General features: G+C 38.9%; 52 protein-coding genes and 1 riboswitch (2 of these 53 only partly in view). Of the genes, 10 read left to right on the top strand and 42 right to left on the bottom strand.

The window, feature by feature from the left end; genetic code table 11:
* The 4 genes from napA to moaA all read right to left on the bottom strand — a co-directional run.
* On the bottom strand, nucleotides 1–1,075 hold the beginning of the coding sequence (napA, locus tag HWV00_RS09355) for a periplasmic nitrate reductase subunit alpha (RefSeq protein ID WP_211685869.1). 1,412 nt of this gene lie to the left of the window's left edge; 1,075 of the gene's 2,487 nt are visible here — the first part of the coding sequence; its start codon is at nucleotides 1,073–1,075; the stop codon falls past the left edge of the window.
* Nucleotides 1,072–1,344, bottom strand: coding sequence for a chaperone NapD (locus HWV00_RS09350; RefSeq protein WP_211685867.1), 273 nt, complete (start codon nucleotides 1,342–1,344; stop codon nucleotides 1,072–1,074). The genes napA and HWV00_RS09350 overlap by 4 nt, the downstream gene beginning before the upstream one ends.
* 46 nt (nucleotides 1,345–1,390) lie before the next feature.
* Nucleotides 1,391–1,873: a ferredoxin-type protein NapF gene (gene napF / locus HWV00_RS09345; RefSeq protein WP_211685865.1), complete on the bottom strand. Its 483-nt coding sequence runs from the start codon at nucleotides 1,871–1,873 to the stop codon at nucleotides 1,391–1,393.
* A gap of 359 nt (nucleotides 1,874–2,232) precedes the next feature.
* Nucleotides 2,233–3,210, bottom strand: a complete 978-nt coding sequence (gene moaA, locus HWV00_RS09340) for a GTP 3',8-cyclase MoaA (RefSeq protein ID WP_211685862.1) — start codon at nucleotides 3,208–3,210, stop codon at nucleotides 2,233–2,235.
* Nucleotides 3,198–3,345, bottom strand: a riboswitch (molybdenum cofactor riboswitch). It overlaps the preceding gene by 13 nt.
* A 226-nt stretch (nucleotides 3,346–3,571) precedes the next feature.
* On the opposite strand from moaA, the gene narQ reads away from it, so the two are divergent.
* From narQ to yvcK, 4 genes are all read left to right on the top strand, one after another.
* The gene (gene narQ, locus HWV00_RS09335) at nucleotides 3,572–5,233 is read left to right on the top strand and encodes a nitrate/nitrite two-component system sensor histidine kinase NarQ (RefSeq protein WP_255554989.1); all 1,662 of its coding nucleotides are present in this window, start codon (nucleotides 3,572–3,574) and stop codon (nucleotides 5,231–5,233) included.
* The gene (narL, locus tag HWV00_RS09330) at nucleotides 5,226–5,873 is read left to right on the top strand and encodes a two-component system response regulator NarL (RefSeq protein ID WP_211685858.1); all 648 of its coding nucleotides are present in this window, start codon (nucleotides 5,226–5,228) and stop codon (nucleotides 5,871–5,873) included. The genes narQ and narL overlap by 8 nt, the downstream gene beginning before the upstream one ends.
* Before the next feature lie 123 nt (nucleotides 5,874–5,996).
* Nucleotides 5,997–6,572, top strand: a complete 576-nt coding sequence (locus tag HWV00_RS09325) for an LON peptidase substrate-binding domain-containing protein (protein WP_211685856.1) — start codon at nucleotides 5,997–5,999, stop codon at nucleotides 6,570–6,572.
* Between the two features lie 154 nt (nucleotides 6,573–6,726).
* Nucleotides 6,727–7,638 carry a uridine diphosphate-N-acetylglucosamine-binding protein YvcK gene (yvcK, locus tag HWV00_RS09320; RefSeq protein ID WP_211685854.1) on the top strand — a complete coding sequence of 304 codons (912 nt, stop codon included), beginning with the start codon at nucleotides 6,727–6,729 and terminating at the stop codon, nucleotides 7,636–7,638.
* Here the strand turns inward: yvcK and HWV00_RS09315 are convergent.
* The 14 genes from HWV00_RS09315 to sdhC form a co-directional block, all read right to left on the bottom strand.
* Nucleotides 7,610–7,954 carry an Hpt domain-containing protein gene (locus HWV00_RS09315; protein WP_211685852.1) on the bottom strand — a complete coding sequence of 115 codons (345 nt, stop codon included), beginning with the start codon at nucleotides 7,952–7,954 and terminating at the stop codon, nucleotides 7,610–7,612. The two genes, yvcK and HWV00_RS09315, sit on opposite strands and share 29 nt — an antisense overlap.
* 10 nt (nucleotides 7,955–7,964) lie before the next feature.
* Nucleotides 7,965–9,470, bottom strand: a complete 1,506-nt coding sequence (locus tag HWV00_RS09310) for a SpoIIE family protein phosphatase (protein WP_211685850.1) — start codon at nucleotides 9,468–9,470, stop codon at nucleotides 7,965–7,967.
* Complete coding sequence (locus HWV00_RS09305; RefSeq protein ID WP_211685848.1) at nucleotides 9,470–10,189, bottom strand: chromosome partitioning protein; 720 nt, start codon at nucleotides 10,187–10,189, stop codon at nucleotides 9,470–9,472. The genes HWV00_RS09310 and HWV00_RS09305 overlap by 1 nt, the downstream gene beginning before the upstream one ends.
* Entirely contained in the window at nucleotides 10,186–12,282 is a 2,097-nt protein-coding gene (locus HWV00_RS09300; RefSeq protein ID WP_211685846.1) for an SLBB domain-containing protein, read from the bottom strand. Before HWV00_RS09300 ends, HWV00_RS09305 begins: the two co-directional genes overlap by 4 nt.
* Nucleotides 12,279–13,406 carry a hypothetical protein gene (locus HWV00_RS09295; protein WP_211685845.1) on the bottom strand — a complete coding sequence of 376 codons (1,128 nt, stop codon included), beginning with the start codon at nucleotides 13,404–13,406 and terminating at the stop codon, nucleotides 12,279–12,281. Before HWV00_RS09295 ends, HWV00_RS09300 begins: the two co-directional genes overlap by 4 nt.
* 21 nt (nucleotides 13,407–13,427) lie before the next feature.
* On the bottom strand, nucleotides 13,428–13,763 hold the full coding sequence (locus tag HWV00_RS09290) for an STAS domain-containing protein (protein WP_211685843.1): 336 nt from the start codon (nucleotides 13,761–13,763) through the stop codon (nucleotides 13,428–13,430).
* A gap of 167 nt (nucleotides 13,764–13,930) precedes the next feature.
* Nucleotides 13,931–14,800 (bottom strand): succinate--CoA ligase subunit alpha, encoded by an 870-nt coding sequence (gene sucD, locus HWV00_RS09285; RefSeq protein ID WP_211685841.1) that lies wholly within the window; start codon nucleotides 14,798–14,800, stop codon nucleotides 13,931–13,933.
* Nucleotides 14,801–15,967 carry an ADP-forming succinate--CoA ligase subunit beta gene (gene sucC, locus HWV00_RS09280; RefSeq protein WP_211685839.1) on the bottom strand — a complete coding sequence of 389 codons (1,167 nt, stop codon included), beginning with the start codon at nucleotides 15,965–15,967 and terminating at the stop codon, nucleotides 14,801–14,803.
* A 92-nt stretch (nucleotides 15,968–16,059) separates the two neighbouring features.
* Nucleotides 16,060–17,235, bottom strand: a complete 1,176-nt coding sequence (gene odhB / locus HWV00_RS09275; RefSeq protein WP_211685837.1) for a 2-oxoglutarate dehydrogenase complex dihydrolipoyllysine-residue succinyltransferase — start codon at nucleotides 17,233–17,235, stop codon at nucleotides 16,060–16,062.
* 21 nt (nucleotides 17,236–17,256) lie between these two features.
* A complete protein-coding gene (gene sucA, locus HWV00_RS09270) occupies nucleotides 17,257–20,070 on the bottom strand; it encodes a 2-oxoglutarate dehydrogenase E1 component (protein WP_211685835.1) in 2,814 nt (937 codons plus the stop codon).
* Nucleotides 20,071–20,187: 117 nt separating this feature from the next.
* Nucleotides 20,188–20,904, bottom strand: coding sequence for a succinate dehydrogenase iron-sulfur subunit (locus tag HWV00_RS09265; RefSeq protein ID WP_211685834.1), 717 nt, complete (start codon nucleotides 20,902–20,904; stop codon nucleotides 20,188–20,190).
* Nucleotides 20,905–20,919: 15 nt separating this feature from the next.
* The gene (gene sdhA / locus HWV00_RS09260) at nucleotides 20,920–22,701 is read right to left on the bottom strand and encodes a succinate dehydrogenase flavoprotein subunit (protein ID WP_211685832.1); all 1,782 of its coding nucleotides are present in this window, start codon (nucleotides 22,699–22,701) and stop codon (nucleotides 20,920–20,922) included.
* Nucleotides 22,702–23,046, bottom strand: coding sequence for a succinate dehydrogenase, hydrophobic membrane anchor protein (gene sdhD, locus HWV00_RS09255; RefSeq protein WP_211685830.1), 345 nt, complete (start codon nucleotides 23,044–23,046; stop codon nucleotides 22,702–22,704).
* The gene (gene sdhC / locus HWV00_RS09250; RefSeq protein WP_211685828.1) at nucleotides 23,040–23,426 is read right to left on the bottom strand and encodes a succinate dehydrogenase cytochrome b556 subunit; all 387 of its coding nucleotides are present in this window, start codon (nucleotides 23,424–23,426) and stop codon (nucleotides 23,040–23,042) included. The genes sdhD and sdhC overlap by 7 nt, the downstream gene beginning before the upstream one ends.
* A 386-nt stretch (nucleotides 23,427–23,812) precedes the next feature.
* On the opposite strand from sdhC, the gene HWV00_RS09245 reads away from it, so the two are divergent.
* Nucleotides 23,813–25,102, top strand: a complete 1,290-nt coding sequence (locus HWV00_RS09245) for a citrate synthase (RefSeq protein ID WP_211685826.1) — start codon at nucleotides 23,813–23,815, stop codon at nucleotides 25,100–25,102.
* 95 nt (nucleotides 25,103–25,197) lie between these two features.
* On the opposite strand, the gene HWV00_RS09240 is transcribed toward HWV00_RS09245, so the two are convergent.
* The 5 genes from HWV00_RS09240 to HWV00_RS09220 all read right to left on the bottom strand — a co-directional run bounded on the left by HWV00_RS09240 (nucleotide 25,198) and on the right by HWV00_RS09220 (nucleotide 32,597).
* Nucleotides 25,198–28,638, bottom strand: coding sequence for a PAS-domain containing protein (locus HWV00_RS09240; RefSeq protein WP_211685824.1), 3,441 nt, complete (start codon nucleotides 28,636–28,638; stop codon nucleotides 25,198–25,200).
* 103 nt (nucleotides 28,639–28,741) lie between these two features.
* Nucleotides 28,742–29,179: a hypothetical protein gene (locus HWV00_RS09235; RefSeq protein WP_211685823.1), complete on the bottom strand. Its 438-nt coding sequence runs from the start codon at nucleotides 29,177–29,179 to the stop codon at nucleotides 28,742–28,744.
* Between the two features lie 4 nt (nucleotides 29,180–29,183).
* Nucleotides 29,184–29,846 carry a response regulator transcription factor gene (locus HWV00_RS09230; protein ID WP_211685821.1) on the bottom strand — a complete coding sequence of 221 codons (663 nt, stop codon included), beginning with the start codon at nucleotides 29,844–29,846 and terminating at the stop codon, nucleotides 29,184–29,186.
* 115 nt (nucleotides 29,847–29,961) lie between these two features.
* On the bottom strand, nucleotides 29,962–30,666 hold the full coding sequence (locus tag HWV00_RS09225; protein ID WP_211685819.1) for an exonuclease domain-containing protein: 705 nt from the start codon (nucleotides 30,664–30,666) through the stop codon (nucleotides 29,962–29,964).
* Nucleotides 30,667–30,755: 89 nt separating this feature from the next.
* Nucleotides 30,756–32,597, bottom strand: a complete 1,842-nt coding sequence (locus HWV00_RS09220) for a DUF294 nucleotidyltransferase-like domain-containing protein (protein WP_211685817.1) — start codon at nucleotides 32,595–32,597, stop codon at nucleotides 30,756–30,758.
* Between the two features lie 286 nt (nucleotides 32,598–32,883).
* On the opposite strand from HWV00_RS09220, the gene HWV00_RS09215 reads away from it, so the two are divergent.
* Nucleotides 32,884–33,135 carry a DUF4212 domain-containing protein gene (locus HWV00_RS09215; RefSeq protein ID WP_211685815.1) on the top strand — a complete coding sequence of 84 codons (252 nt, stop codon included), beginning with the start codon at nucleotides 32,884–32,886 and terminating at the stop codon, nucleotides 33,133–33,135.
* Nucleotides 33,136–34,872 (top strand): sodium:solute symporter family protein, encoded by a 1,737-nt coding sequence (locus HWV00_RS09210; protein ID WP_211685813.1) that lies wholly within the window; start codon nucleotides 33,136–33,138, stop codon nucleotides 34,870–34,872.
* 166 nt (nucleotides 34,873–35,038) lie between these two features.
* On the opposite strand, the gene kdsB is transcribed toward HWV00_RS09210, so the two are convergent.
* From kdsB to bioB, 12 genes are all read right to left on the bottom strand, one after another.
* Nucleotides 35,039–35,794, bottom strand: coding sequence for a 3-deoxy-manno-octulosonate cytidylyltransferase (kdsB, locus tag HWV00_RS09205; RefSeq protein WP_211685811.1), 756 nt, complete (start codon nucleotides 35,792–35,794; stop codon nucleotides 35,039–35,041).
* Nucleotides 35,791–35,979 (bottom strand): Trm112 family protein, encoded by a 189-nt coding sequence (locus HWV00_RS09200; protein WP_370630506.1) that lies wholly within the window; start codon nucleotides 35,977–35,979, stop codon nucleotides 35,791–35,793. The genes kdsB and HWV00_RS09200 overlap by 4 nt, the downstream gene beginning before the upstream one ends.
* Entirely contained in the window at nucleotides 35,963–36,955 is a 993-nt protein-coding gene (gene lpxK, locus HWV00_RS09195) for a tetraacyldisaccharide 4'-kinase (protein ID WP_211685810.1), read from the bottom strand. Before lpxK ends, HWV00_RS09200 begins: the two co-directional genes overlap by 17 nt.
* Before the next feature lie 11 nt (nucleotides 36,956–36,966).
* The gene (msbA, locus tag HWV00_RS09190) at nucleotides 36,967–38,709 is read right to left on the bottom strand and encodes a lipid A export permease/ATP-binding protein MsbA (RefSeq protein WP_255554987.1); all 1,743 of its coding nucleotides are present in this window, start codon (nucleotides 38,707–38,709) and stop codon (nucleotides 36,967–36,969) included.
* Between the two features lie 225 nt (nucleotides 38,710–38,934).
* Entirely contained in the window at nucleotides 38,935–41,301 is a 2,367-nt protein-coding gene (locus HWV00_RS09185) for an RND family transporter (RefSeq protein WP_255554986.1), read from the bottom strand.
* Complete coding sequence (locus tag HWV00_RS09180) at nucleotides 41,302–42,477, bottom strand: YCF48-related protein (RefSeq protein ID WP_211685807.1); 1,176 nt, start codon at nucleotides 42,475–42,477, stop codon at nucleotides 41,302–41,304.
* Between the two features lie 115 nt (nucleotides 42,478–42,592).
* A complete protein-coding gene (locus HWV00_RS09175) occupies nucleotides 42,593–43,612 on the bottom strand; it encodes an AraC family transcriptional regulator (RefSeq protein WP_211685805.1) in 1,020 nt (339 codons plus the stop codon).
* Nucleotides 43,613–43,900: 288 nt separating this feature from the next.
* Complete coding sequence (locus HWV00_RS09170; protein WP_211685803.1) at nucleotides 43,901–45,277, bottom strand: hypothetical protein; 1,377 nt, start codon at nucleotides 45,275–45,277, stop codon at nucleotides 43,901–43,903.
* A gap of 112 nt (nucleotides 45,278–45,389) precedes the next feature.
* On the bottom strand, nucleotides 45,390–46,088 hold the full coding sequence (bioD, locus tag HWV00_RS09165; RefSeq protein ID WP_211685801.1) for a dethiobiotin synthase: 699 nt from the start codon (nucleotides 46,086–46,088) through the stop codon (nucleotides 45,390–45,392).
* A gap of 14 nt (nucleotides 46,089–46,102) precedes the next feature.
* Nucleotides 46,103–46,900, bottom strand: a complete 798-nt coding sequence (gene bioC / locus HWV00_RS09160) for a malonyl-ACP O-methyltransferase BioC (protein ID WP_211685799.1) — start codon at nucleotides 46,898–46,900, stop codon at nucleotides 46,103–46,105.
* Complete coding sequence (locus tag HWV00_RS09155) at nucleotides 46,897–48,039, bottom strand: 8-amino-7-oxononanoate synthase (protein ID WP_211685797.1); 1,143 nt, start codon at nucleotides 48,037–48,039, stop codon at nucleotides 46,897–46,899. Before HWV00_RS09155 ends, bioC begins: the two co-directional genes overlap by 4 nt.
* On the bottom strand, nucleotides 48,040–49,092 hold the full coding sequence (bioB, locus tag HWV00_RS09150) for a biotin synthase BioB (RefSeq protein WP_211685795.1): 1,053 nt from the start codon (nucleotides 49,090–49,092) through the stop codon (nucleotides 48,040–48,042).
* Nucleotides 49,093–49,183: 91 nt separating this feature from the next.
* Between bioB and bioA the strand changes: the two genes are divergently transcribed.
* The 3 genes from bioA to asnS all read left to right on the top strand — a co-directional run bounded on the left by bioA (nucleotide 49,184) and on the right by asnS (nucleotide 52,560).
* Nucleotides 49,184–50,482: an adenosylmethionine--8-amino-7-oxononanoate transaminase gene (bioA, locus tag HWV00_RS09145; RefSeq protein ID WP_211685793.1), complete on the top strand. Its 1,299-nt coding sequence runs from the start codon at nucleotides 49,184–49,186 to the stop codon at nucleotides 50,480–50,482.
* A gap of 145 nt (nucleotides 50,483–50,627) precedes the next feature.
* Nucleotides 50,628–50,990 carry a hypothetical protein gene (locus tag HWV00_RS09140; protein ID WP_211685791.1) on the top strand — a complete coding sequence of 121 codons (363 nt, stop codon included), beginning with the start codon at nucleotides 50,628–50,630 and terminating at the stop codon, nucleotides 50,988–50,990.
* A gap of 169 nt (nucleotides 50,991–51,159) precedes the next feature.
* Nucleotides 51,160–52,560 (top strand): asparagine--tRNA ligase, encoded by a 1,401-nt coding sequence (gene asnS / locus HWV00_RS09135; RefSeq protein WP_211685790.1) that lies wholly within the window; start codon nucleotides 51,160–51,162, stop codon nucleotides 52,558–52,560.
* Between the two features lie 126 nt (nucleotides 52,561–52,686).
* Here asnS and HWV00_RS09130 read toward each other — a convergent pair whose 3' ends face one another.
* From HWV00_RS09130 to HWV00_RS09100, 7 genes are all read right to left on the bottom strand, one after another.
* A complete protein-coding gene (locus HWV00_RS09130) occupies nucleotides 52,687–52,836 on the bottom strand; it encodes a hypothetical protein (RefSeq protein ID WP_211685788.1) in 150 nt (49 codons plus the stop codon).
* Between the two features lie 146 nt (nucleotides 52,837–52,982).
* On the bottom strand, nucleotides 52,983–53,882 hold the full coding sequence (locus tag HWV00_RS09125) for an alpha/beta hydrolase (protein WP_211685786.1): 900 nt from the start codon (nucleotides 53,880–53,882) through the stop codon (nucleotides 52,983–52,985).
* Between the two features lie 180 nt (nucleotides 53,883–54,062).
* Complete coding sequence (locus HWV00_RS09120; protein WP_211685785.1) at nucleotides 54,063–55,457, bottom strand: wax ester/triacylglycerol synthase family O-acyltransferase; 1,395 nt, start codon at nucleotides 55,455–55,457, stop codon at nucleotides 54,063–54,065.
* 20 nt (nucleotides 55,458–55,477) lie between these two features.
* On the bottom strand, nucleotides 55,478–55,774 hold the full coding sequence (locus HWV00_RS09115) for a polyhydroxyalkanoic acid system family protein (RefSeq protein ID WP_211685783.1): 297 nt from the start codon (nucleotides 55,772–55,774) through the stop codon (nucleotides 55,478–55,480).
* Between the two features lie 138 nt (nucleotides 55,775–55,912).
* Complete coding sequence (locus tag HWV00_RS09110; RefSeq protein WP_211685781.1) at nucleotides 55,913–56,443, bottom strand: lecithin retinol acyltransferase family protein; 531 nt, start codon at nucleotides 56,441–56,443, stop codon at nucleotides 55,913–55,915.
* A gap of 33 nt (nucleotides 56,444–56,476) precedes the next feature.
* Nucleotides 56,477–57,031 carry an NAD(P)H nitroreductase gene (locus tag HWV00_RS09105; protein ID WP_211685779.1) on the bottom strand — a complete coding sequence of 185 codons (555 nt, stop codon included), beginning with the start codon at nucleotides 57,029–57,031 and terminating at the stop codon, nucleotides 56,477–56,479.
* 183 nt (nucleotides 57,032–57,214) lie between these two features.
* On the bottom strand, nucleotides 57,215–57,671 hold the 3' end of the coding sequence (locus HWV00_RS09100) for an NADPH-dependent 2,4-dienoyl-CoA reductase (protein ID WP_211685777.1). Its footprint extends 1,574 nt past the window's final position; the window shows 457 of its 2,031 coding nt (coding positions 1,575–2,031); the start codon falls outside the window, past its right edge; it ends in the stop codon at nucleotides 57,215–57,217.

Here is a 57,671-nt window from a genome sequence, read left to right as displayed (position 1 = left end):
TCGCTAGAATCAGTAGTTTTTCTTCTGATACACCTGATAATTCAGATGCTTTTTCAATTGTGTATTCTGCAACAGATGCTTTGTATTCTTCAAATGTCATTGCTGACAATTTACCTGAGTTAGGATTTTTCGCTTTCTGTTGTAGTGGATGTTCGTCACGTAGACCATAACCGATATCGGTTGCAGTACGTTTGAAATGAGTATGTTTGTTAACAAAATCCCAGTTTACAGCATCGTTTTGGATGATGTAGTTAGCAATAAAGTTAGCCATTGCTAGATCTGATTGTGGATTGAAAACAACACCAGTATCAGCAAGTTCAAATGAACGATGCTTATACGTTGATAATACGTTTACTTTTACATGTGGATTACTTAAACGACGGTCTGTAATACGCGTCCATAGGATTGGATGCATCTCAGCCATGTTTGAACCCCAAAGTACAAACGAGTCTGCATTTTCGAAGTCATCATAACAACCCATTGGCTCATCGATACCGAACGTACGCATGAAACCACCAACCGCAGAAGCCATACAGTGACGCGCGTTAGGATCGATATTATTTGAACGGAAACCAGCTTTCATCAATTTAACAGCAGCATAACCTTCCATTACAGTCCATTGACCAGAACCGAACATACCAACAGATGTTGGACCGTTTGCTTTTAATGATGCTTTCCACTTCTCTGCCATGATATCAAAAGCTTGATCCCATGAAATCGGTGCGAATTCGCCGTCTTTAGCAAATTTACCGTCTCTCATACGTAATAGAGGAGTCGTTAAACGATCTTTACCATACATGATTTTAGATAAGAAATAGCCTTTAACACAGTTAAGACCTTTGTTCACAGGCGCTTCAGGATCGCCTTGAGTCGCAACAACTTTACCGCCTTGTGTACCTACAAGTACAGAGCAACCTGTTCCGCAGAAACGACATGGCGCTTTGTCCCACTTAATTTTAGTCTCATCACTACTTGCAATAAGATTAGTTGCACTAGTAGGAAGTGTAACGCCAGCAATTGCAGCCGCAGAGACTGCAGCATTTGCTTTAACAAACGCACGTCTGGTTAATTTCATAGATCATCCTCACATGATAGATCGATAGTTTCAATTTGATGAAAAACAAGAGAAGTACTTAAGACATGTTCGAGATTATTAATGTTATCAATAATGTCAGTCACAAATTTCTGATTAGCTGTTTCCAATACGACGATAATTTTTCCCTCTTCACTATCACCGTAGATTTCAGCTTCTGGTATTGCAGCGATTTTATTCTTCACGTCCAGCAATGACTCTGGTTTTACGTGAATAATTAAACTCGATATATGAATTTCTTGTTCTGCCATTTTATGACCTTATAATTATTATAAAACGTATTCTTAATAACTAAATTTAACGGTTGAGCTTCACAGCGATTGCATTAACAGGGCAAACTGAAACACAAGCACCACAACCATTACAATCATCTAATACAACATCAGGGCTGACAAAAGTTGTATTAGTAAAATTAAATTTCAAAGCTTCGGATTCACAAGATTCCGCACAACTTCGACAATATACAGATTCAATATTCAAGCAGCCATTTGAAATAGTCGCTTTATTATTCCAAGCTTGAACCTGAGTTAAATCAAACAAATCTTCTTTACAGTGATTTACACACTCTTTACAAAAATTGCATTCAGATGCGCTAAAATCAATTTCAGGAAATCCTCCATCCCCCAAAATAATCACGCTTTCTGGACAAGCAGTCTGGCAATCCCCACAGCGAGTGCATTTGTCTGTAAATTCTAAATTTGCTTTTAGCCAAGGTAGACGTATAACATTATCTTGTTCTTTACGACGGAAAAAAGAACGTCGCGCTAAATTAATACTCATAAGAACAACCAAATTAAAAATTATAGTAAACGTTACGTAATGTACTTTGATTCACATTAAATATAGCCAAATGTGAATATCCATTTAATAATATATCCCCTACCCATAAAATACTCACTAGTGGGTAACTCAATAAAATGTTATTCCAGATCAAAAAACAAGTGTGACCTGCGTCACACTTTAAGTGTGGGGTTAATATTATCAATATTTAATATTGATAAATAAATTAATAAATTATAGACAATAGAGAACGATATGCATGAATAATTATAGCGTAAATAAGTTCTACGCTATAATTTTGGGATAAAGAAGAATAAATACCTAGTCACGACAGGCTTAGATATTGAAATAGCGGTAAATTAACCGCCGATTGAAGCAAGGTGAGGTGTATTTGCTGTAATGCCTTGCTGAAGGAAGTGAGTCGATTTTTTATCAGACATATGTTCAACAACACGAGAAATTAATTCAGGCTGCTGGCTGTCTTCTTGGAGCAAATCACGTAATTCAACACCATCTTCACCAAATAAACACAAGTGTAAACGTCCTTTTGTTGAAACACGTAAACGGTTACATGTTGAACAAAAGTTCTTTTCGTACGGCATGATCAAACCAATCTCACCAACAAAATCAGGATGAACAAAAACTTGAGCAGGACCATCGGCCTTGCCTCTGACTTTACTTACCCAACCTTGTAGCATCAATTTATCTCGGATGCTTGAACCTGAAACATGGTGTTTATCAAACAACGCTTGATTATCCCCCGTCTGCATCAACTCAATAAAGCGTAATTGAATTGGCCTTGTTTTGATCCAATTTAAAAAATCACCAAGTTCAATATCATTCAGATTACGCATTAATACGGTATTCACTTTCACCGTTTCAAAGCCAGCAGTAAAAGCAGCATCAAGGCCAGCCATTACTTTATGGAACATATTTTTGCCGGTGATCTGACGAAACATACGAGGGTCAAGACTATCAATGCTGACATTCAGCGCATCAAGGCCTGCATCACGCCAATCTTGTGCATACTTGTCAAGATTAAACCCATTTGTGGTTGTCGCGACTTTATTGATTTTAGGAATTGAAGAAATATCTGAAATAATATCAGTAAAATCTTTTCTTAGTGAAGGTTCACCACCTGTGATACGGACCTTTTCAGTACCCATTTCAGCAAAGCCAGTGACAATACGACGTAATTCATCACGTCCTAAAAATTCAGGTTTACCTTCGGCTTTATAACCATCTGGTAAGCAGTAGTTACATTTGAAATTACAAACGTCTGTAATTGATAAGCGTAAATAATAAAATTTACGCGAAAACTGATCTTGAAGTTGCATAAACACCTTTCCAAATACGGGAGGCCTAACCATTTCTGATTAAACCCTTATAGCAAATGCATCTGCTATGAGTCCTTAGGATCATATCTATTGAAAAATAAATTTAGATCATAAGGATCGGAGTTTTATTTATAATAATGAATTTATAATAAATGTTAATTGTCGCTAAAGTTAAACTATTTTTAAAATAATTTAAAGAGATAGATCCAAGTAATTATAGTAGAAAATGAGAAATCATTGATCGAAGTTAAATTGCAGGGTAAATTATTGGACTACTTAACGCTCAATTAATCATAAAGTGAACATGATAAAAAATATAATCCCCTCTCATCAGTCTATTATCATTTTAATCGGTCGCGGAATGTTCAGCATACTGGCTCTTGCGTCAATGCTAACGTTTATTTCCTTAGTTGCGTTATCACTAAGTCTTTCCGACGCCTCATCGATTAATAAAGCCGGCGCATTAAGAATGCAAAGCTATCAAATCGCTTACAATTTATCCAGAGACGATTCCGAGATATTACGTCAAAATCATATTGATACCTTTAACCAATCACTCGCACACATTAAAAATAATATTGTCGATAATTGGGATATCACATCAAAACTGAAAAAAGAATTCATGGATGTCGATACCCAGTGGCAAACTCAATTAGATATCTTATACAGTGATAACCCCAAGCTATTCTTAGAGGAAGTCGACGATTTTGTATTAGAAATTGATAATTTTGTACAGAATTTACAAAATCATTCTGAATACAAAGTTAAAATTATTACATTAATAAAGGGCCTTGGTATCGGACTTATTTTTGCTGTCTGTATTATCACTATTCGTCTTATGCAAGTTCAGGTGTTAAAACCCTTACAACAGATATTTGCGGCATCGAACCAAATTAGAAAAGGTGAATTTGATGTTTCATTTGATTTTTTCTATGAGAATGAAATTGGTTCACTGGCGAGCAACATTTCGCATATGGCCAAAGATTTAAACAAGCTATACAGTACGCTAGAGCAACAAGTTGACGCTAAAACAAAGCAATTAAAAGAAGCTAAAGATAAAATCAATTTCTTATACACGACGTCACAAAAACTACACGTTACCCATCTTAACGCTGACATGCTTGAACAAACCTTACAAAATGTCTCTGAACTCAATGGTTTAAACTTTTACAGACTGGTATTAACGGGTTCTGAAGTTGAAACTATTTATCTAAACGCAGGCTCTAATAACGGCGAAGAAACCGTTGATTTAAAACTGGAACTCGAAGAGCAATCTTTTGGTACATTCACAGTATTAAAACGTGAATTAAAAGATCAAGAGCACATACAAAGCTACTGCCGAATTCTTTCTCGAGCACAACATCGCTCTCAAAGTAACCTAGAAGCACAGCGTTCGCTTCTAATGGAAGAACGTGCAGTTATTGCCCGTGAACTACATGATTCACTCGCACAAGCACTTTCTTATCTAAAAATTCAAGTCGCGTTATTAAAACGTCATTTAAAAAATCAAGAAATAACACCCACCACGAATGAAATTGTGGAAGAGATCGATACAAACTTAAAATTATCTTACACACAACTTAGGGAATTATTAAATACATTCCGTTTAACACTTGATGATGCGAACCTTTCAGAAGCCATTTCAATCATGCTTGCACAGCTTCGCCAACGCACAAAATCGAAAATTCATCTAAGCTACGAATTAGAGGAACATTTATTTAAACCCAACCAACACATCCATATATTGCAAATAATTAGAGAAGCTGTATTAAATTCCATCAAACATGCGAACTCAAACGAAATAATGATTGACTGTGGGATGAATAAAAATGGTACTATAAAAGTATCTATTTCGGATGATGGTGATGGAATTCCAGCAAATCCAACTAAATCTAATCATTACGGCCTAAATATAATGGGTGAACGCGCTTCGAAACTAGGCGCTAAATTAGAAATAAAAAACAATATAATACAAGGCACCTTGGTATTACTTACCTTCGATAGGGAAAACAAACATGCTTGAGAATAGTTACACAATTTTAGTTGTAGATGATCATCCACTAATGCGTAAAGGGATTGTCCAACTTCTTACATTAGAAGAAAAATTTAATGTTATTGGTGAAGCCAGCGATGGCGTGGAAGCTATCACTCTTGCCAAACAGCATGAACCAGATCTTGTTTTACTTGATTTGAACATGAAAGGCATGTCAGGGTTAGACACATTAAAAGCACTTCGCTCTGAAGAGTTAAGTTCACGTGTTGTTATTTTAACAGTTTCTGATAACAAACAAGACGTGATCCGCTTAATTAATGCGGGTGCAGATGGTTATTTACTAAAAGATTCAGAACCGGATCTATTGCTAGCACAACTTCAAGATGTGTTATCTGGCCAGCAGGCACTTTCTGAAAGCTTATTGGGCTATTTAGATTGTCTTCATGAAGATAACAATTTTGAAGAAAAATTAGCGAAGCTAACGAAACGTGAAAATCAAATCCTACTTGAAATTTCAAAAGGCTACAGCAATAAACACGTTGCAAGTAACCTACATATTTCTGAAGGTACTGTAAAAGTTCACGTTAAGAGTTTATTAAAGAAACTAGAAGCAAGTTCACGTGTTGAAGCTGCTGTTATGTATCTTGAGTTTAATAAAACTAGCGCATAATCAAATATTAGAGATAAAAATGTAGACTCGTTTATGTTTTTATCTCTATTTTTTCCTCAAAAAAGCAAACCATTCAAACAAGACTATCCTTAATCATATATCCAATGACGAATGAGCATACTCTTGCAATCAACTCAACTTGCACTTTATCCATTACCATCACATATTTTACCTGACGGTAAACTCCCTTTACGCATTATTGAAGAACGTTATATACGCATGATCAAAGAAAGTGCGAAAGCGATGACTGGATTTGGGATTGCCATGATTGATAACCAAAAGAGTGGTCCATTTGGACGTATTTCCCCTATTGGTACTCATGTGAAAATTGTTGACTTCTATTCCCTTGATGATGGCTTTCTAGGGATTATTATAGAAGGCATAGATCGGTTTGTTATCGATGCTATCATAATCGAAGAAGATGGGTTGAAAGTAGCTGATATACATTACATTTCAAATTGGCCCGCCCAAGACATTATAGAGCAAGATAGATATTTAACTGACAAGTTAACTGACATTTTCGAGCAACATCCAGAATTAAATGAACTCTACACATCAAAAGAAATGGATAATGCGAGCTGGATATCACAGCGTTGGTTAGAGCTATTGCCGATACCTGTTGAGCAAAAGCAACAGTTATTGCAGCAACCTAATTGCGCTCGCACGCTACAAGTCATAAAAGAACTAATTCCAATGTAGTCATCTTTTATAATCACTGTTTTCATAGCTCAAAATAGTTAATTTCATCAGTGATTTGTTTATTATTCCAGCAAATAAAGCGAACATAATTATCAAAACAATTTATTTCAGGATATGATGACATTATATTATTCACTTAATTTAGTATTTAGATATGTTACAAAAATCACTTTCAGATCTCGATAAGGTTGTCGCTATTGGCGGTGGTCATGGTTTAGGCCGTGTACTCTCTTCTCTTTCCTTTTTAGGTTCAAGATTAACAGGCATAGTAACAACTACAGATAATGGTGGCTCAACAGGACGGTTGAGACATTCTGAAAACTGTATTGCCTGGGGAGATGTTCGTAATTGTATTAACCAATTAGTCACTCAGCCTGATATTGGTTCTTTATTGTTTGAATATCGCTTTCAAAACGAAGGGGAGCTAAAAAATCACAACTTAGGTAATCTGATGCTGGTTGCGCTAGATAATCTCTGTGTGCGCCCTTTAGATGCTGTTAACCTTATTCGCAATATGCTCCATGTCGAATGTCAGTTGATTCCCATGTCTGAGCACCCAAGTGATTTAATTGCTGTCACACCTAGTGGTAATGATGTTCACGGTGAAGTATCTGTAGATAAGATGCATGAGTTTCCACATCAATTAACTGTTCAACCCAATGTATCTGCTACATTAGAAGCGGTACAAGCCATCGAAAAAGCTGAATTGATATTATTAGGGCCGGGATCATTTTTAACCAGTATCATGCCTCCCCTTCTACTGAGTGATATACAAAAAGCCCTACGCAGAACAAACGCAAAAGTGATTTATTTGGGTAATTTACAACATGAAATTGGCCCAGCTTCTAAGCGGCCTCTACAGGAACGTTTACAGTGGTGTGAAAATACGGTCGGTTTTCCATTTATCAATGCTGTTATACAGGATATAGATAAGCAATCAGAGCTGAGTTACTCTACCTATATCCATGACTTGCGTGAAGATATGAACAAAAACTATCATGACCGAGTAAAATTAAAAGAGGCCATTGAGTCTGTTGTTAATCACATCTTAACGACAGTTCGTTAATTGCGTCTTGTAGACTACCGATCAGTAATGGCAATTTCTCTTGTACTTCATCCGTATGATTTGACTTTGCCATAATTTCTAACTCTTCAGCATGTTGTTGCACAACGAGTGCACCATACGTACCAGCACTACTTTTTATACTGTGACAATTTTGAGCCACTTTATGGTTATCAACATTGACAACCAACAACTCTAATTCAGAAATACGTTCTGTTGTTTCTTCATTAAAAACAGCAACTAATGCAGGTAACATTTCTTCACCTACATCAACTAACAATTGAGAGAATACCGTTTCATTTATAGCTGTGTTTTCCATCTCTTTTACCTCATATTTTTAATTTAAACTTATTATTTAGATCAATGACTATTGCAGTCGCATCATCCTGTAATTGTTCCGATAAAAGTGATTCGAAACGTAACCATAATTGGTCTAGCACACATTGCGCTGTAGTACCTTTAATACCAGTTAGTATATTGTCAATACAATCACAATTTCTATCAATATTTTCGAAAATCCCATCTGAATAGAAAAAAAGCTTTTCTCCTGCATTTAAAGACACGCGAACAGCGGAATATTGTTCATTTGGTAATAGCCCTAAAACAGTCCCCTTACAATCAATTGCGTCGTAACCCGTTTCATGTAACAGGTAAGGCTGAGGATGTCCTGCTGTCGCAATTTCACATTCCTCTCCCGTTAGCTTTATAACAATGCAAGTTAACATACTGGTTTCTAAAAGCTGATTTAGATATAACCGTTGTGACAAGCCCGCGAGCAACTTAGCCGGGCATATTGCCGTAGATGTTATCAGTCCTTCTAGATAGCCCATTATTGCAAAACTATGAAATTTAGCAACAGGCCCATGCCCCATAATATCACCTAAAATCAGAAGCTTACTTTCTCCATAATCATGGAAAAATACAAAATCCCCTCCGCCTTCACTGGCTGGAGTATGTGCTAATGATAAATTCCAATCATCCGCATGTGATGGTAATGATGGTTTAAATGGGCGACTAAGCGATTCCACAACCCGTTGTTGATAATGTAATGCAAGTTGATTAGTCCTCCGTATCACGCGATTACAAACCGTTAATAATGAGGTTTTAGTTATCGGTTTAATCAAGTAAGCATCAATAGAGACCTCTGCTGCTTGCTCTTGCACTGATAAGTTATCGTCTCCCGTTAAAAATACAAACGGCGTTAATAGCCCTCGGTCAAAAGATTCAACTTTAAGCCTAAACTCGAACCCTGACATTTCCGGCATATGAATATCTGCAATAATCAGATCACAGCCTTCATGCTCAATAAATTTAAGCGCTATTTGTGCACTCGAGAAAATATGAACTACAAAATCATGCTGAAAATAACCCCTATATGCCCATAATAGAATTTGGTCATCATCAACAATCACCACTTTTAATTTATTACTCTGTTCCTTTAATGGACAAGAGAATTGGTTAACCCCATTATTACTCACATAACTGCCGTCAGGGTTATTCTTTTGTATGAGCGCGATGCCCATACCACCAGTCAGTAATTCGCCATTAAATATATCATTCACATTAACGGCATAAGGATCAAAACTATTACCGCTATCAGACACAGCAAAATACCAATTTCCCTTGCTTCCTGTTAACTCAATACTAAACCAATTAATTGAACCTTTATTATGAAAATAAAGGTTCGAAAGGTACTCAGCTAATACTAACGCAACCCGATCGACTTCAGCTTGTTCAAGCGTCAATTGATGACATAATGTCGTTAGAAGACGCCTTACTTCACTAATGGAGTCAAGTTTTAGTGGGTATTGCTTAGCAAAAAGTTGTGTTTTCATTATCGTCCAAATTTACCCTTTAAGAGTTCGACGCTAGAGATGCGATTAAGTAGCCACTGTTTAAAAATGGGAAACCGCTTTAACCGTCGACGAACTGAATTCCTAAATTGCATATCAAGCGGCGGACAATTTACATCATTAATAACAGTCCCAAGCAATTTAACATTGTTATATTTAAATATTTTAATTGCTTTCAATACATTACTCTCTAGCGAAACACCCGGCGCAACGACAAATAAACTTGCATCACACCCCCTAGCAATAACTTCACCCGGTATATTTGAAAAGTTAGTACGCGTTATTGCACATGTATCAAATATAATAAAATTATAGTGTTGTCGCCAAAACTGGATCGCATTTTTGAGGTTTTTTTCATCTCGGAAGCTAATATTTTGATCTTGTTCACTCTGCGGTGCTGGTAATATATCAATCATATCTGAAAATGGAGTAATACACGCCGTTTGCGAATCTGCATCATCAAGCGACCATGATTGCTTACCCTTAATATATTCATTCGTTATTGCTGGTTTGAAGGTATTAAGATCTACAATTAATACCTTACTTCCAGCGACTTTATGACGTCGAGCTAACGCTAAAACAAGCTCTGTTGCACCTTCTTTCCCTTGAGAACAATTAACCGCTAGTGATTTAATATTTTCATTCGCGATTACCTGATAGACCTGCTCAATCTCTACAAACGTTTCCGGTAATATATTCATAACGAAGACCCAACAATAAAGAGTGTGACAACACTTAACGCACTACCGAGTATATCCAGCAACTGGCTCCAATTAGATTCTTTTTCATTAGGAATATATATAGTGTCCCCAGCATGAATAATTGGAATATCTCGATAATCAGGTTGAGTAAAGTAATGCTTCATATTAAACGTGCGCGCAGTGTGCTTCATTTCTCCACGTTTTGTAACAATCACAATTCGATCTATATAAGCCTCTGATGTTGGCCCACCTGCCATTGTCAATATACCAACGACATCAAGTGAAGAATCGTACTTATAACGACCGGGGTTATGCACAGCACCTAATACTTGTACAATATTAACCGTATTATTTAACTCCCCTTGATCACTCTTCGCTGGTATATAGATCGTATCACCAGGCAATACTTGTGGTAAAAGGCTTTCATCTCCCGTCTCAAAGTACATATCTAAATCTAATGTTGATGATTTAGCATAATGGTTATTACGGTGTGTGACTTTTATATGTTTAATATCTGCATCATTAGTTGGACCATCTGCAGCAGAAAGTAAATCTAAAAAGTCTAATCGACTATTAAACGCATAACGACCAGGTGCACCAACAGAGCCTAGAATATAAATCGAAGATTCTGATTCTTGCTTTATCCACTTTGACTTATTATCTGTAGGGTCATCGGGTAATTCGGTAAACATAACAGTATCACCAGCGGATAGCTGTGGTAACGTGAGGTAGTCACCACCAACTTTCATGAATTTTTCTAAATCAAAAAATTGACGTTCACCTAATCCATCATTACCAATCACCATTACTTTTGATAAATCAGCTTTTTCAGTTGGTCCTTCTGCATGGCCAAGTAAATCGAGGAATGTCATGCCATCATCCCACTGGTAACGTCCTGGATTTTTAACCGCACCAATGATTTTAATCGCCTCATTGTGAGACTCAATTAGCCATGATTTTTCAATCATATCTGCTTTTTCAGGTACAAAAATCACATCCCCACCTTCAATAACAGGAAAGGGGTTATTTTCAGGATCATCGGAATATTTTTTCAAATCAAAACGGAATGTTTCACCAGAAACTTTCAATACTCTGATTTGCTGGGTATCAGCATATCTGTTCGGTCCACCGGCATTTGCAAGCATATCCATAAAGGTAATACCCTCACGACCTTCAAATGCACCGGGTTTATTAACTTGCCCCATGACATAGACTACTTGTAAACCCACTTTAATATCTTCAACCTGAATAGGAACAAAGATAGTCGTACCAGGTCTTATCTTCGGTAACTTAGACACGTCGCCAGTATCTAGGTATAACTTCAAATCAAAAATTTGCGGTTCCTTCGTCCCCATTACTCTTATTTTTCCAACATTGGCATAACGAGTTACACCATTGGCTTTCATTAAACTTTCAATAATCGTCATTCCAGACACATAAGAGAATGTTCCTGGCGCATTTACTTCACCAAAAACAGTCACAGCTCTTTGAGTGTCACTGGCATCACCACCTGATTTTAAGGACGTCGCATCAAATAACATCTGCACATTGCCCGTTAATGGCGATGATGGTACAAATATGATGTCTCCAGATTTTAGCGTCGGTAGTTCGTTATCATCACCCGTTTCTAAATAACGTTTAAAGTTAAATATAATAACTTCACCACCACGCTGTAGCTGCATATTATCGAGTTGAGCACCCGCTAACATCCCTCCAGCTTTATTCAATGCCATTTGGACGTTACCAAGTTCTGGTAATACGACTTCACGTGGGTTATTAACATACCCCAATACTGTAACGAGTTTTTCACGCGCTCTGAATTCTATATATAATTTTGATATATCACGAAAAACGACACTGAGGGACTGCTTTAATTCTTCGAGTACGATAGGTAAAGTTTTACCTTTTACGTGTATCTTCCCCACTTCAGGAAGCTGTATAAAACCACTCGAGTTGACTTGAAAGGGTTTTTCAAAGTCTTTCTCACCCGGCATAAAAATAAATAATTGATCTCCAGAATCAATTATTTTATTTTCCGCTAAAGCCATAGAGGATGAAAATAAAAAAACCAAAAAAAATAATGTTAGTTTCATAAAGCGATTCCTTTCGGCAATGCCGCATCACTAAACTGCTCACCTTCTGAAAGTAAAAAACGCCAATTTTTTACTTTGTGATCGACAACTTTATTGCTCTTTAATTTCCACATAAGTGTTGTAATAACGGGGTCTGAAGGCGGTTTATCATTGAACTTAAGGTCTTCATAAATGATACTATTCTTTTGATCATCTGAAATTAAACTTGATACATAGTTAAAAATTGCATCAGTGCGTAAGTTAAGTAATTCAACATCCTTAAGGTCTATTGCATAATTCACATCTGAATCAGGTTGAAACAATGCACTATCTTTATTTACTACTTGAAATTCTTGAACTTGAACAGGTGTATGTACTTGAGTAATATTTAATTCTATTGGTGATAGCTGTTCTACATCAACACTTGGTATTTGATCAAATACCAAGTATTTACGCATAACGTCATTATAATCGTCATTACTGTCAGCGTTGACAGCTAGATCACGATTAACATCGGTAATAGTCACAACGTCATGTATAACAATCTCTTGATTATAATTAATATCTGAATCTTCAAGATCAGCGTTTTTTACAGGTTCAAACAGCTTATATTTTGTATATTCAATCACAACATCAGGATTATCTAAAAGCAGGAAGCTAACTTGGCGAAGGCATACCTTATACAATTCAGTCATCACAGCCTGTCCTTCTTGAAACTGAGGAGCACAGTAAAGTAGCAGGTCAAGTTGATATGTTAAGGGGTGAACAAACGTTGATGTAAGTAAACGAGGTGGCTGTGCGCAATTGGTATTAGCACTTACTCGGTTTAAATTAACAATTAAATCGGTAATATTGCTTTCTAAGATCGCCATCTCAACATTTATATCTTGAGAATCTTCAACAGCAATTGCTTTTTCAACACGGCTATTAATATTATTAACAACGTTCACATAAGCTGGTGTACAGGTTTCAGCGCCCCGTAGATTAGCGACAGAAAGATGTAAATTTAAATACTCATAATGTTTTTTAAATTGGATTCGTTTCTCAGTTTCCAATGTTGTATTTTCAAAATAGCCTTCTCGAGGCCAATTTGTACAAGCAGAAAGAGAAACGCATATAGCTATCCATAGCAATAATTTATTCATTCAATACCTTACGGCTGTTACTTATGCCGAGCGACTTGCATCACATTCAGCTACATTTTCAATAAAAGGAATTGCATTTTCAACACGTAGCATCGTCATTAATTTATACGGCTGACCTGAGACTTTAAGAAGAGAAAGTGTACGGCGTTGAGACGTTAATCTTTTGAATAAAAAAACAATAGCGCCAATACCAGTTGAATCGATAAAGTTGACACGGGTGAAGTCTAAGATGATATTCTCTGCATACTCATCAACCAATGCCTCTAATTTTGGTTGAATACTGACTACGTGCTCGGTATCTAGGTCCGTAGCAAGCTGTAAAATAATTATTCCATCATGAGGTCGTGACATTTCCATTATTATTACTCCTAAAGAATACAAAATTAGCTCAGAGGGAGAGAATTAACGTAAATAAAACATTAATATTTATTCGACCCCATGATTAATAATATAGACTCTGAAAGTAGATAATGCACACATAAAAAAACCACCCGAAGGTGGTTTTATTATAAACAAAACAGGTATTAACCTAATTTTGCACGTAAAGCGGAACCAATATCAGCAAGTGAACGTACTGTTGATACACCAGCATCTTCTAGTGCAGCAAATTTCTCATCTGCAGTACCTTTACCGCCAGCGATAATTGCACCAGCATGACCCATACGCTTACCAGCAGGCGCAGTAACACCCGCAATGTAAGAAACAACAGGTTTAGTTACATTCGCTTTAATATAAGCAGCAGCTTCTTCTTCTGCTGTACCACCAATTTCACCAATCATTACGATTGCTTCTGTTTGTGGATCTTTTTCGAATAATTCAAGTACGTCAATAAAGTTTGTACCTGGGATTGGATCACCACCAATACCAACACAAGTCGATTGGCCGTAACCTTCATCAGTTGTTTGTTTTACTGCTTCGTACGTAAGTGTACCAGAGCGTGAAACAATACCAATTTTACCTGGTTTATGAATGTGACCAGGCATAATACCAATCTTACATTCACCCGGAGTGATAACACCCGGACAGTTAGGACCGATCATACGTACATTTTGTTGATCAAGTTTAACTTTAACTTCAATCATATCAACAGTCGGAATACCTTCTGTAATACAAACGATAAGCTCGATACCAGCATCAATAGCTTCTAAAATAGCATCTTTACAGAACGGTGCTGGAACATAGATTACAGATGCTGTTGCGCCCGTTGTTTCTACCGCATCACGTACTGTATTAAATACAGGAAGACCTAAATGTGTCGTGCCGCCTTTACCAGGAGAAACACCACCAACCATTTGCGTTCCGTAATCAATAGCTTGCTCAGAATGGAAAGTACCTTGACCACCTGTGAAACCTTGACAGATTACTTTAGTATCTTTATTAATTAAAACGCTCATTTATTTGCCCTCCGCTGCTGCAACAACTTGCTGCGCTGCATCTGTTAGGCTAGACGCTGCAATAATATTTAAATCAGATTTAGCCAGTACTTCACGACCTAATTCTGCATTGTTACCTTCAAGGCGTACAACTACAGGTACCTGAACACCCACTTCTTGTACTGCACCAATAATACCTTCAGCGATCATGTCACAACGCACGATACCACCAAAGATATTAACTAGTACGGCTTTAACATTGTCATCAGAAAGAATGATTTTGAATGCTTCAGCAACACGTTCTTTTGTTGCGCCGCCGCCTACATCAAGGAAGTTAGCAGGCTTGCCACCATGGATGTTAACAATATCCATCGTGCCCATTGCTAGACCAGCACCGTTAACCATGCAACCAATACTACCGTCTAATGCAACATAGTTTAATTCAAATTTAGCAGCGTGAGCTTCACGTGCATCTTCTTGAGTAACATCTTGCATTAAGCGTAATTTAGGTTGGCGATACAGTGCATTTGAATCAATAGTAATTTTACCATCTAAACAAACAAGATCACCCGCACCAGTAATGATAAGTGGGTTGATTTCAAGAAGCGCCATATCAGAATCAGTGAACATTTTAGCTAGACCCATAAAGATCTGTGTAAACTGTTTGATTTGCGTACCTTGTAAACCAAGTTTGAATGCAAGTTCACGTGCTTGATAAGGCTGTGCACCAACAAGCGGATCAATTGTTGCTTTGTGAATTAACTCAGGAGTTTGTTCAGCAACAGTCTCAATATCAACACCACCTTCAGTTGATGCCATAAATACAACTTTACGTGAACCACGGTCAATAACCGCACCTAGATAAAGTTCATTTGCGATATCGCCAGCAGCTTCAACTAAAATTTGTGATACTGGTTGACCGTTTTCATCCGTTTGATAAGTAACTAAGTTCTTACCTAACCAATGTTCAGCAAATGCGGTAATTTCATCTTTAGATGTTACAAGCTTAACGCCACCTGCTTTACCACGGCCGCCTGCGTGTACTTGACACTTAACAACCCATTTATCGCCACCAATTTTGTCAGCGAAAGCTGCCGCTTCGTGAGGTACGTTTGTCGCGTAACCTTCAGGAACTGGCAAACCATATTCAGCAAAAAGTTGTTTTGCCTGATACTCATGCAGATTCATGCTCGTATATCCATGTTATTAGCCACTAGGGCTTGTCCCGAGAACTTACGCCCCGACATGAGGCGTAAGCAACTAAATAAATTAACTAAATATTACACATCTAAAAGAAGACGAGTTGGGTCTTCTAATAATTCTTTTACAGTTACCAAGAAACCTACTGATTCTTTACCATCAACTAAACGGTGATCGTAAGATAATGCTAGGTACATCATAGGTAGAATTTCAACTTTACCATCAACAGCCATTGGGCGATCTTGGATTTTATGCATACCCAAGATTGCGCTTTGTGGTGGGTTAATGATTGGAGTTGACATTAATGAACCAAATACACCGCCATTTGTAACAGTGAAGTTACCGCCAGTTAAGTCTTCGATTGACAGTTTACCGTCACGACCTTTAAGCGCTAGTTCACGGATGTTCTTCTCGATATCAGCAAGACTCATTGTATCGCAATCACGTAGTACCGGAGTTACTAGACCACGTGGCGTTGAAATAGCAATGCTCACATCAAAGTAGTTGTGGTAAACGATGTCTGTACCATCGATTGAAGCGTTCACTTCAGGGTAACGTTTTAGTGCTTCAACAACCGCTTTCACGTAGAAAGACATAAAGCCTAAACGAATACCGTGACGTTCTTCAAATACGTCTTTATATTGTTTACGAATATCCATGATAGGTTTCATGTTGATTTCGTTAAACGTTGTTAGCATTGCAGTTGAGTTTTTAGCTTCTAATAGACGTTCAGCTATACGCTTACGAAGACGCGTCATCGCAACACGTTTTTCGCTACGGCCCGCTTGCAGCTCTACTGGAGCAACAGCCGGAGCTGGTGCAGCCGCTTTTGCTACAGGTGCTGGAGCTAATGCTTTCTCAACATCTTCTTTTGTGATTAAGCCATTTTTACCAGTGCCAGCAATCTTAGATGCATCTAAACCTTTTTCTGCAATAAGACGACGAACAGCTGGACTTGCGTCAACACTTTCTTCGCTTACTTCTGCTGGCTTATCTTTTGTTTCTTCACCAGCAACAGCGCCCGCTTTCAAACGACCAATAACTTGTTGGCCAAGAACCGTTGCGCCTTCTTCTTCTAGAATTTCAACAAGAACACCAGATTCAACTGCTGGAACTTCTAAAATAACTTTGTCGGTTTCAATTTCTACAATTATTTCGTCACGTTCAACAGCATCACCTGGGCTTTTATGCCAAGTTGCTACCGCTGCGTCAGCTACTGATTCTGGTAGTACAGGTACCACAATTTCAATTGTCATTTTCATAATTCCTTTAATAAACTATTTCTGCGCAACAGTAAGTGCATCTTCAATAAGTGCTAACTGTTGTTTTGTATGTACAGACATATAACCGACTGCTGGTGATGCTGATGCAGCACGTCCAGCGTAACTTAGTTTCGAACCTTGCGGGATTGATTCCCAGAAGTGATGCTGACTTGAGTACCAAGCGCCCTGATTCTGAGGCTCTTCTTGACACCAAACAAACTGTTCTACATGTTGATATTGTGCAAAGACAGCTGCAATTTCCGCATGTGGGAAAGGATAAAGCTGTTCAATACGTACAATAGCAACATCAGTCTGGCCAGTTTTACGGCGTGTTTCGAGTAAATCGAAATAAACCTTACCGCTACACATAACAACACGTTTAACTTGTGTTGGATCAAGCTCGTCAATTTCACCGATAATATTCTGGAACGTACCTTCCGCTAATTCAGACAAATCAGAAATCGCTAATGGGTGACGTAACAATGATTTAGGTGTCATTACGATAAGTGGACGACGCATAGGACGTACAGTTTGGCGACGAAGCATATGGTAAACTTGCGCAGGTGTACTCGGTACACATACTTGCCAGTTATGCTCAGCACACATTTGCATATAACGCTCTAAGCGTGCAGATGAATGCTCAGGACCCTGTCCTTCATAACCATGTGGTAACATTACTGTTAGACCACACATACGGCCCCATTTCTGCTCACCAGAAGAAAGGAATTGATCAAATACAACTTGAGCACCATTGGCGAAATCACCAAATTGTGCTTCCCAAATAGTTAAACCACTTGGCTCAGTTGTCGCATAACCATATTCAAATGCTAATACCGCTTCTTCAGACAATACTGAATCGTGGATCGTTAGCTCACCTTGGTCAGGTTTTAAATTAGCTAATGGTGTATACGTGCTTGCATTATCTTGATTATGAACAACAGCATGACGATGGAAGAAAGTACCACGGCCAACATCTTGTCCAGTAATACGTACTTTATAGTTGTCGTCAAGTAATGTTGCATATGCCAGTGTTTCAGCAAAGCCCCAATCACAAGGTTTCTCACCATTTGCCATTGCAACACGATCGTTGTAAATTTTCTGTACACGAGATTGGATCTTGTGTCCTTCAGGTACAACTGTCATTTTCAACGCAAGATCAGACAATGTCTCTTGAGGAACTTGTGACTGATAAGGCATATCCCATTCGTGTTTTAAGTACGGGTTCCAATCAACAGAATGTTGTTGCATTGGACGCCATTCTTTAACAACACATTCACCATCATCGAGCAAGTCACGATATTCGTTAATGAAACCTGTCGCTTCAGCAGCATCAATGACAGCTTCATTCACAAGCTGATCTGCATAAATCTTACGTGGTGTTGGGTGTTTTTTAATTTTCTTGTACATTAAAGGCTGTGTTGCACTTGGTTCATCAGCTTCATTATGACCATGACGGCGATAACAAACTAAATCGATAACAACATCGCGTTTGAATGTATTACGGAAATCAAGCGCAATTTGAGTTACCAATACAACAGCTTCAGGATCATCTGCATTTACATGGAAGATCGGTGCCTGAACCATTTTTGCGATATCCGTACAATATTCTGTCGAACGCATATCTTTTGGATTTGATGTTGTGAAACCAACTTGGTTATTAACAACAATACGTACCGTACCACCAATGCCATAAGCACGTGTTTGTGACATATTAAATGTCTCAGCTACGACGCCTTGACCAGCAATTGCAGAATCACCATGAATTGTGATCGCCAGTACTTCATCACCATTTGTGCTACCAAGACGTTCTTGACGTGCACGAACAGATCCCATTACTACTGGGTTAACAATTTCTAAATGCGATGGATTAAAAGCAAGTGCTAAATGTACGTTACCGCCAGGTGTATTGAAATCAGAGCTGAAACCTTGGTGATACTTAACGTCACCCGCTCCCCATACATCACTGTGTTTTCCTGCGAATTCATCAAACAGGTCAGCCGGTTTTTTGCCAAGTACGTTAACCAGCATATTCAGTCTGCCGCGATGCGCCATACCAATAACTGCTTCTTTAATACCTTGTTCACCACTACGACGAATTAATTCTTTCATCATTGGAATTAGTGCATCGCCACCTTCGAGGGAGAAACGTTTTGCACCAGGGAACTTAGCACCTAAATACTTTTCTAGACCTTCGGCAGCAGTTAAGCTTTCCAAAAATCTTAATTTATCTTGTTTTTCAAACTCTGGACTGCTTTCAACAGACTCTAAACGACTTTGAATCCAGCGTTTTTCTTCTGTAGATACAATGTGCATATATTCAGCAGCAATTGAACCACAGTAAGTTTTTTGTAGCGAAGCATAAAGATCACTTAATTTCATGCTTTCTTGGCCAATCGCGTATGAACCAACATTAAAGTTAGCGTCAAAGTCAGCATCAGAAAGTGTGTGATATGCAGGATCTAGGTCTTGTACACGGTCACGTGCCCATATACCTAATGGATCTAAGTTCGCATGCTGGTGACCACGAAAACGGAAAGCATTAATTAACTGTAATACTTTAACTTGTTTCGAATCATTATGCGGGTCACTTACTTGAGCTGCATAACGAGAGGTATCTTTCGCAAGGCGAATGAAATAATCCTTTACAGGACCGTGTGGAACTTCCTTCGTATTATCAATTTTAGGTAAACCTAAAAATACAGTTTGCCATTCTTCGCCAACTGAATCTGGATCTGCCAAAAATTGCTCATATAGATCTTCAATATATGTCTGGTTCGCACCGGCTAGATGAGAGGATTCTAACCAGGCTTTCATGACGTTATTCTGCATTCTCTGCCCTTTTTACTTTAAATGTCCACCGCGCCAGAGATGGTAGCAAAGATTTCAAATTACTTGGCCATTCCCAACGGAATGACCATTGTAACTAAAAACTAACAAAAAACATTGCTACACCGCACGTTGTAGTAACATAGATTTAATATTACCGATTGCTTTTGTAGGATTTAGACCTTTAGGACACACGTTTACACAGTTCATAATACCGTGACAACGGAATACACTAAACGCATCGTCTAATTCTGATAAGCGTTGATCAGTTGCTGAGTCACGACTATCGACTAAGAAACGGTAAGCCGCTAATAAGCCTGCAGGACCAACGAACTTGTCAGGGTTCCACCAGAATGATGGGCATGATGTTGAACAACATGCACATAAGATACACTCATATAGTCCATCTAACTTTTCACGTTCTTCAGGTGACTGAAGGTTCTCGCGAGCTGGTGGAATAGCACTATCGTCTGTAATTAAGAACGGTTTAATACGCGCATAATTATCATAAAACTGCGACATATCAATAACGAGATCTCGGACCACTGGTAAACCAGGTAGCGGTCGAATTACAATCGTTTTGCTCATATCTAAATCAGACAGAGGTGTAATACATGCTAGGCCGTTTTTGCCATTCATGTTTACGCCATCAGATCCACATACACCTTCACGACAAGAACGACGGAAAGCTAAAGATGCATCTTTTTCTTTTAATAAGATAAGTGCATCAAGAACCATCATGTCCGAACCTTCAGGTACTTCAAGGTTCATTTCTTTCATTTTTGGTTTGCTATCAACATCAGGGTTATAGCGATAAATAGAAAATTTAACTTGCATATTGATCCCTTATGTTTAGTAAACGCGTGCTTTCGGCACAAAGTGCTTCAGCTGCTCTTCAGTTAACAAGTTCGGTGATAAGTTCACGTCACGAGTTGTCATTTCTTCACTTGTCGGTAAGTACAGAGAATGACATAACCAATTCGCATCATCACGATCTGGATAATCAAAACGACTGTGAGCACCACGACTTTCTGTACGGAAGTTAGCAGCATGCGCTGTTGCATAAGCTGTTTCCATCAAGTTATCTAGCTCTAGACATTCAATACGTTGGGTATTAAATTCAGTTGATGTGTCATCCAAACGTGCATTATCTAAACGCTTACGAATAGTTCGTAGCTGCTCAAGACCTTCAGCCATTGACTCGCCTTCGCGGAATACCGAGAAGTTAAGCTGCATACATTCTTGTAAATCTTTACGAATCTGAACAGGATCTTCACCGTCTTGGTTATTTTCCCAACGGTTCAAACGTTCAAGCGATGCGTCAACATTTGCATCAGTCGCTTCTTTTGGATCTGGAATACTATCCAGTGCAGTACCAAGGTAGTTACCTGCAGCACGACCAAATACAACTAAATCGAGTAGTGAATTACCACCTAAGCGGTTTGCACCATGTACTGATACACATGCGATTTCACCAACAGCAAATAAACCAGCAACAACTTCCATGTTACCTTCTTCATTACGTGTTAGTACTTCACCGTTAACATTCGCAGGTAAGCCACCCATCATATAATGACAAGTCGGAATTACTGGAATTGGTTCTTTTACTGGATCAACGTGCGCGAATGTACGAGATAATTCACAAATACCCGGTAGGCGTGATTCAAGTACTTCTTCACCAAGGTGATCAAGTTTAAGTTTAATGTGTGGACCCCAAGGACCATCACACGCACGACCTTCACGGATCTCAGTCATCATTGAACGAGCAACAACATCACGACCAGCAAGATCTTTTGCGTTTGGCGCATAACGTTCCATGAAACGTTCGCCATCTTTATTTAGAAGGTAACCACCTTCACCACGACAACCTTCCGTTACAAGCACACCTGCACCTGCAATACCAGTCGGGTGGAACTGCCACATTTCCATATCTTGTACTGGGATGCCAGCACGGATAGCCATACCAACACCGTCACCAGTGTTAATGTGTGCATTTGTCGTTGAAGAATAGATACGACCTGCACCACCCGTAGCAAATACCGTTGCTTTTGATTTGAAGTAACAGATTTCACCTGTTTCAATATCAATTGCTGTACAGCCAGTGATGATACCGTCATCATTTTTAACAAGATCTAATGCATACCATTCAGAGAAAACTTTCGTTTCGTTCTTTACGTTTTGTTGGTAAAGAAGATGAAGTAATGCATGACCTGTACGATCGGCTGCAGCTGCTGTACGAGCCGCTTGAGCGCCACCGTATGCAAGTGACTGACCACCAAATGGACGTTGGTAAATAGTGCCGTTTTCAAAACGAGAGAATGGTAAACCCATATGCTCAAGTTCTAAAATAGCTTCAGGGCCCGTTTTACACATAAATTCGATAGCGTCTTGGTCACCGATATAATCAGAACCTTTAACAGTATCGTACATGTGCCATGTCCAATCATCTTCATGTGAATTACCTAAAGCAACGGTAATACCACCTTGAGCAGATACGGTATGTGAACGAGTTGGAAAAACTTTAGATAAAAGCGCACAACTTTTACCTGACTTAGATATTGATAGCGCAGCACGCATACCAGCGCCACCGGCACCAATAACTACTGCGTCAAATTCGCGAACTGGAATACTCACTTATAACCCCCAAAGAACAACAAAACCAACAAGCGCATAAATAAATGCAGTGGTTGTTAGAACAAACTGTAATGCACCACGTAAACCAGTTGATTTAACATAGTCAGTTAATACCTGCCATACACCAATCCACGCATGGATGACGATAGCTATAAGGGTAAGAAGTGTGAATACTTTATTGCCAGTACTTGCAAAAAAATCAGTCCATACTTGGTAAGTAAGGTCATTAAATGCAACAAAACCAACAAAATAAAATGTATAAAGTGCCATGATGATGGCAGTTGCACGGATCATGATAAAATCATGAGTACCACTACGACCATAACTTGCAGCGTTAGTTACCATACCATTATCCCCGCTAGGATTGATAAAACAGCGGTTGCAACAAAAGATACTTTCGCACTTAACGCACCCGATTCAAGTTCTTCGAAATAACCCATGTCCATCAATAAATGACGGATGCCACCAGCAATATGATATGCAAGTGCAGTTAGGATACCCCAAAGGATGAATGTACCAAAGAAACCAGACACAATTTCTTGTGCATTTTGGAAACCTTGTTCAGAAGATAATGATTCTGTCAGTAACCATAATAGGATACCCACTGCGACCAGCATTATTACACCAGAAATACGGTGTAAGATAGATGCGATTGCTGTGATTGGCATGCTAATAGTCTGCAGATCTAAATTTACAGGTCTTTGCTTTTTCACGATATCGCTCACTCAGCTCCATTGAGCATTGTTATTATTATATTGACGTGGATCACAGAATTTTATTATTTTCATAACAAATCTCTTTCAAATGAAAGCCCTTGTTTATTTCTTGTTCAAAAGGCAAATAAAACAACGATTATAAGCACTTACATATCATGAACAAAATTAAAACAAAGACTCTTGATCCGTTAATAAGTATACCTATATCACAATTTATTTACAATTATAAAAAGGCTTATAGTAACATTTACGTTAAAATTGAAACGTAGATTAACCTTTTAGTGTTTTTTTGTTGATTATTTTGCAACAAAATTGACATTACTGATGAATAGAGGTAGCTTTAGCTTCGAATTTCATGAAGAAATCTAATTATAAATAAGCAAAGGAGACGTGCTATGGCTAATCAAAAAGCCACGTTAAACCTACCCGGCCAAGAGCCAGTTGAATTTCCAATTTTATCTGGTACAGCTGGTCACGATGTTATCGACATTCGTACCCTAGGTAGTAAAGGATATTTCACCCATGATCCAGGTTTTATGGCAACGTCATCATGTGAGTCAAAAATTACTTATATTGATGGTGTAGAAGGTATCCTACTACATCGCGGTTACGCTATTGATGATTTAGCATTTAATGCAGATTATTTAGAAGTTTGTTATATTATTCTTTACGGTGATGCACCAAGCAAAGAACAATATGAAGCCTTCAAAGCAACAGTTCACAAACATACTATGGTGCATGAGCAATTCGCATCATTCTTTAAAGGTTTCCGTCGTGATTCACACCCGATGTCGATTCTTTGTGGTGTATCTGGCGCACTTGCAGCGTTTTATCACGACTCATTAGACGTTACGAATCAACGTCATCGTGAAATTTCAGCATTCCGTTTGCTATCTAAAATGCCGACTATTGCTGCAATGTGTTATAAATATTCAATTGGGCAACCATTTGTATATCCGGACAATAGCCTTTCATACGCAGGTAACTTCCTTAAAATGATGTTCTCTGTTCCGTGTGAAGAGTATGTAGTAAATCCAGTTGTTGAAACTGCAATGGACCGTATTTTTACGTTACATGCAGATCATGAACAAAATGCATCAACATCTACCGTTCGTCTTGCTGGTTCATCAGGTGCTAACCCATTTGCATGTATCGCAGCGGGTATTGCATCGCTATGGGGTCCTGCTCACGGTGGCGCAAATGAAGCTTGTCTAACAATGCTTGAAGAGATCGGTTCTGTTGATCGTATTCCTGAGTTTATCGCGCGAGCGAAAGACAAGGAAGACCCGTTCCGTCTAATGGGCTTTGGCCATCGAGTTTACAAAAATAAAGATCCACGTGCTACAGTAATGCGTAAGAGCTGTCACGAAGTCCTTAAAGAACTAAACATTGATGATCCATTATTAGATGTTGCAATGGAACTTGAGCGTATTGCGCTTGAAGACCCTTACTTCATTGAGAAGAAGCTATACCCGAATGTAGATTTCTACTCAGGTATTACATTACGTGCTATCGGCATTCCTGTTTCTATGTTTACAGTTATTTTTGCATTAGGCCGTACTGTAGGCTGGATTGCACATTGGAACGAAATGTTAAGCCAACCAGGTCAAAAGATTGGTCGTCCTCGTCAGTTATATACTGGTGAAGCACACCGTTCGTTTGAACCGCTTACTGATCGCGATTAATACTCGCTAAGTTATGTTAAAGGCTTCTGGATTTATTCAGAAGCCTTTTTTATGTCGATAAATAATCACTACACAAACCCAAATGATACCAATCGTTACTGTCTAATTAATTGTATTTGTAATGTCTCGGTAAGTAATGCATTCATCATCGCTCTTAATGCAGCTGGTTTTACTAATTTACGCAACAACCCTACTTTTGCTAATGCGGCTTTCTCCTTGATATTTACCTCAGTCGTTGCAGTAATAAGGATTGCAGGTATTGCGGGTACTTCTTTACGTAATTCAGCAATTAAAGTCAGTCCATCTTCACCATTATCTAACTGATAATCCACCAGCAATATATCAAAGTCACACTGTTTAAACTGTTCTTTTGCACTCGCATATGAATCCGCACCATAGACCTCACAATCCCAGCTACTCATTAATTCAAGCATTCCTTCTAAAATAGCGGGGTTATTATCAATACATAGCACAGCGATACCTGCTAAATCTGTCGGTATAATCGTCAATGGTACATTATTTTGCTGCAATGCTGTCGCAGCACTAAGCTGTAAACTAAATCGACAACCCTTTCCTTCAATCGAATCGAGTGTTAACTCGTGCTTAAGTAAGCGACTTAAACTGCTACAAATACTCAGTCCAAGCCCAAGCCCATCATTTGATCCATTATTGGCTTTTAACTGGCTGAATTGTTCAAAAACTCGAACTTGATCTTTTGTGGCGATACCAGGTCCATTATCTAATAATTCGATGCTAAGTTGACCGTTTTTACGACGACAGCCAAGCAGTACACGCCCAGGACTTGCATAACGAAACGCATTACCAATTAAATTTTGTAATATTCTTCGCAACAAATGTTTATCTGTATTTACCCAATGTTTTGTCGGCACAATACTAAATGAGACATTATTTTGTTTTGCGGTTTCAGAAAATTCATTTACCAATTGACTGAATAAACCATTTAACGCAAATGTTTCAATATGCGGTGTGATACTGCCACTTTCTATTCGTGCTACCTCAGCTAAATTAACAATCATCTCATTCGCCACTTTTAACGACACATCAATACTGCTTACTTGTCGCTGTTGATTTACACTTAACGTCGATTGATTGGCTAATGCAGATGTAAACAGACGCGCAGCTTCGAGTGGCTGCAGCAAGTCATGACTACAAACTTGTAAATAATGGCTTTTCTTACTAAGCGCCTCATCAGCGACTATTCTCGCTTTTGCCAGCTCTGCATTGGCTTTTTCGAGCTTTTTAGTCCGCTCAGCAACGCGAGTTTCTAGATCTTGATTGGCTTCTTTTAGTACCTGCTCAGCTTGCCTGAATGTGGTAATATCAGAAAAAACCATCAGAAATCCACCGTCTGGTAATGGATTACCTTCTATTCGGATGACCTTTCCATCTTCACGTAAGCGCTCTGAATTATGAGACTTTCTTAAACTAAGAAAATCGAGACGTTTATGTACATGCTCCTCAATATCGCCTGTACCACATAAGCCACGTTCAGCATTAAAACGTATTAACGACTCAACTGGACAGCCCACATATAAGATCTCTTCAGGATAATTAAACAACATTGCATACTGTTTATTCCAAGCCACAAGTTCAAGTTCATCATTAACAATTGAAATACCCTCCCTTGTATTTTCTATCGCACTTTTAAGTAGATTCTGGCTAAACTCTTGGCGATGACTTGAAGCATTCTCTACTAGCGTTGCTAATTCATCTAACGCGAAATCATGTCCATCTAGCGCTGAATTAAGCACCAATCTCGCCGAAGAAGAACCCATAACACTCGATAATACTTTCTCTGTATGCTCAAGTGCGTATTCAGATTTCTCTTTTGTCGTATAATTCAGTGCCATTGCATTATGCTCAAACCCCTCAAAGCTTGCAGACGCTTTTTCATCACCAACAAATTGGGCTGTGAGTAATAATAATTCATCCACAGAGATCGTTTGGCGTTTAGACTTCCCCCTATTATGTTCAGTATTAGTCTCAGGTAATTGACGTTTTAAAAACAAGGCCCCTTGTATACGTTCTTGAATGCTTGATCTTGTTACTAAAGATATCGCGATCATAAATAAAATATTAACACCAAGACAAAGTAAATTAATTGCCGTCGCACTCGAAAAAATCGTATCTTTTAGCGGGTTCGCGTAAAAACCAAGTTGAGGTAAGAAATTAACGACTATCCACAATGAAAAACCAATACTTATGCCACTAAACACGCCTTTTAATGTTGCTCTTCTCCAATAAAAAGTGGTTAATAAAGCTGGAGTGATTTGCGCAAGAGCACCTAACGCTGTTACACCTAAACTAGATAAGGTTGTTGGAGGAATAAAAAGAAACACAAGATAGCTTAGGAATATAACTAATAATACAAGTAACTTTCTAATATTTAACAACTTTAATCTAAAGTCATCATATTGTGTAGGCTGCTTATTTTTCTTAAACAAGATCGGAAATACTATCTCGTTACTTAACATAGTACTCAGTGCAATTGTCGATACGATCACCATCGAACTCGCTGCAGATATAGCACCTAAAAATGCAAAAATAGTCAGCCACGTTTGATCTTGATACCAAGGTAACACCAACACATACATATCTGTAGGTACACTATTACCAAGCAGTAGATACCCAGCTAAACCAAGCGGTGCAGAAAAGAACGCGAATACAAGTAAATATAGCGGGAATATTCGACGACTTAACCATGCATCTTGCTCATCACGTAACTCCACAATCATGACATGAAACTGACGAGGTAATACAAAAAATGCAGCCATTACAATGATTATCATACCAAACATTGCACTTAAGTCTGGAAACTGTAATGCACCGCTTAACTCCACACGAGTTGTCGCTTGTTGCCAAATAGCTTGTGGAGAATCAAATACAAAATAACAAATGAAAATACCCACACTCGCAAACGCCACGATCTTAATGACCGCTTCAAAAGCAATTGCGAGCATGATACCAGGGTGTCGCTCTGTAACATCAATACTGCGAATACCAAACAACATACTAAACCCAGCAAGTACACAGCTAGTCACTAAGCCGAGCTGCCAAGGCATGAAATTTTGTTGAATCTGTAATTGTTGAAATGAATGGACTATCGCTTTAATTTGCAACGCGATATAAGGCATAGTGCCAAGTAAAGAAACGACAGTAATAAGAATTGCCAGTGCATGTGATTTACCAAAGCGCGCGGCGAGTAAGTCTGCAATTGACGTTAAATTAAACTTAATACTGGTTTTAATGATCCGCAGAAAGAAAGGCCAAGCGAAAATAAGTAATAATATAGGCCCTAGGTATATGGGTAAATATGAATAAACACTCGTTGCAGCCTGTCCAGTAGTGCCGAGAAAACTCCACGATGTACAATAAACAGAAACCGCAAACGCATAAATGACAGCTTGCCGCTTACCTTGTATTAAATGTCGATATTTATCACCTAAAAATGCAATTAAAAACAATAGCGCAATATACAAAAAACTAAGTAGCATCAACTGCCAATTCGCGAACATAACAAATACCTACACAACGCAATGATTATCGAGCGAACACAATAATCGATCAAACTACAACTGAATTAATTTATTCAAGAAAGATAAAAGACTGAGGTTTGTCTTAAAGTAATGTTTCAAATTCGCTAATATAGTCACCACCTTTAATAGAAGCGATTAACCTTAACTTATAACGGCTAACCCCTTCTGCTCTTGCAAGATCACGTAAAGGAGTCTGTGCTTGCCAGTAGTAATTGCTTTGTACTTTAGTCAACGGAAATGCCGTCGCAATATTATCTTTATTGACTAAAAATAAAACAGCATCATCAAGTGGAAACGTTGCGTTAACGACTGTCGAACCCGCTTTATCAAATACGTTAACTTTAAAGTCTCCGCTAATGAGAACACAGCCATTTGTCAGCACTTCACATGACGATTCTGGTATTAAGGTGATAAGCTTACTTTTATTCGCATCACTTTCTACATAATAGTCTGACGCAACATAACCTAAAACGGCTAATAATGGTGCAATAATAATTGCAGTCTTTGTATGTTTATTCATTAACTTAATCCTTTAAGCTATCACTGTATTCCGCTACATCAAGTTGACCTAACATCATTGCAGCTTGCGTCCTGTTACGGACATTTAATTTTCTAAAAATTGCACTTGCATGGGCTTTAACCGTCGCTTCAGCAACACAGAGCTTATCGCCAATTTGTTTATTAAGCAGGCCTTCCGAAAACATCATTAATATACGGTATTCCTGTGCAGTTAAGCTCCCAATGACTTCATCAGCTGGATTTACGGTTTTTTCTTTGGCTTTTTCAAACGAATTCGGCACCCATAAATTACCGACAAGTACACTATTTATCGCAGATATTATCGTTGGTACCGATTCTGATTTAGGCACAAACCCTGATGCTCCATGCTCGATGGCTTTACTAATAATAGTTTCATCGCTGTACGCAGAAATAACCACAACCGGTACATCTGGATATTGTTTTCTTATACGAATTAAGTGATCGAATCCATGCGCACCGGGTATATTGAGATCCAGTAGTAATAAATCAGCATCCGCGTTAGCAATAAGACAATCACTAATACTTTCAACGGTTTCAGCTTCAAGCCATTGCGTCGTACTAAACTGCTCTTTTAATGCAATCAGCAGTGCTTGCCTAAAAAGTGGGTGATCATCGGCAATGATAATTTTATCTGGTATTACGTGCATATTCATCCATGTGTTGCTACAACTAATTAACATAACTATACATGACACACTGTTACCAAACTGTGAGCGAGTTAACTTGCTCAGATTGAAAGTACGACATAAGTATCATCGTTAATTAGTTGAAAACAGAAGTCACTAAAGATTTCAACTTAGTTCTTTCGCGTTGTTCTGAATACTGTATTTTCGCCATAAATAACTCAGCCGTCGCAATGGCATCGTTTAATGCGTTGTGAACTGGATAATGGGGCAACCCATATTCCTGTCGTAAATTGGTTAGATGTAATGCCGAGGGTAAATAAACTTGATTGCACCTATCATGCCGTTTTTTAGCTAATGCTAAGGTATCAATGATTGGAAAAATAGGTGCCATGCCATAAAGCTTAATACATGCTTGTTCGAGAAACGTTTTTTCAATTTGGGCATAATGGACCAACATTGTTTTTCCCGCTAATGCGATTAATAAATCTTCCACAACGCTGGCAAGTGGCCTCCCACTCGCCTTTTCCTGATCCGTAATGGTATGTATTGTGACATTATCTTCGTCAAGGGCGCAGTGAGCGGCCACAATTTGGTGATAACAACTGCCTAAATGAATATGATTATTTGCTAACTCAACATAGCCAATACTTAAAATAGCATCATGTTTTGCATTTAAACCTGTTGTTTCAAAGTCGACTGCTAGTATATCGCTGTCAATAATGGGCTTATCTAAGTCTATAATAGGGACACTTAAATATTGCTTTAATGCACCTTCAGGTGCTTTATTTAATAATCGTTTACGCTGCGATTCAAGACTGAAGAAAGACGGTATAAGATTCATCACATATCCTTATTGATCAATTTTCTTAAAGCGGAACTATTATATTAAAACGGCACGATTGTATTAAAACCAAACTATTTAATTCCGCGCTATACCATTTGTCGGTAGTGCTGCATTGCTTTAATGACTTTAAACGCATCTTTCAAATGCTCGCGCTCCAGTCGAGATATTTCTTTAGGTAACAAATAGCTGTCTGCATCATAACCATTTGTAAGTTGCTTTGCTTGATGATCTGCGCGTAGCATGCCAAGTAACTCGAACGCATCAATTAAATTTGCTGATTCAGTTCGACTAAGAGAAGGCGTACCAGCGGCTAATTTTAAGCGCATAATTGTATTAACATCTTCGATACCTTCTGCGAGCGCATAAATACGGGCTAAATTAATAATAGGAGCAAGTCCATTATGTTTAAGATCAAGCCCCTTTTTATTATTACCATCGTGGATAAGAACAAAATCACGGAAGAAACCCAAGGGTGGCTTCTGTAATAATGCATTACGTGATAAATGTGCTAAAAATAATGTGTTCTTTTTAGTTTTAATCAGCATGTTACGGCGTACATCCTGTAATAATGAACTGTCGCCATAAACGGTAGCAAGATCAAAAAAGACACTGCTGTTTAATAATGCTTGAGGGTCTGGTTGTGTGACCCAATTATCGAAGTAGCCTTGCCACACTCGTTTCTTTTGTCGCCATTGCTCATTGGTCGCCATAATATTACCGGGACAATAGATATAACCACAAGCCGCTAATCCATCGCAGACAAAATGCGCTAAATCCTTAAACCACGCTTCTTGCTCTTCCGTTGCGTGATCAGCAATGATAAGCGCGTTGTCTTGATCGGAGTAAACAAGTTGTTCTTGTCTTGCTTGCGAACCAGCACATAGCCACGCATAATTTACTGGTGCACTCCCTAATTTTTGCTCTGCTAACTCAATTAACCTAATTGTAAATGCCATTGTCAAAGCACTGATATTTTTTCCTAAATAATCAGCACTTGCCCCCAACTTAGCCATGCTGACTTGAAGTTTAGGCAACATAGAGCTTAGTCCAACCAAGCTATCGATAGAATTCGCTTTGTGGATCACAGAACTTAAATTAACGGCATGATGTCCTTCTTGATTCATCAAATCTGTTGCTGTTAACATCCCCACTAAGACCCCGTGCTTTGTCACTGGTAAGTGATGTATGCGCTGACTGATCATTAACGCTAACGCATCATGACCACATAACGTGATATCAATTGTTGCCATCTTCGTCGTCATAATGTTTGATACAGGGCACAGGCTGCTTAACCCCGCAGCAACACAACGTCGCCTAATATCTTTATCTGTCACTATGCCTATCGGTTCATCACCTTCGACAATCACAAGACAAGACACCCCTTTTTCAGTCATGTATTGAGCTGCATATTGAATACTTGCGTCAATTGATAGGATAATTGCCGGACTATTATAATAATCAGCAATAGGGGCATTCGTTAAGCTTGATGCAATTAACGCAGATTCACTGATGGCTCCCATTTTATCCTGTAAACGCTGGGGGGATGTTTGTAATAAAAACTGTAGTACATTGGGGTAGTCAGTAAGTAACGCTTCTAAAGCTTTAAAATCAACACCATAAATCAAGCTATCTTCTTCGACGATTAACCTAATGTCATGTGCTTTTGCATCCGATTGGCATAGCACACCACACAGGTCACCTTCTGAGAACTTTTCTTGAAGCTCATTCTCCTCATTGTAATAAGCTAGAATGCCTTTTTTAACCAGGTATAGCATTGTTTGATCAAGCAGGGGGTTTAATTCAGATTCATTACGGTAATAACCAATTGAAACTTGCTTCGCAATTAGATGGCAATATTGATCATTCAATAAATTAAAGGGGGGAATAGTTTTAATAAAATCAACAATGTCATTTAACGCTGCATTCATATTTTATTCCTATTAAATCGTTACAGGTATATATCTCTCTACCCGTTATCTTGCCCTATGTTCTTATGCCTTTAGTTTTAACCCTCTACCTCTTAATCGTCAACTCATAAAGTAATATATAGACGAAAGTTGTATAGGGTTATTTTTTAAAGGTTGCTAGATTTACAACATGCTAGTTGCGAGCACTAACGATTTGTCATTCAAGTTACGGACAACTTAATACGGTGATCAATAACTATCTAATTTTATTTATGAAAATTTAATAGTTTTTTTTGGGAGAAAGGATATGGAACAAGAAAACGCCTATTGGAAATCCAATATACGACTCATATTAACGTGCTTAGTTATATGGTTTGTCGTGTCGTTTGGTTGTGGCATTTTATTCGTCGAGCAGTTGAATGAGATCAGGCTCGGAGGGTATAAACTTGGTTTCTGGTTCGCACAACAAGGTTCCATTTATACATTTGTAGGGTTGGTATTTTGGTACGCAGTTCAAATGAATAGACTAGACAAAAAACACAATGTTGAGGAAGAATAAATGACCGAATTAAAACTCTACACCTACATCGCTGTATTCGGTTCATTTACCGTTTATTTTGCTATTGCATGGTTTGCTCGTGCAAAATCCACTAGTGATTTTTATGCTGCAGGTGGTGGTATTACTCCCTTACAAAACGGTATGGCGATTGGCGCCGACTGGATGAGTGCCGCATCATTCTTATCAATGGCAGGATTAATTGCCTTCCTTGGTTATGGTGGTTCCGTATTCTTGATGGGTTGGACTGGTGGGTTCGTCTTACTTGCAACCTTACTTGCTCCCTATATGCGTAAGCATGGTAAGTTTACCGTACCCGAATTCATCGCAGATCGATATGACTCCAAGACCGCGCGTATTGTTGCGATTGTCTGCTTAATTGTTGCTTCAGTTACCTATATCATCGGCCAAATGAAAGGCGTAGGCGTTGCTTTCTCTCGCTTCTTAGAAGTTGATTATGATTTAGGTTTAGGCATAGGCATGGTTGTCGTATGGGTCTACGCTGTACTAGGTGGCATGAAAGGGATCACTTACACACAAATCGCACAATATTGTGTACTTATCTTTGCTTATACTATTCCGGCTGTCTTTATTTCATTACAACTCACTGGTAATCCAATTCCTCAACTCGGTTTAGGCAGTACACTCGCAGATGGTAGCGGTGTTTATCTGCTAGATAAAATCGATATGGTTGTAACAGATCTTGGTTTTAATCAGTACACTACAGATAACATGGGCGGCACATTAAATATGTTCGCTTACACCCTGTCATTAATGATTGGTACTGCGGGTTTACCCCATGTAATTATGCGCTTTTTCACCGTTCCAACAGTAAAAGATGCACGCGCTTCTGCTGGTTACGCATTAGTCTTTATCGCATTACTTTATACCGTTGCTCCAGCCGTTGGCGCAATGGCACGCTTCAACCTAATGAGCACAATTGAACCAACTGCAGGCCAACAACTTGAATATGAAAAACGCCCACAATGGTTTAAAGATTGGGAAGGTACGGGTCTACTAAAATTTGAAGATAAAAATGGTGATGGTAAAATTAACTATGTTGCTGACCCAGTCAAAAATGAAATGGTTAAAGTTGATCGCGATATCATGGTATTAGCGAACCCAGCTATTGCTAACTTACCTAACTGGGTGATTGCATTAGTGGCCGCAGGTGGTTTAGCTGCTGCACTCTCTACTGCAGCTGGTTTACTACTAGCCATTTCATCCGCTATTTCACATGATTTAATGAAAGGTGTGTTAACACCGAACATGACAGAAAAAACCGAACTTAAAACCAGTCGAATAGTGATGACGATTGCCGTTCTTGCTGCGGGCTATCTCGGTTTAAATCCGCCTGGATTCGCAGCCGGTACTGTCGCCCTCGCCTTTGGTTTAGCTGGTTCGTCACTGTTCCCAGCGCTAATGATGGGTATCTTCTCGAAGAAAGTAAATGGACGAGCTGCCGTATCTGGTATGTGTGCAGGTTTAGGTATTACGATGCTGTATGTATTCCAGCATAAAGGCATTATGTTTATTCCTGGCACTTCGTTCCTTGGTGGTATGGAAGAAAACTGGTTCTTCGGTATTTCACCTAATGCATTCGGAGCAGTCGGCGCTATCGTTAACTTTACCGTTGCGTTTACTGTCACGAAAGTAACAGGTGATGCACCGTTACATATTCAACAGTTAGTTGAAAATCTACGCTTCCCTCGCGGTGCTGGAGCTGCTGCGGACCATTAGTTGCTGACGTGTAATCAATTACAATAAAGTCTGTAACGTAATAAAAATGCCGTTCTCATAGAACGGCATTTTTATATTTACAATTTGTAAGCGTATTTATAAACCCATTCATAAACAGAAATGAGATTAATCAGCAGTTACTTGTTTAAAGTAAGACCATCAACGACTAACCACCTACTATATTACGCACAACAACCAGATCTTCAGGAGTATCGACACCTGCAGCAGGAGCTTCTAGCGCTTCTTCGACATGAATTTTTTCACCATGCCAAAGTACACGTAACTGCTCTAATGATTCAATCTGTTCAAGCTCAGTTTCTTCCCACTGAACGTAATCACGGATAAAGCCAGCACGATAAGCGTAAATACCGATATGACGTTGATATACAGGCTTAATCGCTGTTACCGGTTCGTTCATGAAATTATCACGATGATAAGGGATCGGTGCGCGACTAAAATATAATGCATAGCCTTGCTTATCCGTGACGACTTTCACTGCATTGGGATTGAATACTTCTTCAACATCCGTAATAGCGACTGATAATGTAGCCATACGCGCAATGCTCTGCTTACCAAGGTTTGTTGCTACTTGCTCAATAATACGCGGAGGAATAAGCGGTTCATCGCCTTGAACATTAACAATAATATCATCATCATTAAAACCAAGTTTACTACATACTTCAGCTAGTCGTTCAGTACCCGAATTATGATCTGCTGAAGTCATACAAACTTCATAACCTAATGCCGTCACCGCTTGCTCAATACGTGCATCATCTGTCGCTACAACAACGCGTGATGCTCCACTTTGTAGAGCTTGCTCGGCAACACGTTGGATCATTGTCTTACCACAAATATCAACTAATGGTTTACCGGGCAAACGACTTGATTGATAACGTGATGGGATAATGACGATAAAACTCATTTCGCTAGCTCTTCACTGCTTAGTTGACGCGCTTTTACTTCAAGTAACACAGGAATACCTTCAGTAATAGAATAAGCAAGACGATCTACATTACAAATAAGTTCATTACTGCTTTTGTCATAATGTAATTTTCCCTTACAAACAGGGCAAGCAATAATTTCAAGTAAGTTATGATCCAGAGTCATGGGTTAATTCCTTTAATTTTAATAATAACTTCGGTAAAAATCCGCTATCTAAATGTGCGTTTACCGGTAAATAATACCAATTATCTTGAGCAAAAGATTGACACTTCACAGCATCTTTTTCGGTCATAATAACGGTTCTCCCTGCTGCAAATTTTTCAATGTCAGCGGCAGTAAAAGCATGGTGATCAGGAAATGAAAGATGTTCCTCAATCACATAATCGTGTTGTTCTAAAGTCGTGTAAAATCGCTGAGGATTACCAATTCCGGCAACAGCAACGATAGACTTAATGTTATCAGGTGTCGCTAACTCATTGTTTATGACTTTGCGCAAAGGGGCTGCAGCAAGTAGCATATCAGTTTCATCGGTTAAACCATTTCCACCGTTGCAAATAACAAAATCTGCGGTTTTTAAACGCCAAGCGCCTTCACGTAAAGGCCCCATCGGCAATAAGTGTCCATTCCCTAATCGGCGTTTACCATCAATAACAATAAGTTCGATATCACGTTGCATCGCGTAATGCTGCAAACCATCATCAGTAATAATAACGTCAACATTAAAATTTGCTAATAAATGGGCTGCTGCTTCTGTACGTACAGGGCTAATAACCAATGGACATTGCGTTCGTTGTTGCAACATAAAAGGTTCATCACCACTGTGCTCAACAGGTGAGTCAGCGTTAACAATATAAGGATACTCTGGCGCTTTAGAGCCATAACCACGACTAATAATGCCCGGTTTATATCCCGCAGCCATTAATTGTTCGCATAAATACACTACAAGTGGTGTTTTACCTGTACCACCGACAGTAATATTACCCACTACAATAGTCGGTACGCTTGGTTTTATACTAGTTTTAATCCCAGCTTTAAACAGTGCGCGACGGCAACTTGTAACAGCAGCAAAAGTAACACTTAACGGAGCCAGTAACCATTTACCCCAATGGTTACCATACCAAATATCCTCTTCTATTTTCACACTAAGTCCTATTAGCCGCCAAGTTGTAAACGGTGTAACTGTGCATAATGCTCACCCTTAGCAAGTAACTCGCTATGTGAACCGCTTTCAATAATAGAACCAGATTCGATAACCAAGATACGATCTGCCGCTTCAATGGTTGATAGACGATGCGCAATCACTAATGAGGTTCTATCTTTCTGCAACCTCTCAAGCGCTTCTTGTACTTTTTTCTCCGACTCAGCATCCAGTGCAGACGTTGCTTCATCTAGAATTAAAATTGGCGCGTCTTGTAATAACGCTCGAGCGATAGCAATACGCTGACGTTGGCCACCCGATAGCATAGCGCCATTTTCACCGACCATAGTATCAAAACCATGCTCAAAGCCTTCAATGAACTCTAATGCATTGGCTTTCGTCGCTGCTTCAATTATATCTTCACGCGTTACTTCAGCCATGCGCCCGTAAGCAATATTAGCTGCAACACTATCGTTGAACAAGTGGACATTTTGAGACACTAGTGCAATTTGAGTACGTAATGATTTAAGTTCAAAGTCATGAATAGCGACATCATCAATACTAATTTGGCCTTTTTCGATTTCATAAAAACGTGTAATCAAACTAGCCAATGTTGACTTACCACTACCAGAACGCCCTACTAACGCAATCATTTCACCTGGTTGGGCGGTAAAGTTCATATTCTCAATTAAACGAGTTGTTGCTGTTGGGTAAGTAAAATCAACATTACTGAATGATATTTTACCTTTAACACGCGCTGGTTTAAACGTACCTGTATTCTTTTCAATTTCAAGATCTAGAATTTCAAACAAGCTGTTGCACGCTGAAATTGCTTTTTGAATCTCAGAATTGATATTAGTAATGTCACGTAGTGGACGTAATAAGGCCATCATAGAGCCAACAATCGCAACAAATTTACCTGGTGTCAGTTCTGCTCGAATTGAATCAAATGAAGCAAGATATAACACAACACCTAATGCAAACGAGGCAACAATTTGAACAAGCGCATTACTGGCTGCAGATGTTGTCGCCATCTTCATTTGCTGTTGACGAATATGGTTACTCACAGTACCAAAACGTTCGCGCTCTGTTTCATGTCCCGCAAACATAAGTACGTCTTTTTGGCCATGTAACATTTGCTGCGCTGTTGATGACACATTACCCATCGCTTGTTGTAAACGTCGGCTAATAAGACGGAAACGACGACTAACGACGTTAACAATGAGTCCAACAACAGGTGCAATGAATAATAAAACAACAGATAGCTGCCAACTTTGATAGAACATCCAAATAAGTAGACCAATAATGAATGCACCACTTCGGAATATATTCACTAATGATCTAGATGCTGCACCAGATACTTGTGTTGAATCATAGATAATTTTTGATACTAATTCGCCAGATGGTGTTTTATCAAAAAAACTAACGGGTAAATGCATTAAATGATCAAACAATTGACGTTGCAGGCGCATCACGACGGTATTACCCACTTTAGCCATACAATAACTAGAACCAAATGAGGCCAAACCACGTAACGTGATCATACCAACAACAAAAAGAGGCATCCACTTTAGGAATTCTGATGTTTCAGCATTAAAACCTTCATCGACAAGTGGTTGTAAAATATTTAATAATGTTGCATCGACAATACCATAGCCAAGCATGGCTATTACACCAAAAAATAAGGTTGTTTTTAAATCGAGAACATAAGAAGAAAATCGCTTTGCTGTTTGCCAAGCTGTACGCTGTTGATCCATGAAAACCGTCTTGTTATTGAGATAGAAGCTTATTTTAAACCTAGGTTAGCTAAAACGCCAAACTTTAAAACATCGATCTAACGAATAACTATTTTTTAACCACCTGTTTAAGATGTAAATTCACGATTAGGCTTAATAACCCATAGCTTAGATAAAATAAAAAGGGTTGAACTAATAGCCCAACCCTTTATAAAACAATTACTTTTTTAAATATAAAGCACTAAATTATGCGGCCGTATCTTTATTCATCTCAATAGGTTTTTGATCTTCTTTCGAGATTAACGATGTTTGTTGTCCAATATTCAACAACCACGCAAGTGCCGGTAAGAAACAAAGTGCACCAAGCATATTCCAAATAAACATGAAGGTTAGCATTAATCCCATATCAGCTTGGAATTTAATCGGTGATAATACCCAAGTACACACACCAATCGCCAAGGTAATACCAGTAAATGCAACGGCCTTACCTGTACTTGATAATGCGTATTTATAAGCATCCTGTAAATTATCACCCATTTTCAACCTTGCCGATAATTGACTGTAAATATAAATACCATAATCGACACCAATACCCACACCCAGCGCAATAACAGGTAATGTTGCGACTTTAACACCGATACCGAGTGTAGCCATTAACGCTTGGCCTAAAATTGACGTTAACGCTAGCGGAAAAATAATACATAATAATGTTTTAACTGAACGGAATGTTAGAAAACACAGTAGCGCTACAACACCGTACACCCACATCAACATTTGATATTGTGCTTTTTCAATCACACTATTTGTTGCAGCTTCAATTCCAGCGTTACCCGCTGCAAGGGCAAAGTTTACACCTTCCGTTTTATTTGCTGCAGTATATGCGGTGATATCAGCAATAACAGTCTCAAGCGTATTCGCCTTATGATCATCGAGATAAATCATAAGTGGTAACATACTGCAAGTATTATTCATAAAGGCAGCAGGAGCACGGCCCACTGCCGCATTTAATACTAATTGGTTTGGACTCAAGCCCTGCCATTTCGGATTACCTTCATTCATACCAACAATTGCTTTTTTCGCAATAGTTGCAACTGAAAGCGTTGACTGAACGCCGGGTATACCTTCAACGTGTGCCTGTAATTGATTCACTGCATTTAATGTATGATAACTGCTGCATTGTTCAGCAGGCGTCTCAACCATCAATACCATGATGTCTGTACTCGCCTGATAATTATTAGCAACGTACGCATTATCAAGGTTATAACGACTATCTGCACGTAACTCAGGTGCGCCAGCATCAAGATCACCAATCTTTAACGATTGTCCTTGGTACAGACCAACAGCAAGACAAACAACACCAAAAACAAGCGCTGATTTAGCCCATTTAGCATCAGCAAAGCGACTAAACACCTTAACAATAAGGGGGGTCTTTGACTGCTCTGACAGCAAATACTTAATACCTGCAGGTGACACTCCAGTCCAAGACATCAGTATCGGTAGCAATACGAGGTTAGTTAATAAGATAACCGCCACCCCCACACTTGCCGCTGTTGCCAGATCTTGAATAACTTGAATTTCAATCACGTTAAGTGTGATAAAACCAAGGCCATCACTTAACAATGCAATCAAACCAGGTATTGCTAATGCGCGAAACGCAAGGCGTGCAGCCTGTTCGGCTTTATTTCCAGCCGCCATATGTTGACCAATTGCACTAATGAGCTGAACACCATGACTCACCGCAATAGCAAAAACTAAAAATGGTACAAGCATAGAATAAGGATCAAGCCCCTGCCCCAACAAATTAAGTAAGCCTAGTTGCCAAATAACAGCAACCAATGCACACGTTACCGTGACAATCGTACTTCTTAAACAACGGCTATACAGGTAGAGCAGCACAAACGTGATCGCGATTGCAGTAATAAAGAAGATAACGACTTCTGCTGCACCAGCAATCAGGTCGCCCACCACCTTAGCAAAACCAGTGATATGGACTTTAACGCCTTCCACTTCGTATTTACTACGAATATCTTCCAGCGTATTAGATAGCTCATTGTAATCAAGTGGTTTACCCGTAACAGGGTTAACACTCATTAACGGCAATATGAATACCGCTGATTTAAAGTTATCACCAACTAAATAACCCACTTGACCTGATAGCATGACATTACGACGTAATCGGTCTAGTGTACGTTGAGTTCCATCATAATCACTCGGGATCACAGTACCACCGACAAAACCGTCTTCAGTCACTTCTGCCCATGTCACGTTTGAAGTCCAAATTGATTTCATTCCAGAACGATCTACGCCTGGAATAAAAAACAGTTCATCATTTAATGCACGCATCTGCTCTTGAAATTCAGCATTGAAAATATCGCCATTTTCGTTTTCAATAACGACACGTACACTGTTGCCGAGACTCGCTAACTCTTGCTTGTAGTTTAAATAATTTTGAATATATTCATGTTGTACAGGAATCATCTTTTCAAATGATGCACTCGGTCTAACCAAACTCGCGTTATAAGCTAAAAAACCAGTTAGTAATACGATAAATATAAATACAAAATTTTTAAAACCAAATAACTGCTTTTCGATCCAAATAGTAAGCTTTTCCATTTACTTTAGACCTCCCTGTTCTAAGTCATTTTTCAAATTACTTTGCCAACCACGAAGGCCTGTTGTAATGACATCATCATTAATCACTTTGACTGACGTAATATCAACACGTTGGCTTGTTTGTGAGATGTTATTGAATTGATGACCGTTATAAACAAGTTTTAAACCACCAGCACCCACTAATAACAGTTCCTTGTTATTTAGCCAGTCAGCAGAAAAAATATGATTAGTGACCCCTGTATTAAGCGACTGCCACTGATATCCTTGATCTTGAGAAATGAACATGTTGCCACGTAAACCGTAGCTATAAAGTGTGCTGCCTTGTACTTCAATACCAAATAATGAACCTAAGTAGTCAATATCGAGTGAACGCCACGTATTACCAGAATCCGATGTGCTCATCCCCACACCTGCTTCACCGACAATATAGATATTATTCTCACTATCCTTTGTTAATGCGTTAAGATGGAAACCTTCCGGATTCGGTACTTTATGCCCTATATATTGCCATGAATCACCGCCATCCTTTGTCTCTAACATCGCACCGTAAGCACCAATAACAAGACCGTAATCCGCGGTAGTAAACAACACATCAAACAATGAGATTTCAATACCCGCATTCACGGTTAAATCTTCTAATTTATAGGTAGCATCATCCAGTTGCATCTCAAGTTCATCAAGCGCATCTTCATCAATGTCTACCACTTGGGCGGTTTCAAAAGCAGCGGTTAATGACATAATTTGCGCTTCGAGGCTAACTTTCAACAATGCAGTTAGCTCAACACCATCAAACTTTTTAACCCAATTATGTCCACCGTCGGTTGTTTTTAGTATCACGCCTTGATGACCAACAGCCCACGCTGTTTTATCATCAATAAAATCAACCGCCGTGATTGTTGTTTGAACAGGCACATTAGCCTGAACCCACGCTGAATCACTATTTTTACGAACCACAATACGACCGTATTCACCTACTAAAATTTGTCGTTGTGCATAATTATCAACTTCTAAAAAAACACTTTTTTCTACAAGGCTATTCATTTCTGCAGCCACTTGTAGCACATTATTATTGACGAAGTCGCTTGCTTTATCGCGCGCTTTATCCTCACTTGCACTGTGTGCTGGTAAACTTAATGTACACAACAGCGCCAGTAATTTCTTATTCATACTTGGCATTTGTACCACCCTAATCCCTTAAGTTTACGAAGGTCTTTTCACTAAGACCTGAACTTTCACACCAGTGATAATATCGTTATCCCTGATGTAAATAATTTAATCATGACTCATTTACTTATGAATGATAATGCGCTCCTCGATAGGCACCGGGAGTGATACCCTTCCAGCGTTTGAAAGCACGGGAAAAATTAGCAACATCAGAAAAACCTAATAAATAACTAATTTCACCTAAAGATAAAAGGTTTTGATTTAAGTGTTGTTCTGCCATTGTTTGGCGAATATTTTCAACGAGATCTTTATAGCTTGTTCCAGAGTCATTTAATTTACGCTGTAAACTACGCTGACTAAAATTGAGCTTATCGGCGACAAAATCAATATTAGGAACCCCACTCGCCATCAAAGAAACCACTTCTGAACGCACTTGGTTAACGACACTATTACCACTTAAACTAGCAAGGTAATCATCTGCAGCCTTATCACTTAATAAAACCAGATCCGGTGCAAAATTAGGGAGTCGCTTTGATAGAACCTCGCTATCCATAACAAGCATAGATTGACTTGAGTTAAACTGAATTTGGCAACCTGTGTATGATTCAAACTGCGCGGCACAACGGATATCAACCGTGGTGTATATTTTGACTGGTGCAAAACCTGGATTAGATAAGTCACGACATATTTTGATAATCGATAACAGCATTGTTAACTCAAGCTGTGGACCAATACGATTGACATGACCTTCTGCTTCATTCAAGTTTAACTCAAGATAGCAATACTTATCATCTTCAGTTAAATTGATTCGACAGGCACTACTCAGTACACGATCGTAATGGACTAAACGTGTAAACGCATCTTGCAATGACGATGATGCTTGAATGGCATAACCTAATGCATGAAATGTTGTGGCAACAATGCACTGACTAACTTTGATAGGTAAGAGTGGATCATCCGTTAACGTGACAGATTGCTCGAAGAGTTTATTACACAAACTAACAGGTACACGACTACCCACACTCGTTATTTCATTCAGACTAACATCTGACTTTTCAAGTAGCTCGAAAGGTTCAATCCCTTTCCATAACAGCGCTTTATACAAAGCGACTAACCAACCACCGATTACATCTCCCTGTCCATCCATTATCAGCACTCCTTTGCTTATACGCTTTATAACTTCATCTAATTACTGCTAAAGATAGGATATCCTTATAAATTAAACCAGAAGTCGTATAACAAATATTTCACATAAGCAACATATCCACAACAGTATTAATGCGAAAATAAGACCTTAGTATCATAATAATTTAAACGTTTGATTAAGATATTATAAAGGTATTAAATTATACTGCTATTTAATACCTAAATATTAATAGATTTGGGGTGTGGGGCGAGGCCTAAGGTCTAACTTAAAATGGTGGCCATACATAATCTAGAGGATCTCACTAAATACATCAGCCGCTTCAATATCAAGAATACCAGAGCGATTTACTGTTATTTTGTGACGTTGATAAACAACTTTAGCACTATCATCTTTCAAACCAACAACAACATTAACTTGATAACGCCTTTCAATCGGTTCTTTACTTATTTTACTGTCACTCTCTGAATATACAGCGCCAGTACCACGCTCTAAATAACGGATAAGCGGTCTCACACTAAAGTAGATCTGCTCTTGAATACGGTCGTAACCCGCTTGAAAACCTTTATTACTCACCTTACTATCAAGTCGATAGTGTAATAATATGGACTCTTGCTTATTCTGTGGGCGTCGGCGATACAAAACTTCACGTACGACTGTAGGTAATTGGTTTTGCTTAATGTAATCAAGCCAAACACGTTGCTTTGAAATAACTTGTTTATTCGATGTATCAATTAACTGTCTTGACCATTTTGCTCGACCTTTACGGATCCAACGCCATAACGTATTATTGAATTCGTCTTTAAAGATTTCCCTGAACCCATAAATCACCGATAGCACTGCAATCAATGCGTAAGTCAGCCCTTTTAATTCACCTTGAGCGAAGAGTATTAAGCTTAATACAATCACCATAACCAAAGATGTTGCCGTCCCTTTTACAATTTTTTTCTGATGTTTACCCAATTGTTGAGTTTCTTCTTTGAAGATCACACCATGTTCGATCAAGCGACGTAATAAACGCATTTTATTGGCGATACGATTTGGATCTAATAACGTATTCGCGGAATTATAGCCTTTTTCTAAACGATACTTGGCTTCACCCCGACAAAAACCAATGACCTCAGCACGTTCATCAAGAAATTCGCTTTGTTTTTTTCGTTTTGATAATGCTTTGTAGCAGCACTGCTCGCTAAACCATGAAAGGTAATTATCTACGTTATTAAAATATGCGTTTAATTTTTCATCTGTTGGGGCGTTACGGCGAAATTTTTTAATAATAGATTTAGCAACATCAATTAATTCAATCAAAGCTGAATAAAATAAGTGATGCTCTAATTGTAGCTGAATATTGCGGATATCTTTTTCGAAGGCTTTAGCGAATTGATAAGCAAATAAGTTCAAATTAACACGATACTCGTCAGGCGAACGTTTCATTCGACTTGCAAATCTACTTTGCACTAATGGGAGATGTAGCCCCTCAGAATAATACGCACGCTTTCCTTGAATACCACGATAGAAATAATCTTCTTCCGTCAACGTCTGCGGGTTGATACCCATTTCATTTGGTAATAAAAGATAGACGTCGACACGTCGATAATCACCTTGTGGAATAAGGTGATTAAGCTTAAATGATAACTTATCTTCTTGTTTTAAAACAATCTTAGCCACGTGCTATACATCCTTTATTCATTCACGTATTCCCTCACTTCCCCATATAACGCTATATAAACCGTTACATACTAAAAATTTAGGGGTTATTCATGGCTAAGTATATTATCCTTTACAACGCTAAATAAGAAGTTAAATCCAGATAGTTAGCTGAATTTTCATTTTTATCTTCAATTGATACAAAATAAGGCATTTTTCCCATCAATGGTGCTGGTAATGCCACCAATAACGTTTCTATCATTGCATCATAATTGGCAATATCTGCGGTTAAACTATTTGCAACCCAACCAACAAGATTTGCACCAGAATGCTGAATTGCTTGTGCAGATAAAATAGCATGATTCAAACAACCTAACTTAACCCCTACTACAAGAATAACATCTAACTGGTTTTCAGCTACCCAAGACGAAAAATAGTTACGCTTATCAATGGGAAGATGCCAACCACCCGCCCCCTCAATAACAACAAGGTCGACATTGTCTGTGATCTTAGCTAACGTCGAGTCTATCACGCCCAAATCGATAAGCTCGCCCTGTTGCTCCGCTGCTATATGTGGCGCGATGGGGGCTTGGTAAGCAATTGGGTTTACAAGCTGATAATCCACTTTTTTCGATGCGTGCTGCTGCAGTAACAATGCATCTTCATTACGCAGTCCTAATGGCGTTAATTCACAACCCGCTGAAATAGGTTTAAAGCCAACCGTTTTAAGTCCCCGACTATTTGCATTATCAATAAGAGCGGTGCTAATAACAGTCTTGCCTACGTCTGTATCTGTTCCGGTAATAAATACTTTTTTGATATTATTTGTCATCGACGATCGTGGTCCTAATGTTTGCGTAATAAGCAATAAGCAAGTTTATAGCTCAATGGTAATAACCCTTGATTATCGCGTAACGTTTCATAATTCGCTTTGAATGCTCTCAACTCACCCTGTGTAGTTGGTTTTGCCTCTTTATCATGTACATGATTTGCGCCAATGCCTTTAAGGCTTAGCATCACCTCTTTGACACTGGCGTAATGCATCGTAGTAACTGCAACCTCAAATGTATCAACACTTAACCCTGACTTAAGTAATGCCGCTTTAATCTCACCTTCAGATAAAAAACGATTAACATGCCGTTGTGAATCTACCGTAGACCATGATTGAGTGAGTTCATCTAAACTCCCTGACACTAATGTACTAAACAACATCAACCCGCCCGGTTTTAAGCAACGCGAGACTTCAATTAAAGGGGTTGCCAGATCATCACACCATTGCAGCGCTAAATTAGACACGCATAAATCAATGCTAGATGATTGTAATGGTAAGGCCTCAGCATCACCATTTAGCCATAGTGGTTGACTCGGGAGTTGATTATGCGCTTTTGCGTATGAAAGCATGCCCATAGATAAATCAACTGCAATTAATGTTTCGCTGCAATTTGCTAATGCAGGTAATAGCGCACCACTACCGCAACCGAGATCAACGGTCGAAGAATACACCTTAACATCATCTGATCGCACCGATGATTTAGGTAAATAACGTAATAGTTTATCGCTGGATAATCGCTGTAATATCGCATGCTGATCATAACTCGCCGCCGCTTTACCAAAGCAACGCGCAACTGCATTTTTATCTATCATGCAGTGCCTCCTCTATTTGTATCTAATGCATCCTTCAGCCGCGCCAGCAATAAATCAATATCTTTCATACTATGGCTAGCTGATAAGGTTATCCGTAAACGCGATGTTCCCCTAGGCACTGTCGGCGGACGAATCGCTTTAACTAACAGCCCTTTACTCGCAAGATATCGACTGATTTTCATCGCCTTATCAGCATCACCTATAATAAGCGGTTGAATTGCGGTGTCCGATGGCATCAAGGTGATATTCTGTAAAAAACATTGCTGTTTAAAATAAGCTATTAGTTGATTTAGATGCTCAACTCGCCATGTTTCCTTCGCCATTATCGTTAATGCTTTATCAATACAGACCGCCATTGCAGCTGGCATTGCTGTTGAATAAATATAAGGTTTTGAAAAATTAATCAGATAATCGATAACGTCTTTCGATGCTGAGACGAATGCACCAGAAACACCGGCCGCTTTACCAAACGTAGCCATATACAAAGCTATATCATTTGCTGACAAGTTATGTTTCTTTAAGCTTTGTCCCTGAGATACGATCCCAAAACCATGGGCATCATCGACTAACAACCAACTATCATGTGCTTTGCATTGTTGATGAATATCAACCAAGTTCGGTTGATCGCCATCCATGCTAAACACACCTTCAGTTACGACTAGTGAATTAGTATAATTATCTCGGTATCGGCTCAGCGTCTGTGCAAGATGGTCACTGTCATTATGTTTAAAACGTTTCATCGTGGCAGGCGAATAAACCCCCGCTTCAATTAACGAGGCATGATTCAGTTTATCCTGAACTAACAAATCATTCTGATCTAACAAGGCTTTAATTAAAGCTTGATTCGCACTATAACCCGAATTAAACAATAAACTCGATTCATGACCCGTTATATCAGCTAACTTATCTTCTAATGCCGCATGCGCATGTGTGTAACCCGTAACAAGAAATGATCCACCGCTGCCAACACCATATTCTGCTGCACCACGTTGCCATGCAGCAATTAATTCAGGGTGTGTTGCCAGTCCTAAGTAATCATTCGCTGAAAAATTAATTGCACCATTACTTATCACCCGGGTGCGTAATAAAGACGCTGATTTTTGCTGGTGTAATGCGTGTGTAATGAATTCAAATGCCATTTAGTTTGCGACACTTGTTGCGTCATAAAAAAGTGACGGTGATGCTTGCTCGGCGATCTCATCCATTAATTGTGCTGATTGCGCTTCATCACTGGCTTCACGAATACGTGCAGGATGTAACCCTAGTTTTCTAAATAAACGTTTATCACTGTCTTCGTCAGGGTTATCCGTCGTTAACAACTTACAACCGTAGAAGATTGAATTGGCACCGGCCATAAAGCACAACGTTTGTGTTTGTTCACTCATCGCCTCGCGACCAGCAGACAAACGAACGTAAGATTTCGGCATAATAATACGCGCGACAGCAATCGTACGCACAAATTCTATTTCATCGAGATCTGGAGTGTCTTCCAGTGGTGTACCAGCAACCTTAACTAGCATGTTAATAGGCACGCTTTCTGGATGATGTGGTAAGTTCGCTAACGATTTAAGTAAGCCAATACGATCGAGTTGTTGCTCGCCCATACCGACAATCCCGCCAGAGCATACTTTCATACCAGCATCACGCACATGGTCGAGTGTATTTAAACGATCTTGGTAAGTACGCGTCGTAATAATCTGCTCGTAATATTCTTCAGATGTATCTAAATTGTGATTATAATAATCTAAGCCCGCTTCAGATAAAGACTGTGCTTGATCGGGTGCTAACATCCCCAAAGTCATACACGTCTCAAGCCCCATTGCTTTTACACCTTTAACCATATCGATTAAATATGGCATATCTCGTTTGTGTGGGTTCTTCCACGCTGCGCCCATGCAAAAACGACTTGCGCCATTATCTCTTGCTTCAGCGGCACGCTTTAATACAGTTTCAACTTGCATCAAACGCTCTTTTTCAATACCCGTTGTGTAACGTGCGCTTTGTGGGCAGTACTTACAATCCTCAGGACAGGCGCCTGTTTTAATCGATAGTAACGTACTAATTTGTACACTGTTGGGATCAAAATGCTGACGATGAACCGTCTGAGCTTGAAACATCAAATCATTAAATGGTTGGTTAAATAGCGCTTCAATCTCATCAACTTGCCAATCGTGGCGAACAGTTTGGGTCATCTTAAGTCCTTTATTTGAATTTGTTCTTAAACTCGATTAGTCTATCGAGCATAGCCGCAAGGTCAACCAAATGCTAAAACCAAGGTTTACAATGACTCAAAAAACAAACAGTGATTTAATGAAGTTCGACCAGCAACACATCTGGCACCCATACACATCGATGACAAAACCACTCCCTTGTTATCACGTTGATAGTGCGGATGGCGTTTATCTCACATTAAATGATGGCACACAATTAATCGATGGTATGTCTTCTTGGTGGGCCTCTATTCATGGCTATAACGTGCCCTCGCTAAATCAAGCCATGCAAGCACAAGCGAGTAAAATGTCGCATGTGATGTTTGGCGGTATCACCCACGAACCAGCCATTAATCTATGCAAAAAACTAGTGGACATCACACCTGATGGTTTGGAATGCGTCTTCTTATCGGACTCGGGATCAGTCAGTGTTGAAGTATCAATGAAAATGGCTATTCAATACTGGCATCACCAACAACCAAGCAAGAAAAAGTTCATCACCATACGTAACGGTTACCATGGCGATACCTTTGGGGCTATGTCTGTTTGCGATCCCGATAATGGCATGCATGAATTATTTACCGGATTTTTAGCGCCACAGTTTTTTATCGATGCACCAAGTATCAAGTTTAATGAACAATGGCAACAAAGTGCCATGGATGATTTAGAGCAAACGCTAGAAGACAATCATCAACAAATAGCAGCGCTCATGCTGGAACCTATCGTGCAAGGTGCCGGTGGCATGAAATTTTACCACCCCGAATTTTTACGTCAGGCGAAATTACTTTGTGAACGCTATGACGTACTACTCATTGCAGACGAAATTGCAACAGGCTTTGGCCGTACCGGTAAACTCTTTGCTTGTGAACACGCTGAAATAACGCCTGACATTATGTGCTTGGGTAAAGGCATTACTGGTGGTTACATGACGTTAGCAGCAACCCTCACTACTCGCCATGTTGCAGAAACAATCAGTAATGGTCCAAGTGGCGTATTGATGCATGGGCCTACGTTTATGGGTAACCCATTAGCTTGTGCAGTTGCAAATGCCAGTATTGACTTATTAATGGCGACAGATTGGCAAACACGTGTACAACACATTGAACAGCAACTACAACACGGTCTATTATCATTAGCAGATCATGAGCAAGTCACAGATGCGCGTGTACTTGGTAGTATTGGTGTGATTGAAACAAAACAATCCATTGATCTTGCAAAGGCACAGGTATTATTTGTGGAATTAGGCGTCTGGATAAGACCTTTCGGGAAGCTCCTTTATATCATGCCTCCTTATATCATTTCTGATGCCGAGCTAGCGACATTATGCAATGTGATCAAACAAGTACTCTCTGCTGATATTTGGTATCAGTAGTGGGTTAATGTAAGTTGAACTAAGCTTAATATGAATTCAACTTGCATTGTCCTAAAAATAGGCTTTGCTAAAGATAAGCAAACAATAACGAGGTATAGCTCAATCCTCTATTTGTTTAATACCGTTAATTTAGTGGAGTCTATTTATGCTCAGCAGTGTCATTATTATCAGCTTATGTTTAGTGAGTTTTATCGCCATTACTTATGCTATTTATATCAAAGTCATCGCGCCATTAACTGATATAACTCGCTACATAACTGAAGCGAAGTTCGAACATAACATTATCAACAAGCTGGAACACGCAACCGGAACGCAAGGATTGTCAGAACGTTATAATTTAATGCTCGACAACAATATTAGTGAATCGAGTTATTTTGATAAGCTAGAACAAAGTTTAAAGCGTCGTACAAGTACCGAATCAAACAATCCCCAAATAAAGCCTAGTAGCAGTATTTTAAATCAAGCGCGTATATTACAACAAAAGAAAAAACAAATTAATTATCATTAGAATCCTTAACCATTTGCAATTATCAGTGTTAATTTACTAAATATTAAGCAAACAAAATGATTTTTCGTTGTTTTTACTTGTATACTTCATCTGCAAAGGTAATATAACCTTACTTAAATAATCATCATTCGCTCAGCAAGAGCTTTTTATGCTGGAGAGCAATAATCCTATGACGCATACGTCAGTTAAAGATATTTTTGCCGGTAAATTCCCGGTAGGCAGTACAGTTACAACGAAAGGCTGGATCCGCACACGTCGTGATTCTAAAGCTGGTATCTCTTTCTTAGCTATTTACGATGGTTCGTGTTTCGATCCTATCCAAGCAGTTGTAAGCAAAGATCTACCAAACTACGCAGAAGACGTTTTAAATCTTACTGCAAGTTGTTCAGTTGAAGTTACAGGTGTTGTAGTTGAATCACCAGGTAAAGGTCAAGCATTCGAAATCCAAGCAACAGAAGTTATCGTACTTGGTTTAGTAGAAGACCCAGACACTTACCCAATGTCAGCTAAACGTCACAGCATCGAGTACCTTCGTGAACACGCTCACCTACGTGGCCGTACTAACGTTATGGGTGCAGTAATGCGCGTACGTAACTGTTTATCACAAGCTATTCACCGTTTTTACCATGAAAATGGTTATAACTGGTTAAGCACACCTCTTATCACTGGTAGTGATTGTGAAGGTGCTGGTGAAATGTTCCGTGTAAGTACACTGGATATGAATAACCTGCCTTTAACTGATAAAGGTGACGTTGATTACAAAGAAGATTTCTTTGGTAAAGAGACTTTCCTAACAGTTTCTGGTCAACTTAACGCTGAAACTTATGCTTGTGCGATTGGTAAAGTTTATACTTTCGGTCCAACGTTCCGTGCTGAAAACTCAAACACAACGCGTCACCTTGCAGAATTCTGGATGGTTGAACCTGAGATTGCGTTTGCTGATTTAGACGATGCTGCAAAACTAGCTGAAGATATGCTTAAATATTGCTTTAGAGCAGTACTAGAAGAACGTATGGATGACATGCAGTTCTTTGCACAACGTATCAACAAAGAAGCAATTACTCGTTTAGAAAGCTTCGTAGATTCTGACTTTGCACAAATTGATTACACAGATGCAATTAAGATCTTAGAAGAATGTGGTAAAGAATTCGAATTCCCAGTTTCTTGGGGTATCGATATGTCTTCTGAGCACGAACGTTACCTTGCTGAAGAACACTTCAAAGCACCTGTTGTTGTTAAAAACTACCCGAAAGATATTAAATCATTCTACATGCGTATGAATGAAGACGGTAAAACAGTTGCGGCAATGGACGTACTTGCACCAGGCATCGGTGAAATCATCGGCGGTAGCCAACGTGAAGAACGTTTAGATATGCTTGATAAGCGTATGGAAGAAATGGGCTTAAACAAAGAAGATTACTGGTGGTACCGCGACCTACGTCGTTTCGGTACAGTGCCACATTCTGGTTTTGGTCTAGGCTTCGAACGTTTAGTGTCTTATGTAACAGGTATGCAAAATATCCGTGACGTAATTCCTTTCCCACGTGCACCTCGCACAGCGGAATTCTAATTTAAGTCTGACTTACTTTTTATTTAAAATAAGTAAGTCGCTTAAAACAAAAAGGCCAGCAAGATAATTATTATCTTGCTGGCCTTTTTTTTGAATACGGTAAACTGTTATTCTTTGTTGTGGCTATTAAGCATCAACATTAATCAGGTTCATCACCATTAATTTTCGGATGACACTTACGTACATTACGTTGATGTTCGCAATCTTAGTTACTTCAGTTAAAGAACGACCTTCTTTCAATAATTCAATAGCTTGTAATACTTGTTCTTTATTCATAATAGCCTCTACATATGTTTACACTTGGTTTATATGGCTATAATAAAGGGTTTTATAGAACAGCATATATCATATTCAGAAAACTTTCCGAATATGATATATTTTATATGATTATTTATAATTAAATGTGGATTTAGCTAATATTCTTAATGCTTCTTTATAAACTCAACAATCTGCTGTAGTGCAGCTTTACTTTCAGGCAATTGCTCAAACAATGGAAATACATGCGGCATTTGATGCCAAATCTGTATGTGAGCATCTACGCCTTTAGCCAACATAAATTCTGCTAGCCGAGTGGAATCATCACGCATTAATTCAGCGCTACCAGCATGGAACATAAACGGTGGGAACCCTGAGAAGTCACCAAATAAAGGGGATATCTCATGATTGTGCAGGTCATGATTATCGTCTTCTAAATATAAGTTACGGCAATGCAGCATCACCTCTAAGCTAAACAACGCATCACTGAAACGATTTTCCACCGAAGATAAACCGCTCTGAGTCATATCTGCGACTGGTGATAATAAAACGCAGCAACTTGGCATCGGTAAACCATTATGCTTCGCGCGTAATAGTAAAGATAACGCGATGTTACCACCCGCAGAATCTCCACCTATAATGATATCTTCAGGTAATGTACCTGAATCCAATAGCGATTTATAAACAGCATAACAACAATCTAAGGCGGCAGGGAAAGGATGCTCTGGAGCAAGAGGATAATCTGGAACAATAGCGTGAACGTCTAACGGTTCAACCAATCTGGCGATAAAGTTATTATGTATTGCGGGTGTTTTGAATACGAATGCCCCACCGTGAATATATAATAATTTTTTCTTACTATTTGACAGTTTCAGCTTTATTTCGTCACACAAGATCCCTTCACGAATTAACTGTGTACGCTCAATTTTAGCACTAACACCAAATGTAAACTTATCCAACGCTCGCATTTGAAAACGTAATTTATTTACATCTTTAGTATTTTCAATGGAACGCTTAACGGTTTGCTTTAAAAACAAATTAAGCGCTTTAGCTTGCCAACTAATCAAGATAACCTCGAACTATATCTGTACATATAATAAAATTATAGTCGTACATATTAGAATTTTTCTTCTAAATGCAGAACTAACGACACGCTCACATTTAACAAATGTGTAACTTAATCAAAGTAGCATGAAATATGAAGAAGGGACATATAAAGATGGCAACCTAAGTCACCACCTCATATTTTAACGAGAAGAAATGAGTACTGAGTGCTGCTTCGCATTATCAAGAATATCATCCGATAATATTTCACAAGCGGCTTCAACATGACGTGACAGCATATCTAAATCTGGTAATTCATTTTTACAACCAACAAGGCCAAAAAACACCTTTTCATGATAGCTGTATAATGTAATGTTTAATGCTGTACCAGCAGAAAGTACTGATACTGGATATACTTCAGTAAGCTTCGCCCCCGCTAGATAAGCATGCTCTTGCTGACCACGTACATTAGACACAAGTACTGAGCCCAATGGAGGTAAGAATTTAGACACGCCTAGCCACTCAGAGATTGATGCGGCCGCCTGGATCAGCAATGAAAAATTAACAACCGATTCGGCTGGCAAGCTAAATAAATCTTCTTTTACACTGCTCGTACGTTTATAAATCGTTTCTAAATGATCTAATGCATCTGCATCGACATTACCTAATTCAACACCTGTTAATGCATTTCGACGACCATTGCCTATACGAACAGGCACCTGAGCCACTAATGGCTTGCGTAATAAAATGCCCTTCTCTTTTAGATAACGGTTAAGGCCAATATCAACACAACATAAGATAACGTCATTTAATGTGACGCCTGTTATCTTGCTAATAGAACGCATTTTTTCAAACGGTAAACGACCAAAAGAAACAATACGAGATCGTGTCGCAGGTACAGAGAAAGGTGTTCTTGGGGCGCAGAATGGTAAAGCAGGTCCTTTATCGCGCAAGTGCATGAACTTTAATCCCATGCGCGTACCGAGTCTAAACAAACCAGGTATCGATTTAAGTTGTTTCAAGCCACTGACGTAATTCGATAAAATATTTTCGATCACACCTGCGGATTCTTTATACCCTGGACGGAATGATGGGATCTGCCAAAATGGGCGATAATCATTAACCGATTGGTCGCTTTGCAAGTAACCCGATAACCAGCTGTTTGCCATTTTACCGTCTGCCATTGCATAATGGATTTTAGTAAAGATAGCAAAACGACCTTCAGACAATCCCTCAATAAGATAAACTTCCCACAACGGGCGTGTTCGATCAATAAGATGTGAGTGCAAACGTTCAACTAAATCACGTAACTGCTCATCAGAGCCTTCGCCTGGCAACATTGACATACGAATATGATAATTAAAATCAAATTGGCTATCATGAACCCAGTAATATAAGCCACCAATACTCTTTTTCAGCTTAAAATTAAATGGCGTCGCCACTGCCGGATCCATAATCAATTTTTGAAATAGATCTCGAGCAAAATTACCTTCATAGTCCTTCGGGGGTTCAAATATTTGTAACCCTGAAAAATGCTTAGGACTTGCTGTACTCTCACTTAATAAAAAGGAGGTTTCAACCAATGATAATTGTTCCATAATTTAAGCCTTAGTGTACTTTATCGATGTGAACAGACTGCACTTGGCAATAGCTCATCAAGCGTTTCTTCGATGCTTTGTTTTAATACAAAACTGACTGGAAATAAAAATATTCCCAACTTTAATTTGATTCTGATACTCTCAGCATCAGCATGTAAATACCCTCTGGTATGTGCATGCTTGATATGAAGTTTATCACCCTGCCACTGGAGCTTAAGGTCATATTCCTCTGCTATATCAACCATTACTTTATCTGCGATAAGAATAATTTGCTTCTGTGGCAAACTATGATCGCGAATGATTTCAATATTACCCATGGCTCATCTCGCTCACTAATTGTAACTCTAACGAGTTTTTAGTCTAATTGGGATATTATAAGGAGAATAACTAGAAAGCGCTTACTAAATCAGTAAACGCGTGGGGGGAGAAAGTAAGTACAAAGAGGTATTAACTTATCAGTCTTTGTCTGCAACATCCTGATTTGTATTAGTTAAAAGCACTAACCAAAACCCTGCGGAAGTAAAAATAGCATGTTTCCACCAAGAAAATGTCGCTTCGTTTAAGTGTGATAGTTGGGAAGCAATACTCCACAATAATGCAGATTTAAATCGGCCGCTTGCAAACCTGTCAACGAGTAAGGTCGCGATTAAAATTAAGGCTCGACGTATTTGTGGACTTGTTACCCTTACACCACAAACCTCATGCACGAAATGCTCACAATTGTTTTTGAGCAAATGATAACGTTTAGGATCTTCAACGAGCTGCTTAGCATTATCGATGATATCTTCAGCAGGTAAACTATCTGGTAAGAAACCATGATCGATAATATCTTTATTATCAGAAAAATCACTTAAACTGACTAAGCCTCGACCGGAACGTGCTCGTGAATTTTCATAAACATGACCACATCCATCCGAAATACCAACATGATGATAAAGTGGAAACTGTACGCTAAGTAAATGTCCTTTTGGATATTCTGCAGTCATTTAAATTCCTACGTTCGATTCAAGTTAAAAAGCCTAGCTATCCATGCGTGTAATAAAACTATTAGTATCTAGCTGACGAATTTTTTTACATGAAACATCCGGTGTACCTAAATATAAAAAGCCGACAATTTCGTCTTTTGCTTCAAGTTCAAGTTTTTGCTTTATGTAGTTATCATAAGCAAACCAGCCTGTACGCCAAATGCCATTAAAACCTTGCGCTTGTGCTGCCATTTGCATTGCCATCACAACACAGCCAGCCGACATCAACTGCTCCGATTCCGGGATCTTTGGATGATCTTCTATTCGTGCAATAACAGTAATGATTTGTGGTGCTCGAAACGGTGCATTCGACGCTTTCAATACATCTTTCTCTGCTTTTCCAAGATTAAATGCCGCATCTTGAAAATAACGCGATAATGTTTTTAAACCTTCACCTTCAGTGATAATAAAACGCCAAGGGGTTAAACCACCGTGATCAGGAGCCCGTAGCCCTGCATTGATAATGTTATCCAACGCCTCACCTGCAGGTGCTGGTGCTGAGAGTTGGTTACAAGAATGGCGATTTATTAATAAGTCAATTGCGTCCATTATTTACTACTTTGAACAATGAGTGATAATTAAAGTATTAAATGCGGGACAGAAAATATCAAGTGATTAATTTATGAAGATAAAAAAAGCCCATACATAGTATGGGCTAGCTTTCGTAATAGCAGTCAAAAAGCTGTTAACTTAATTGTCTGATATTTGAATTAGATCAGTATTAATTACATATTAAATTGTTGCAGCGAGTTCTGCACCTTGACGAATTGCACGCTTTGCATCAAGTTCACCGGCTTCAAACGCGCCACCAATCAAATGCGTTGTAATTTTTTCTGATTTTAACTGCTCAAATAACTCTCTAAATGGTTCTTGACCAGCGCATAAAATCACATTATCAACATCTAATACTTTTTTCACGCCATCGACAGTAATATGTAAGCCTTGATCGTCAATCAGGTCATAAGATGCACCCTTGATCATTTCTACATTTTTCTTCTGTAATGTGGCCCTGTGTACCCAACCACTGGTTTTACCCAAGCCTGCGCCCACTTTGGTATCTTTACGTTGTAATAAGAATACTTCACGTACTGGAGCTGTATTTTTCGCTGCCGTTAAACCACCCACAGTTTGATCATCTTGGGTTACACCCCACTCGCTTAACCACTGCTGCGTATTCGTTGATGGTGAT

It is taken from the genome of Moritella sp. 24 (assembly GCF_018219155.1).
Lineage (GTDB): Bacteria > Pseudomonadota > Gammaproteobacteria > Enterobacterales > Moritellaceae > Moritella.
The sequence above is the reverse complement of the archived record's forward strand: the minus strand, read 5'-3'. Positions and strand labels throughout refer to the sequence as shown.

Excerpts from the sequence above, each read along its gene's own strand:
- HWV00_RS09295 (WP_211685845.1), bottom strand. The coding sequence starts at position 13,406 with ATGAATAAATTATTGCTATGGATAGCTATATGCGTTTCTCTTTCTGCT.
- HWV00_RS09265 (WP_211685834.1), bottom strand. The coding sequence starts at position 20,904 with ATGCAAGTTAAATTTTCTATTTATCGCTATAACCCTGATGTTGATAGC.
- HWV00_RS09240 (WP_211685824.1), bottom strand. The coding sequence starts at position 28,638 with ATGTTCGCGAATTGGCAGTTGATGCTACTTAGTTTTTTGTATATTGCG.
- napF (WP_211685865.1), bottom strand. The coding sequence starts at position 1,873 with ATGAGTATTAATTTAGCGCGACGTTCTTTTTTCCGTCGTAAAGAACAA.
- kdsB (WP_211685811.1), bottom strand. The coding sequence starts at position 35,794 with ATGAGTTTTATCGTCATTATCCCATCACGTTATCAATCAAGTCGTTTG.
- HWV00_RS09315 (WP_211685852.1), bottom strand. The coding sequence starts at position 7,954 with ATGGAAAACACAGCTATAAATGAAACGGTATTCTCTCAATTGTTAGTT.
- HWV00_RS09300 (WP_211685846.1), bottom strand. The coding sequence starts at position 12,282 with ATGAAACTAACATTATTTTTTTTGGTTTTTTTATTTTCATCCTCTATG.
- HWV00_RS09305 (WP_211685848.1), bottom strand. The coding sequence starts at position 10,189 with ATGAATATATTACCGGAAACGTTTGTAGAGATTGAGCAGGTCTATCAG.
- bioC (WP_211685799.1), bottom strand. The coding sequence starts at position 46,900 with ATGATAGATAAAAATGCAGTTGCGCGTTGCTTTGGTAAAGCGGCGGCG.
- HWV00_RS09105 (WP_211685779.1), bottom strand. The coding sequence starts at position 57,031 with ATGGACGCAATTGACTTATTAATAAATCGCCATTCTTGTAACCAACTC.
- sucA (WP_211685835.1), bottom strand. The coding sequence starts at position 20,070 with ATGCAGAATAACGTCATGAAAGCCTGGTTAGAATCCTCTCATCTAGCC.
- yvcK (WP_211685854.1), top strand. The coding sequence starts at position 6,727 with ATGTTACAAAAATCACTTTCAGATCTCGATAAGGTTGTCGCTATTGGC.
- HWV00_RS09290 (WP_211685843.1), bottom strand. The coding sequence starts at position 13,763 with ATGGAAATGTCACGACCTCATGATGGAATAATTATTTTACAGCTTGCT.
- asnS (WP_211685790.1), top strand. The coding sequence starts at position 51,160 with ATGACGCATACGTCAGTTAAAGATATTTTTGCCGGTAAATTCCCGGTA.
- narL (WP_211685858.1), top strand. The coding sequence starts at position 5,226 with ATGCTTGAGAATAGTTACACAATTTTAGTTGTAGATGATCATCCACTA.
- HWV00_RS09200 (WP_370630506.1), bottom strand. The coding sequence starts at position 35,979 with ATGACTCTGGATCATAACTTACTTGAAATTATTGCTTGCCCTGTTTGT.
- bioA (WP_211685793.1), top strand. The coding sequence starts at position 49,184 with ATGACTCAAAAAACAAACAGTGATTTAATGAAGTTCGACCAGCAACAC.
- HWV00_RS09130 (WP_211685788.1), bottom strand. The coding sequence starts at position 52,836 with ATGAATAAAGAACAAGTATTACAAGCTATTGAATTATTGAAAGAAGGT.
- HWV00_RS09110 (WP_211685781.1), bottom strand. The coding sequence starts at position 56,443 with ATGACTGCAGAATATCCAAAAGGACATTTACTTAGCGTACAGTTTCCA.
- HWV00_RS09310 (WP_211685850.1), bottom strand. The coding sequence starts at position 9,470 with ATGAAAACACAACTTTTTGCTAAGCAATACCCACTAAAACTTGACTCC.
- bioD (WP_211685801.1), bottom strand. The coding sequence starts at position 46,088 with ATGACAAATAATATCAAAAAAGTATTTATTACCGGAACAGATACAGAC.
- HWV00_RS09230 (WP_211685821.1), bottom strand. The coding sequence starts at position 29,846 with ATGCACGTAATACCAGATAAAATTATCATTGCCGATGATCACCCACTT.
- HWV00_RS09225 (WP_211685819.1), bottom strand. The coding sequence starts at position 30,666 with ATGAATCTTATACCGTCTTTCTTCAGTCTTGAATCGCAGCGTAAACGA.
- HWV00_RS09120 (WP_211685785.1), bottom strand. The coding sequence starts at position 55,457 with ATGGAACAATTATCATTGGTTGAAACCTCCTTTTTATTAAGTGAGAGT.
- HWV00_RS09155 (WP_211685797.1), bottom strand. The coding sequence starts at position 48,039 with ATGGCATTTGAATTCATTACACACGCATTACACCAGCAAAAATCAGCG.
- HWV00_RS09350 (WP_211685867.1), bottom strand. The coding sequence starts at position 1,344 with ATGGCAGAACAAGAAATTCATATATCGAGTTTAATTATTCACGTAAAA.
- sucD (WP_211685841.1), bottom strand. The coding sequence starts at position 14,800 with ATGAGCGTTTTAATTAATAAAGATACTAAAGTAATCTGTCAAGGTTTC.
- HWV00_RS09180 (WP_211685807.1), bottom strand. The coding sequence starts at position 42,477 with ATGCCAAGTATGAATAAGAAATTACTGGCGCTGTTGTGTACATTAAGT.
- HWV00_RS09245 (WP_211685826.1), top strand. The coding sequence starts at position 23,813 with ATGGCTAATCAAAAAGCCACGTTAAACCTACCCGGCCAAGAGCCAGTT.
- odhB (WP_211685837.1), bottom strand. The coding sequence starts at position 17,235 with ATGACAATTGAAATTGTGGTACCTGTACTACCAGAATCAGTAGCTGAC.
- HWV00_RS09235 (WP_211685823.1), bottom strand. The coding sequence starts at position 29,179 with ATGAATAAACATACAAAGACTGCAATTATTATTGCACCATTATTAGCC.
- HWV00_RS09215 (WP_211685815.1), top strand. The coding sequence starts at position 32,884 with ATGGAACAAGAAAACGCCTATTGGAAATCCAATATACGACTCATATTA.
- narQ (WP_255554989.1), top strand. The coding sequence starts at position 3,572 with ATGTTCAGCATACTGGCTCTTGCGTCAATGCTAACGTTTATTTCCTTA.
- sdhD (WP_211685830.1), bottom strand. The coding sequence starts at position 23,046 with ATGGTAACTAACGCTGCAAGTTATGGTCGTAGTGGTACTCATGATTTT.
- msbA (WP_255554987.1), bottom strand. The coding sequence starts at position 38,709 with ATGGATCAACAGCGTACAGCTTGGCAAACAGCAAAGCGATTTTCTTCT.
- HWV00_RS09220 (WP_211685817.1), bottom strand. The coding sequence starts at position 32,597 with ATGAATGCAGCGTTAAATGACATTGTTGATTTTATTAAAACTATTCCC.
- HWV00_RS09210 (WP_211685813.1), top strand. The coding sequence starts at position 33,136 with ATGACCGAATTAAAACTCTACACCTACATCGCTGTATTCGGTTCATTT.
- sucC (WP_211685839.1), bottom strand. The coding sequence starts at position 15,967 with ATGAATCTGCATGAGTATCAGGCAAAACAACTTTTTGCTGAATATGGT.
- HWV00_RS09185 (WP_255554986.1), bottom strand. The coding sequence starts at position 41,301 with ATGGAAAAGCTTACTATTTGGATCGAAAAGCAGTTATTTGGTTTTAAA.
- moaA (WP_211685862.1), bottom strand. The coding sequence starts at position 3,210 with ATGCAACTTCAAGATCAGTTTTCGCGTAAATTTTATTATTTACGCTTA.
- HWV00_RS09115 (WP_211685783.1), bottom strand. The coding sequence starts at position 55,774 with ATGGGTAATATTGAAATCATTCGCGATCATAGTTTGCCACAGAAGCAA.
- HWV00_RS09140 (WP_211685791.1), top strand. The coding sequence starts at position 50,628 with ATGCTCAGCAGTGTCATTATTATCAGCTTATGTTTAGTGAGTTTTATC.
- HWV00_RS09175 (WP_211685805.1), bottom strand. The coding sequence starts at position 43,612 with ATGGATGGACAGGGAGATGTAATCGGTGGTTGGTTAGTCGCTTTGTAT.
- bioB (WP_211685795.1), bottom strand. The coding sequence starts at position 49,092 with ATGACCCAAACTGTTCGCCACGATTGGCAAGTTGATGAGATTGAAGCG.